Consider the following 56071-nt stretch of genomic DNA (forward strand, 5'->3'; position numbering starts at 1 on the left):
ACGGCACAGCGGTGCTCAACGCCGGCGACGACCGGGTGATGGGTATGGCGCGCCGGACCCGAGCGCAGGTCACGACCTTCGGCACCGACGGGGTGGCCGAGGTGCGGGTCGAAGAGCTGAGCCTCGACCGGCTGGGCCGTCCCTCCTTCACCCTCGCCACGCCGCGGGGATCGGTGCCTGTGACGCTCCAGCTCGTGGGGGCCCACCAGGCGCTCAACGCGGCCGCCGCGTGCGCAGCGGCGCTGGCGGTCGGGCTGACTCCGGAGCAGGTGGCCGAGGCGCTCGCCGCCATCACGACCCTCTCGCAGTGGCGCATGGAGCTGCACGAGCTGCCGAGCGGCGTCATCGTGCTCAACGACGCCTACAACGCCAACCCCGACTCGATGCGCGCCGGCCTCGATGCGCTCGTCACGCTCGGGGCCGACGGCGCGGTGCAGCGCACGGTGGCCGTGCTCGGCGAGATGCGCGAGCTGGGGCCGACGGGGGAGGCGGAGCACCGCGAGGTCGGTCGGTACGCCCTCGCTCGCGGGGTCGACGTGGTGCTCGCGGTCGGCGAGGCGGCGCGAGGCATCGCGGACGGCGCCGAGGACGCCGCGGTCGTCGTCCACGACAACGACGAGGCCACGGCATGGCTGGCCGAGCACGTGCAGGCGGGCGACGCCGTGCTGTTCAAGGCATCGAACGGCACGCGGCTCTACGAGGTGGCATCCACCATTCGATAGTCCTGCTTGCGTAGGCTCAGCCCTCGTGACGGACTCGCCTGCACGCAAGACCCGCGTGGCCCTCATCTTCGGCGGTCGCTCGGGGGAGCACTCCATCTCCGCGGCCACCGCGGCCGGCGTCATGAAGGCGATCGACCGCGAAGCCTACGACGTGCTGCCCATCGGCATCAGCCGCGAGGGCGAGTGGGTGCTGGCCTCCGGCGACGGCTCCCAGTGGCAGCTCGGTGGCGCCAGCCTCCCCGAGATCACGACCGAGTCCGGCACCGCCATCGAGAGCCTCGCCGAGGCGGGCCCGGTCGACGTCGTGTTCCCGCTGCTGCACGGCCCGTACGGCGAGGACGGCACCATCCAGGGCCTGCTCGAACTCGCTGGCGTGCCCTATGTCGGGGCCGGCGTGCTCGCCTCGGCCGTCGGCATGGACAAGCAGTACATGAAGCTCGTCTTCGCGGGCCACGGCCTGCCCGTGGCGCCGTATGTCGTCGTCAAGCCGCGCGAGTGGGAGCAGCGGCCCTCGCGGGTCATCGACCGGGTCCAGGCCGAGCTGGTGTTCCCGGTGTTCGTGAAGCCAGCCCGCGCCGGTTCGTCGTTGGGTGTGACCCGTGTCGACGACCTCACCGGCCTCGCCGACGCCATCGAGGAGGCGCGCTACCACGATCCGAAGGTGCTCGTGGAGCAGGGCGTCGATGGCCGCGAGATCGAGTGCGCGGTGCTGGGTGGCCGCGGTGGCGCGGCGCCGCGGGCGTCGGTGCCGGGCGAGATCGTCGTCGACCACGACGCCGACGTCTTCTACGACTTCGACGCCAAGTACGCCGCCAGCTCCACCGCCCGCACCGAGGCCCCCGCCGACCTGCCCGACGACGTCGCCGAGCGCGTGCGTGAGCTGGCCGTTGAGGCGTTCGAGGCGATCGGTGCCGAGGGGCTCTCGCGGGTCGACGTGTTCGTCACCTCGGCCGGCGACGTGATCCTCAACGAGATCAACACGATGCCCGGCTTCACCCCCATATCGATGTACTCGAAGATGTGGGAGGCCACCGGCGTCCCCTACACCGAGCTGGTCTCCGAGCTGATCGAGCTGGCGCGGGAGCGCCCCACCGGCCTGCGCTGACCCGTGGGCGCTGATCGTGCGGCGCGGGACAACCCCGCGATCCGTGTGGTTGCCGCGCCATCGGCTACGACCCCACGACCGTCGAGGTCGTCGTGAAGGTCACCCCCGCGCGACTCCCAGGCGTGAGCGACGTGGCTGATTGAAAACTCGTGACGGGTCAGCTGAAAACTCGTGACGGGTCAGCTGAAAACTCGTGACGGGTCAGCGCGAGGCGAGGACGTGGTGCACGAGATCGAGGGTGACCTGGCCCAGGGAGGATCCGCCGAGGCTGCACGCATAGGGCATGACGGAGGTCTCGGTGGCACCGGGGGTGATGGCGGTCTCGAGCACGACGAAGTCGCCGTCCGCATCGACCATGAGGTCGCAGCGGGAGAGATGGCGCAGGCCGAGCACCCGGTGGGCCTCGCATGCGGCCTCTTGGATGCGCTGCACCTGGTCGTCGGGCAGATCGAGGGGGCGTAGTCCGACGTACTCGGCGGTGTAGCGGGCGGAGAAGTCGAACTCGTGGCCCCTCTCGTACTCGATGGCCACAGGAGTCAGGGCACGCAGTCCGTGGGCGTCCTCGACGCAGACCACGCTGACGTCGACGCCGTGGTGGAAGCGTTCGATCAGTGCGTCGTCGCCGTAGGCGTAGGCGGTGACCAGCGAGGACGGCAGGGCGCCCAGACCGTCGACGCCGGTGACGCCCAGCGCGCTGCCGCACCGGGTCGGCTTCACCACGACCCGCTCACCGAGACGGTGCATGACGTGCTCCATGAGCGCCGCGGCGCCGATGTCGCGGAACGTCTGGGCCGAGAGGCCGACGCTCTGGGGCACGGGCAGGCCGGCCCGGTGCAGCAGCTCGCGGGCGGTGCCCTTGTCCCAGGCGACCCGGCAGGCGTTGCTCGACGAGCCCACGTACGGCATGCCGATGAGCTCGAGCAGGGTCTGGATCTCGCCGTCCTCGCCGAACTGGCCGTGCAGGGCGGGCACCGCGACGGCGACCTCGTCGGCGTCGAGCCGGTCGAGCAGGTTGCGGTCGAAGTCGTAGGCCTCGGCCTCGACGCCGAGGCTGCGCAGCTCGTGCACGAGGTTGCGGCCGCTGGCCAGCGACACGTCGCGCTCGTGGCTGAGCCCGCCGGCGACGACGGCGACCGGACCGGGCAGCTCCGTGGGGGAGGTCATGGCGAAAGGCTCCCACACGGCCTGCCGGCCCGGGCTCAGTGGCAGGGCTGCACCTCGCGCAGGTAGGTGGGCACCTGCTCGGAGAGTTCGGTGAGGGCGGCCAGCGACACGTCGCCGCGGTCCTGGGCCGGGACGACGAGCGAGACGCGGGGTCGGAACCCCGCGGTGGTCGCGACCGCGGCCACGTCGGGGTCGTCGAGTTGACCGGGCGGCACGTACCAGCCCACCTTGTTCACCTGTTGACACGACGAGTAGCGGTCGAAGCCCTCGGGCTCGCCCACGCCGCAGACCAGCGTGAGCGACGGGTCGTCGCCCCACGTCAAGGTGTCGGCGGTGTCGGAGGCCGAAGGAGCCAGCCCGGCGAGGTCGCGCTCGCCCACGGCGCGCAGCAGTGCGGCGCAGGCGTCGCGCTGGCTGGCTCCGAGGGTGACCCGGGCCGGCAGCGCGCCGGTGACGCCGGTGACGCCGTCGCCGGCCGAGCAGGCCATCGCTCCCACGGCCACCAACGCCACGGCACCGGCCCACCGTGCGCGCACCATCGAGAGGTGGTTCAGATGTGGACGACGGGGCAGGTCAGCGTGCGGGTGATGCCGTCGAGGTTCTGCACCTTCGTGACGACCATCGTGCCGAGCTCGTCGACGTTGCGGGCCTCGGCGCGCACGATCACGTCGTAGGGGCCGGTGACGTCCTCGGCGAGGGTCACGCCCTTGATCTGGGCGATCGCGGAGGCCACTTCGGCGGCCTTCCCGACGTCGGTCTGGATCAGGATGTAGGCCTGCACGACCATCGTGCTCTCCCTCTCGCTCGAGTGTGCGTCTGCGTTGACGCACGGTGCAACCTACCCCGCCCGAGTGGGGCGCGTCGCCTCGGGCCGAGGGTGCGGCCGGTGTTCGCCGGTCTGGTGAGATGGCCCCATGGCCTTCCCGTCCGACGCCACGCTCGCCGACGTGGGCGAGTTCGCCCTGATCGACGCCCTGGCCGCGCACTTCCCGACCGCCGAGCACGTGCTGGTCGGCCCTGGGGACGACGCGGCCCTCCTGCGCATCCGCACCGGGCACGTCGTGGTGTCCACCGACCTCATGGTCGAGGGCCGGCACTTTCGTCGCGAGTGGGTCTCGGGTGAGGACGTCGGTCACCGGGCCGCGGCGCAGAACCTCTCCGACATCAATGCCATGGGCGGTCGGGCCCACTCGCTCACCGTCGGGCTGGCCGCCCCCGCCGACCTGCCGGCGTCCTGGGCGCTCGGACTGGCCGCGGGTATCGCCGAGGAGTGCGCGACGGTCGGCGCCACGGTGGTGGGCGGAGACCTCACCCGCGCCGACCAGGTCGTGGTGTCGGTGACGGTGCTCGGCTCGTGCACGGTGGCGCCGGTGCTGCGCTCGGGGGCGAGTCCGGGCGACGTGCTGGCGTTGGCCGGTCGCCAGGGCTGGGCGGCGGGTGGTCTGGCCGTGCTCGGCCGGGGTTTCCGGTCCCCGCGCGCCCTGGTGGAGGCCTACCGGCGCCCCGCTCCGCCGTACGACGCAGGCCCGCTGGCGGCGCAGGCCGGTGCCACGGCCATGATCGACGTCTCCGACGGCCTGCTGGCCGAGGTGGGGCACCTGGCCCGCGGTTCCGGCGTCACGATCGACGTCGGCACCGATGCGCTCGACGTGCCCGAGCCACTGCACGCCGTGGCGGCCGCGACGGGAGCCGACCCGGTCTCGTTCGTGCTCACGGGGGGAGACGACCACGCTCTGCTCGCGACCTTCGCGGCCGACGCCGAGCTCCCCGAGGGGTTCCGAGTGATCGGCAGGGTCGGCGAGGTGGCCGCCGACGATCCCGACCCCGTGCTGGTGACCGTCGACGGGGCGCCCTACGAGGGCGCTCCGGGCTGGACCCACTTCTGAGTCGACGCGCCGAGGCGCGTTCGAACGTCCGACGGCCGCCACCCGCTGTGGGTGACGGCCGTCGGGATGCTCAGCGCGGCGGGGTCAGCGGCTGACCTTGCCCGCCTTGATGCAGCTGGTGCACACGTTCATGCGCTTGGGGGTGCCGTTGACGACGGCACGCACGCGCTGGATGTTGGGGTCGAAGCGGCGCTTCGTGATCTTGCGCGACCACGGCCGGTTGTGGCCGAAGGCCGGCTTCTTGGCGCAGATGTCGCAGACGGCAGCCACCGGAACTCCTGGAGGATCGAGGTTTTTCAACAAGTCGTGCTCGCCGAGTGCGAGCGGGCCCGTGAGGACCGCGCGGGTCCGGGCAACCGCATCAGAGTATCCGAGAACGTCCGACGCGCCGAATCAGCGTCGGTGACGGGCTTCGGCGTGCGCTGTCGGCGCCCGCCACTAGGCTTCCACTCCGTGGAGCCAGGATCCGGCCGGCCCCGAGCCAGCGTCAGCCTCGCGGCCGTGCTGCGCTTCACCGACGTGGCGGTCGACGCCCTGGCCCGGGCGCGCGCCGAGGTCGACGGGCTCAACGTCTACCCGGTGCCCGACGGCGACACCGGCACGAACATGTACCTCACCCTCGTGGCCGCGCGCGACGCGCTGGGGGCGGCGATCGACGAGGCCGGTGGGGTCGAGGTGTGCGAGGTGGGTCCGGCGTTGTCCGCGCTGGGCCGTGGGGGGCTGCTCGGTGCCCGCGGCAACAGCGGGGTGATCCTCAGCGAGATGCTGCGCGCCGTGGCGCGACGCCTGGGCAGGGCCACGCCAGGGGAGCGCTCGGCCCTGGTCATGGCCGAGGCGCTCGAGCGCTGTTCGGAGGCCGCTTACGCCGCGGTGGGGGAGCCCGTCGAGGGCACCATGCTCACCGTGGCGAGGGCGGCGGCCGATGCGGCTCACGAGTGCGTCGACGCCGACTCCGCGCGCACCCGTGACGTGCTGGCGGCGGCGGCCGAGGCAGCCCGCGCTGCGCTCGCACGCACGCCCGACCAGTTGGCGGTGCTCGGCGAGGCCGGCGTCGTCGACGCCGGCGGCCGCGGCTTGACCGTCATCCTCGACGCGGCGGAGGCCGCGGTCACCGGCCGGGTTCCGCCCACGGTGCCCTCGCGGGTGGGCAGACGAACGCCGCCAGCGTCGGCGCCAGGAGCCTCGGGTACGCCGGCGGTCGGCCGTGCGGGGCATCGGCTCAGTGCCGAGGGTCCGTCCTATGAGGTGATGTACCTGCTCGAGGGCACCGACGAGGCCGTCGCCGACCTGCGCCCCCGGCTGGCCGCTCTGGGTGACAGCCTCGTGGTCGTGGGCGAGGAGCCGCTGTTCAACGTGCATGTGCACGTCGACGACGTCGGCGCCGCCATCGAGGCCGGCATCGAGGCCGGGAGGCCGCACCGCATCGCGGTCACCCACTTCGCCGACCAGGTCGCAGACCAGGCCGACCAGGCCGACCAGGCGGCCGAGCGGGCCGCCCAGGACTCGCAGCCCGCCACGCGGGCGGGGCGGTGCGTGGTCGTCGTCTCGGCCGGGCCCGGCCTCGCCGCGCTGTTCGGCGAGGCGGGGGCGACGGTCGTCGAAAGCGGCCCCGGCCTGCGAGCCTCGACCGGGGAGGTGCTCGCCGCCATCACCGCCTGCGGCGCGCGGGAGGTCGTGGTGCTGCCCAACGACGCCGACTCGGTCCGGGTGGCGCAGGCGGCGGCGTCCTCGGCGAGCGCCGACCACGGCATCCGGGTCGAGGTCATCCCGACCCAGGCGCAGGTGCAGGGCCTCGCGGCGCTGGCCGTGCACGACCCCGCGCGGCCGTTCGAGGCCGATGTCCGCGAGATGACCGCGACGGCCCGGCACGCCCGCCACGGTGCGGTCACCGTGGCGGCGCGCACCGCCATGACCATGGCCGGCCCGTGCACCGAGGGCGACGCTCTCGGCGTCGTGGCGGGCGACTTCGCAGTCGTCGGCGACGACCTCGGCGACGTGGCCGTCGACGTCTTGCAACGCCTCATCGCAGGCGGTGGAGAGCTGGTCACGGTGGTGTCCGGGGCCGACGACGCCGACGGCGCGCTCGCGGCCCGGCTGGTGGCGTGGGCGGGGGAGCACCACCCGTTCGTCGACGTCGTCACCTACGACGGCGGCCAGCAGCGCTACCCGCTGTTGCTGGGGGTGGAGTGATGATCGACCTCGGCTCCCCGATCCAGGCGGTGCTCGGCGACGCCGGCCGCGCCGGCAAGCGCATGGTCGAGGGGCTCGACCTGCACACCGTCGGAGACCTGCTCGCGCACCTGCCGCGCAAGTACGTGCGCATCGGCGAGCTGACCGAGGTCGACTCGCTCGAGGAAGGACAGATGCTCACCGTCGTCGGTGAGATCGCCGCCTCGCGACGCGCCGAGTACCAGGATCGCCGCACCGGCCGCATGGCCTACCGGGTCGAGACGGTGCTGCGCACCGACGGCGCCGACCTGCGCATGACCTTCTTCGCCCAGCGCGCCCACGTCGCCGACTACCACCTGCGCCGGCTCAAGGTCGGGCGGCGCGGGGTGTTCTCGGGCAGCGTCGGTCGCTTCCGCGGCGAGTGGCAGCTCACCAACCCGCAGATGACCCTCCAGGGCACCCCGGGTGAGGACGCCGCCCAGCTCGCGCTCGACTCGCTCGGCGAGCTCTATCCCATCTACCCGCTCACCAAGGGCGTCGAGTCGTGGGACGTGCAGCGGGCGGTGGCCTTCGCCCTCAGCGTGGTCGACGAGTTCCCCGACGCATTGCCGCCCTCCCTGCGGGAGGCGGAGGGGCTGGTCGACCGGCACACCGCCGTCACCTGGGCGCACACCCCTGACGACTTCGGCCAGGTCGAGCGGGCCCAGCGCCGGTTCCGGTTCGAGGAGGCCCTGGTCACCCAGCTCGTGCTGGCGCGGCGACGCCGCTTCGTGCAGACCATCGGCACCGCGGCGCGCGAGGGCGGCGGGGGACTGCTCGAGGCCTTCGACGCGCAAGTGCCCTTCGAGCTGACCGAGGGGCAGGTGGCCGTCGGAGCCGAGATCGAGGCCGACCTGGCGCGCCCGCACCCGATGAACAGGCTGCTCCAAGGCGAGGTCGGCTCCGGCAAGACGTTGGTGGCCCTGCGCGCGATGATGCGGGTCGTCGACTCCGGTGGTCAGGCGGCCCTGCTGGCGCCGACCGAGGTGCTGGCCCAGCAGCACCACCGCTCGATCACGGCGTTGATGGGCGACCTCGCCGCGGGCGGGCTGCTCGGCGGCGCCGACGACGCCACGGCCGTCGAACTGCTCACCGGGTCGATGACGAAGACCCAACGCACCGGTCCGCTCTCACGGCTCGCCTCGGGCGAGGCCGGCATCGTCATCGGCACCCATGCGCTGCTCGAGGGCGTCGTGCAGTTCGCCGATCTCGGCCTCGTCGTCGTCGACGAGCAGCACCGCTTCGGCGTCGAGCAGCGCGCCGCCCTCACCGACAAGGCGGGCAGTCCGCCCCATGTGCTCGTCATGACCGCGACGCCCATCCCGCGCACGGTCGCCATGACCGTCTTCGGCGACCTCGAGGTCTCGACGCTGCGTGAGCTGCCCGCGGGCCGGGCGCCCATCCAGACGACGGTCGTGCCGCTCGCCGAGGCGCCGCAGTGGATCGATCGTGCGTGGGCCCGGGTGCGCGAGGAGGTCGAGCAGGGCCGCCAGGCCTACGTGGTGTGCCCGCGCATCTCGCCCGACGACGCCGACCGTTCCGATGACGGCATGCCCCCCGACCCGTTCCTGCCGGAGACGACCGAGGAGCCGCCCGCCCACCCCATGGCGGCCGTCGAGGAGGTGCTGACCGAGCTCTCCGGGGGCCCGCTCGCCGGGCTGCGGCTCGCGGCGATGCACGGCCGGCTGACCCCCGAGGTCAAGGACTCCACCATGCGCGCCTTCGCCGCCGGCGAGATCGACGTGCTGGTCTCCACCACGGTCATCGAGGTCGGCGTCGACGTCGGCAACGCCACCACCATGGTGCTGCTCGACGCCGACCGGTTCGGCATGTCGCAGCTGCACCAACTGAGGGGCCGGGTAGGGCGCGGCGGCCACCCTGGGCTGTGCCTGCTGGTCACCCACGCCTCCCCGAGCAGTGAGGCCCGGCAACGTCTCGAGGCCGTCGCGGCCCATCCCGACGGCTTCGAGCTGAGCCGGGTCGACCTCGAGCTGCGCCGCGAGGGCGATGTGCTCGGCGCCTCCCAGTCCGGTGGCTTCTCCAGCCTCCACAGCCTGCGGGTGCTGCGCGACGAGCAGACGATCGTGGCCGCGCGGGCCACGGCCGAACGGCTGCTCGACGCCGATCCCGACCTCGCCGAGGCGCCCCGCCTGGCTGCCGCCGTCCACGACCTCGAGCACTCGGTGGAGGCCCAGTTCGCCTCCCGCTCCTAGGATGGGCGGCCATGACCCGGATCATCGGGGGCACGGCGGGTGGACGACGCCTGGCCACGCCCAAGGGCGACGCCACGCGGCCCACCAGCGACCGGGTGCGGGAGGCGCTGTTCAGCGCGGTCGAGGCGTGGTGCGGATCGTGGGCGGGGCTGCGGATCCTCGACCTGTACGCCGGCAGCGGCGCGCTCGGTCTCGAGGCGGCGAGCCGCGGAGCGGCAGCCGTGCTGTTGGTCGAGAAGGACAAGCGCACCGCCGAGCTGATCCGTCGCAACGCGCGCGATCTCGCGCTGCCGGCGCGGGTCGAGGTGCGGTCCTCGACGGTGCGTGCGGCGCTGGCCGCGCCACCCGACCAGCCCTACGACCTGGTGCTCGCCGATCCGCCGTACCCACTGGCCTCCGGTGCCGTCGACACCGACCTGGCGACGCTGGTCGACCAGGGCTGGCTCACCGACGACGCCCTCGTGGTGGTCGAGCGCAGTTCCCGCACCGCCGCGCCGACGTGGCCCGCGGGGTTCGGTGACGCTCGGCGTCGCCAGTACGGTGAGACGACGCTGTGGTCAGCCCTCTGGGCTGCGCCCGAGAACGCACCACCTGAGAATGCCGAGGAGTAGTCACGTGACACGCGCGGTGTGTCCCGGAACGTTCGACCCGGTGCACGAGGGTCATCTCGACGTCGTCCGCCGGGCTGCCGCCCTCTTCGACGAAGTCGTCGTGGGCGTCGGGGTGAACCAGTCCAAGCAACGCCTCTTCGGTGACGACGAACGGCTGGCGATGATCCGGGAGGCCACCGCCGACCTCGGCAACGTGAGCGTCGCGGGTTTCTCAGGACTCCTCACCGACTTCTGTGCCGAGCAGCGGGCCCAGGCGATCGTCAAGGGACTGCGGGCCGGTGGTGACTTCGAGTACGAGATGCAGATGGCCCAGATGAACGCCTCCCAGACCGGGGTCGAGACGGTGTTCGTGCCGACCAGCCCCCAATGGTCGTTCCTCTCCTCCAGCCTGATCAAGGAGGTCGCGAGACTCGGCGGCGACGTGACCGGCTTCCTGACTCCCGCCGTCCACCAGCGGCTGGCGGCGCGTCTCGCGGAGGCGGAACGGCCGTGACGACCAGCGCCCTTCATCTCACGATTGGCCGCGCCCACCGGTGGCGGCTACGATTCCCAACTGATTCATCGTGACCGGACCCGGAAGTGATCTCCTGACCAGCCTGGACCCGAGAGCGCCGCTCGTGCTCGACACCCGCGAGCTCGGTCGCCGCCCGGGGTCCCAGCGTGAGGTGTCGCTGACGGTGCCGGCGCCGAAGGATCTGGGCATCGACGTCCTCGGTGTCGCCGAAGGATCGCCGGTCGAGCTCGACTTGCGACTCGAGGCGGTCATGGAGGGGGTTCTGGTCACGGGGACGGTCTCGGCCGACCTCGACGGCGAGTGCGCACGGTGCCTGGAGCCGCTCCACGAGCAGATCGTGGGCGACATCCAGGAGCTGTACGTCTACGACGAACACCAGACACCCCACGACGAGGACGACGAGGTCAGCAGGCTGGAGGGCGATCTGATCGACCTCGAGCCCCAGCTGAGGGATGCGGTGGTGCTCGAGCTGCCGTTCCAGCCCATGTGCCGACCGGACTGCCCCGGCCTGTGCCCCGAATGCGGGGCGCGCCTGGCCGAGGATCCCGACCACGCACACGACGAGCCGATCGACCCCCGGTGGGCCGGGCTCGCCGACTTGAACGAGCAGCTGGGCCAGGAGTTGGACCAGCACCCCGAGCACAAGCACGATTGACCCACGGGTCGGATGAGATCCGGCCCCACCCCAGAGGAGAGAACAGTGGCTGTCCCGAAGCGGAAGATGTCGCGCAGCAACACCCGGCACCGCCGCTCGGCCTGGAAGGCCAGCGCCCCGACCCTGGTGACCTGCGCCAACCCCGCCTGCGGTGCCAAGCACCTCCCGCACCGTGCGTGCGGCGAGTGCGGCCAGTACGGCGCGCGCAGCGACCGTCGCCAGGTGCTCTGAGCAGGCTCCCGCCCTGAGCGACTACGCCGCCCTGCGCGCCGCGCTCGGGAATCCCGATCTGGATCCCGAGCTGCTCGATCGCGCGCTCACCCACCGCTCGTTCGCCTACGAGCACGGCGGCATCCCGACCAACGAGCGCCTGGAGTTCCTGGGCGACTCGGTGCTCGGCGTCGTCGTGACCGAGGCGCTCTACCGTGCCCACCCGGACCTCTCCGAGGGTCGTCTGGCCAAGTTGCGCGCGGCGGTGGTCAACGCCCGCGCCCTGGCGCGGGTGGCCCGCCAGATCGGGCTGGGTGAGCACATCAAGCTCGGCCGCGGCGAGGAGACCACCGGCGGTCGGCAGAAGGCCTCGATCCTCTCCGACACCGTTGAGGCCGTGATCGGCGCGGTGCACCTCTCCGGCGGCGGTTTCGTGACCTCGGCCGAGGTCGTGCACCGGCTCTTCGACGACCTGCTCACCGAGGCCTCCGCCCTCGGAGCGGGCCTGGACTGGAAGACCTCGCTCCAAGAGCTCTCCGCCGAGCAGGGCCTCGGCGTGCCCGACTACGTGATCGAGGACAGCGGCCCGGACCACCAGAAGACCTTCATGGCCAAGGTGCGCGTCGCCGACAAGCTCTACGGCAACGGAACCGGCCGGTCGAAGAAGGAGGCCGAGCAGGCCGCCGCCCAGACGGCCTACCGCGAGATCGCCGAGAGTCTCGGTCTCTCGCCCACGGGCGTGCCGGCCACGCCGGCCGTCGCGCCCGCCGACGCGAAGGCCTGAGCCCTGCCGGAGCTGCCGGAGGTCGAGACGGTCCGCGTCGGCCTCGAACGCCACGTGACCGGCGCGATCGTGCGCTCCGTCGAGGTGCTCCACCCGCGGCCCGTGCGCCGCGACCCACGCGGTCCCGACGGCTTTGCGGCGGCCCTGATCGGTCGCACGCTGCTCGCGGCCCGTCGTCGCGGCAAGTACCTCTGGGTGCCGCTGGACGACGGCAACGCGCTGCTCGCCCACCTCGGCATGAGCGGCCAGATGCTCGTGCAGCCTCCCGCCGCCGCCCCTGAGCGGCACCTGCGGGTCCGGCTTCGCCTCGACGGCGCCGCCGAGGGACGCAACCTGCACTTCGTCGACCAGCGGATGTTCGGCGGCCTGCTGGTCTCCGAGGGCGGGGCCGAGCTGCCGCCCGAGATCGCCCACATCGCCCGGGATCCGCTCGACCCGCAGTTCGACGACGACGCGTTCGTGGCTGCCGTCCGGCGTCGGGTCTCGGGCATCAAACGGCAGTTGCTGAACCAGAACCTCGTCTCCGGTGTCGGCAACATCTACGCCGACGAGGCGCTGTGGCGGGCCGGTCTGCACGGCGAGCGACCGGGGAAGCGACTGAACCGAGCCCAGGTCGTCGAGTTGCTGACCCACGTGCGTGCCGTGATGACCGACGCCCTGGCCCAGGGCGGTACCTCGTTCGACGCGCTGTACGTCAACGTCAACGGCGAGTCCGGGTACTTCGACCGGTCGCTGTCGGCGTACGGCCGCGAGGGCGAACCGTGCCCGCGGTGCGCCAGCCCGATCCGCCGCGTTGCGTTCATGAACCGCTCGTCGTACTTCTGCCCCTCCTGCCAGCCGGTGCCTCGCAGCAGGCGCTCCGCGGCACGATCCGCGGCGGCACGCCCGCCAGATTGACCCGCGGCGCCTGCGGTGGGACTCTGGATGACGGCCCCCTTCGTGGGCCCACCGCGCGCCAGTCCTCCACCGCGGCAGTACGCACTCCTTCGAGAGGTTCTTCATGGCCAAGGCACTCATCGGCTACATGCACAGCGACGTGCGTGACCCCCGGCTCGCCCAGGAGAACGCGCGCCTGCGCGCCCGCGTCGGTGAGCTGGAGGCCCTGGTGCGCTCGCTGTCCGCCGAGAACGACCATCTTGTCTCCGAGCGCGCCGCTGCACTGCTCGGCGCCCAGATGGAGCAGGAGATGCAGCCGGCCTGAGCCGAGCTGCCCGCGTTGGTCAGCGCACGCGGCGGGCGCGCATGTGCGCCCGGTCGCCGCTGGGCTCGCGCCACCGCACGACCAGCTTCTTCGCGCGGCGCCGCACCTTCACCCGTACGTCGCTCACACAGACGCTGTGCTCGGTCGTGATGAGCTCGTCGAAGCGGAATCGCTTGCCGGCGTGGCCCACGAACTTCCACCGACCACGGCAGTAGCCGGGATAGCGGATCCGCGCGTGCGGGTTGCCGTGGCTGTTGCGGGTGATCCGTACCCGCGCCCGGTAGCCGGCCGGGGCGCCCTCGTCGCCGTACACGCGACCCCGCCACGTCCCGAGGATGCGGGCGGTCTCGCCGCCCTTCGGCTCCGTGGCGACCGCCCGGGAGGGCCCGGTCGGCCCGCTCGGTGCCGAGAGGGTGACGAGCAACGTCGCCACCAAGAGCAGCGCGAGCAGGAGCGGTCGAGAGGCTGGAGCAGTCATCACCGAGAGCCGGACGTCGGGAACGGGGAGTGCCCACCGTAGGACGACGAGGCCGGGGTGTGAGGCGATTTCCGTGACCTCTCGCCTGACCTCTCGCCTGACCTCTCGCGTGACCTCGCAGCGGGATGCCCGTTGGTAGACACATGCGACCCCTCGCCCGGCCTGCCGTCCGTCTGGCTCTCGCCACCCTCGCCACCCTCGGCCTGAGCGCCGCCGTCGTGGCGCCCGCCTCGGCCCACGACACCGACCGGGAGCGGATCGCACGTCTTGCCGCGATCGACCCCGTCACCGACACCCTCGTCACCGGTGGCGCGATCTCGCACCTCTCCACCAACCCGACCCAGGCGGGCATCTCGGGGTGCTTCCTGCAGACCGCTGCGCTGTTCGTGAGCAGCGGCATCGACTCGCTGCGCGTCTGGGACGTCTCCGACCCGGCGCGACCACAGCTGACCGGCGTTCTGCCGCAGGCACTGTTCGAGAACGAGGCGATGAACTGCGGTGAGCGTCGCACCCAGCAGGGCGTACGGCGGTTCGCGCTCGTCGGTGTCGACCTCGTGCAGGCCTCACCCGGCGACATCTCGCACGTGAACGTCGGAGGCGGTGAGCTGGTCATCGTCGAGGTGACCGACCCGAGCGCGCCCAAGATCGTGGGCCGGGCCGAGGGAACGACCAGCACTCACACGGTGGCCTGCGTCGACGGCACGAACTGCCGCTACGCCTACTCCGCAGGCGGGCGCGACTCGTTCTCGGTCTTCGACCTGCGCGACCTCGACCACCCGGTCGAAGTCGACTCCGACCCGGGCACGCCCGGCGTGCAGCCCTACGCCAGCCCCACCGGCGGCCACAAGTGGAACGTCGACGCCGCCGGCGTCGCGACGCACACCGGATGGAACGGCGCCTCCATGTGGGACACCAGCCGTCCACGGCATCCGAAGCTGCTGGCCACCACCGGCCGTGCCGGCAAGGGGCTCGACCCGAAGCACGAGGGCTGGAACGACTTCATCCTGCACAACTCCTTCCGCCCGAACGCGCGCACGTTCAAGGCCAACGCGAAGCCCCGGTTGAGCAACGGCAACATCCTGCTCGTCACCGAGGAGGACTACGAGCAGACCGACTGCGCGCGGGCCGGCTCGTTCCAGACCTGGTGGGTCAAGAACCTCACGGGCCGCCGGGGCTCGATCAAGCCGCTCGACAAGGTCGAGCTCGCCGATCTGGGCAACTACCCGCTGCCCCAGGGCGCCTTCTGCTCCTCGCACTGGTTCGACTACCACCAAAGCGGCCTCGTGGCAGCCGGCTTCTACGGCGGTGGCACGCAGATCCTCGACGTGCGTCATCCGCGCAACATCCGGCCCTACGCGCACGCGCTGTGGGGTGCCTCCGAGGTGTGGGACGCCATGTGGGTGCCGAAGTACCGGGCCGACGGCACCATGACGCGCAGCAAGACCAACGTCGTGTTGAGCATCGACCTCGTGCGCGGCCTCGACGTCTACGCCGTCGACGTGCCCGGCGACGATCGCGGCGCCGTCCCGCCCGCCTCGCCGGAGCAGGCCGGCACCCTCGAGGGCAGCGCCCTGCCGCTCGGACTCGTGGCCCTGGCTGCCCTCGCCGGGCTCGCGCTGCGCCGTCGCCGGGTCGCCTGAGGCTCGAAAACGGGAGGCGGCCCGCACGCGGAGCCTCTAACGTGTCGACCTCGTGAGTGGGGTGCGGGTCGTCGAACTGCTGGCCCCGGCCCGCCTGGGCACCTCGTTTCGGTGGCTGCTCGCCTCGAGCTGGACGACGAACCTCGGCGACGGCCTGGCGCTGGCGGCCGGCCCGTTGCTGGTCGCCTCCCAGACCCGCGAGCCGTTCCTGGTCGCGCTCGCGGCCCTGCTCCAGTGGCTCGCTCCGCTGCTGTTCGCGTTGGTCTCGGGCGTGGTGACCGACCGTGTCGACCGTCGGCGTCTGGTGTGTGTCGTCGACCTCGTGCGAGCGAGCGTGCTCGGTGTGCTGACGCTGAGCGTGGTGACCGGCGTGGTGTCGATCGCGGTCGTGCTGGTGGCGCTGTTCTGCCTGGCCACGGCCGAGACCTTCGCCGACAACGCCTCGGCCACGCTGCTGCCGATGCTGGTGCACCGCGACGACCTGGCGGTGGGCAACGCGCGCCTCCAGAGCGGGCTGATCACCTTCAACCAGTTGGCCGGACCCTCGCTCGGCGCGGTGTTCTTCGCGGCGGGTGCGGCGTGGCCGTTCGCGCTCCAGACCCTGCTCGTGCTGGCGGGGGCGCTGCTCGTGCTCAAGGTGGCGGTGCCGACCGGCGAGGAGCCCGACGAGCCCGCCACCGATCTCGCCTCGGTGCGTCACGACCTGACCGAGGGCCTGGTGTGGGTCTGGCGGCACGACGCGGTGCGCACCCTGGTGCTGACGATCCTCATCTTCAACGTCACGTTCGGCGCCGCCTGGTCGGTGCTGGTGCTGTGGGCGCAGCAGCGGCTCGGCCTCGGCGAGGCCGGCTACGGCCTGCTGGCCACACTCGGTGCGGTCGGCGGGCTCGTCGGCACCGGCTGCTACGGCTGGATCACCCGGCACGTGAGCCTGGGCGACCTCATGCGCATCGGTCTGGTCGTCGAGACGCTCACCCATCTCGTGCTGGCGCTCACCACCCACGTCGCGGTCGCGTTGGTCGTGTTCTTCTTCTTCGGCATGCACGCCTTCATCTGGGGCACCACCTCGATCACCGTGCGTCAGCGGGCGGTGCCCGGCCGTCTCCAGGGGCGGGTGGGCGCCGTCAACCTGCTGGGCATCTACGGCGGGCTGGTGCTGGGAGCGGGTGTGGGCGGCGCGCTCGCGCAGCGCTTCGGCGTCACCGCGCCGTTCTGGTTCGCCTTCGTCGGGTCCGCCGCCTTCTGCGTGCTCATCTGGCGCTCGCTGTCGCACATCGCCCACGCCGACGCAGAGCCCGACCGCCACACCCACACGCAGCCGGGAGGGCCGGACGCGCCGCTCGACGGCGACGAGGCGCCTGCGCAGTAGGGTGAGGCACCGCCCGCTCGCTCACCTCGGAAAGGTTCCTCTTGTACCTCAAGAGCCTGACCCTCAAGGGGTTCAAGTCCTTCGCGTCGAGCACCACGATGCAGCTCGAGCCGGGCATCACCTGCATCGTCGGGCCGAACGGCTCGGGCAAGTCCAACGTCGTCGACGCGCTGGCCTGGGTGATGGGCGAAGCGAGCGCCAAGAGCCTGCGCGGCGGCAAGATGGACGACGTCATCTTCGCGGGCACGAGCGGTCGTCCGCCGCTGGGGCGGGCCGAGGTCGTGCTCACCATCGACAACTCCGACGGCGCCCTGCCGATCGAGTACGCCGAGGTCACGATCAGCCGCACGATGTTCCGCTCGGGCGGCTCGGAGTACGCGATCAACGGCACCGGCTGCCGGTTGCTCGACGTCCAGGAGCTGCTCAGCGACTCCGGCATCGGCCGCGAGATGCACGTGATCGTCGGGCAGGGTCAGCTCGACACGATTCTGCACGCGACGCCGGAGGACCGGCGCGGCTTCATCGAGGAGGCCGCCGGGGTGCTCAAGCACCGCAAGCGCAAGGAGAAGGCGCTCCGCAAGCTCGACGCCTGCGAGGGCAACCTCAACCGGCTCGGTGACCTGCTCGGCGAGATCCGCCGCCAGCTCAAGCCGCTGGGTCGCCAGGCCGAGGTGGCGCGCCGCGCCGCGACCGTGCAGGCCGACGTGCGCGACGCCCGCGCCCGGCTGCTGGCCGACGACCTCGCCACCGCACGCGTCGCGCTGGAGCAGGAGATGGCCGACGAGTCCGCCCTGGTCGCCCGCCGCACCGAGGTCGAGACCGCCATCGCCGAGGCGCGTCGGGTCGAGGCCGCGCTCGAGGCCGCCCTGCGCGAGGATCTGCCCGCGCTGGCTGCCGCCCAGGACACCTGGTATGCCCTCTCCGGGCTTCGCGAGCGCTACCGGGGTACCGCCTCGCTGGCCTCCGAGCGGGTCCGCAACGCGGCCGGCTCCCAGATCGACACGCCCAGCGGACGCGACCCCGAGGAGCTCGAGGCCGAGGCCGGCCGCGTGGCCGAGCAGGAGGCCGCGATCACCGCTGAGGTCGCCGAGCGCCGGACCGCTCTCGAGACGGCCGTGGCCGCTCGCCGCGGGGCCGAGGAGGCCGCGGCCCAGGAGGAGAAGCGCATCAGCGGCCTCCAGCGCGCCGCCGCCGACCGGCGTGAGGGCCTGGCCCGGCTGCACGGGCAGGTCAACGCGCTGAAGTCCCGTGCCGCCGGAGCCGACGAGGAGGTCGCGCGCCTCACCGCGGCGCGCGAGGAGGCGACCACTCGTGCCGAGCGGGCCCAGCGGGCCTTCGCCGAGCTCGAGCGCCGGGTCGCCGGCCTCGACGAGGGCGAGGAGGGGCTCGACGCCGAGCACGAGGAGGCCGTGGCCGCGCTCGACGACGTCGAGGAGCGGCTGGCCGCCGTGCGCGAGACGGCCCAGCAGGCCGACCGTGACCGCGCCTCCCTCTCCGCGCGCAAGGACGCCCTCGAGCTCGGACTCAACCGCAAGGACGGCGCGGGGGCACTCCTCGGCGCCGACGATGTGCCGGGCCTCCGCGGCTCGGTCGCCGCGCTCCTCACCGTGCAGAACGGGTGCGAGGCCGCGATCGCGGCGGCGCTCGGCCCCGCCGCCGATGCGGTCGCCGTCGACGATCCCGCGAGCGCGCTGGCCGCCGTCGGCCACCTCAAGGGGCACGACCTCGGCCGTGCGGGGCTGCTGCTCGCCGGTGCTCCGGACGACGACGCGTCGCCGTGGCCGGTGCTGCCCGCCGGCGTCCGGTACGCCGTCGACGTGGTCGAGGCCCCCTCGCAGCTGCGAGCCGCGGTGCGGCGACTGCTACGGCGCGTGGCCGTCGTCGACGACCTGGCCGCGGCGCGCGAACTGGTGTCGGGAGACGCCACGCTGAGCGCCGTCACGCGCGAGGGCGACATGGTCTCCGCGCATCTGGTGACCGGCGGTTCCAGCAGCCAACCCAGCCTGCTCGAGATCCAGGCGGCGGTGGAGGAGGCCGGCCAGGCGCTGGCCGAGGCGATCGCGACGGGGGAGCGCAGCGGGTTCGAGATCTCGCGGCTCGAGGCCGAGAGGCACGAGGCGCACAAGCGCGTCGACGTCGCCCTCGCCCAGCTGCACGAGTCCGACGCCACGCTGGCCGCCATCGCCGAGGAGCTCGGTCAGCACGGCTCGCAAGCACGGGCCGCCCGCGGCGAGGCCGAGCGGCTCGCCCAGGCGATCGAGCAGGCCGAGCAGGCTCGCGAGCAGGCCGTCGCCGGGCTCGCCGACCTCGAGAGCCGGCTGGCGAGCGCCGAGGAGGCACCCGACGAGGAGCCCGACACCTCTGCACGCGAGCAGCTCGCCGAGGCCGCCCGCGAGGCCCGCCAGGGCGAGATGGACTCACGCCTCTCGCTGCGAACGTCCGAGGAGCGTGCGCGGGCGCTCAACGGTCGCGCCGACGGCCTGCGCCGAGCGGCCAGCCACGAGCGTGAAGCCCGGGCCAAGGCCGCCGAGCGGCACGCCCGGCTCCAGCGTGAGGCCGCGGCCGCCGAGGCGGTCGGCACCGCCGTCGCCTGGGTGCTGCGACGGCTCGAGCACTCGGTGCAGGACGCCGCCGACGCCCGCGCCGCCGTCGAGCACGCCCGCTCCGGGCGCGAGGAGGAGCTGCGCGCGGTGCGCGCGAAGCTGCGCGGACTCGCCCAGGAGCAGGAGGAGCTCGTCTCGAGCGTGCACCGCGACGAGATGGCGCGTGCCCAGCAACGGATGCGCATCGAGCAGCTGGAGGAGCGTGCCCTAGAAGAGCTCGGCCTGGACCCCGAGGCGCTGGTCGCCGAGTACGGCCCCGACCAACCGGTGCCGGTCGAGGTCGACCCCGAATCGCCCGGCGAGCCGCGTGCCGAGGGCCAGGAGGGCCAGGAGGCCGACGGCGAGGTGTCGTCGCCGGCCACCAAGCCGTTCGACCGCCAGGAGCAGACCAAGCGTCTGCGCGCGGCCGAGCGCGCGCTGGCGATGCTCGGCAAGGTCAACCCGCTGGCGCTCGAGGAGTTCTCGGCGATGGAGGAGCGGCACCAGTTCCTCACCGAGCAGCTCGAGGATCTGAAGAAGACTCGCAAGGATCTGCTCGACATCGTCGCCAGCGTCGACGAGCGGGTCGAGCAGGTCTTCCGCGAGGCCTACGCCGATGTCGAGACCGCCTTCGACGCCACCTTCGCGCGGTTGTTCCCCGGCGGTGAGGGCCGGCTGGTGCTCACCGACCCGGGCAACCTGCTCACCACCGGTGTCGAGGTCGAGGCGCGGCCGCCGGGCAAGAAGGTCAAGCGGCTCTCCCTGCTCTCGGGTGGTGAGCGGTCGCTGGTGGCCGTCGCGTTCCTCGTCGCGCTCTTCAAGGCGCGGCCCTCGCCGTTCTACATCCTCGACGAGGTCGAGGCTGCTCTCGACGACACCAACCTCGGCCGGTTGCTGGAGATCTACGAGGAGCTGCGCGAGAACTCCCAGCTGCTCGTCATCACCCATCAGAAGCGGACGATGGAGGTGGGCGACGCGCTGTACGGCGTCACGATGCGAGGCGACGGCGTCTCGGCCGTCATCAGCCAGCGGCTGCGCGACGCGGAGTCGGCCTGATGCCCGCATCACGTCCGCCCCGGGCGGCGTACCCGCACTGGGAGCAGCTGACCACCCGCTGGGCCGACATCGACGTCTACGGGCACATGAACAACGCCCGCTACTTCGAGCTCATCGACACGGTCGTCAACAACCACCTGGTGCGCGGCACCGGCACCGACATCCGGCGCCTCGACGCCATCGGTGTCGTGGCGGAGGTGTCGTGCCGCTACTTCGCCGAGATCACCTACCCCGAACCGATCGACCTCGGGGTGGTCGTCGAGCGGCTCGGCACCTCCTCGATCCTCTACCGGGTCGGCCTCTTCCAGGGGGAGGCCGAGGGCGCCGGCGCCACCGCCTGCGCCGAGGGGCGGTTCGTGCACGTGTACGTCGACAACACCGACCCCGCTCGCCCGGTGGTGCCGGTGCCCGACGTGATCCGCGCCGCAGTCGCACCGTTGCTGCGCGCCCCCGACGCCACCTGAGCCACCCATGTGTCACGGTAGGCCCCGGCTCGACCGGCGCAGCCCAGGTCGGGTCGAGCCGACGCACCCACGAGAGGACCACCAGTGCCCAGCATCTTGATCGCGATGGTCGTCATCCTCGCCCTCGCGGGCCTGGTCATCTACTACGTCGCCTACCCGCACCGCGACGAGGAGTCCGGCCTCGGCGAGACCCTGCGCGACATGGGCGACCGACTCCCGATCCTCGAGGAGGATCCGGGCGACACCCCCGGCCGACACGCCCCCGGCACCGACTGACCCGCTGACCCGTCGCCAGTTTTCAGGTGACCCGTCGCTAGTTTTCAGGTGACCTGCCACGAGTTTTCAGGTGACCTGCCATGAGTTTTCTGCTGACCCGTCAGTGACACGTCGCCTGGGTCCGAGTGATTGGATGACGGCATGTCCGTGATGCTCCTGGTGATCCTGCTCGTCGCGGTCGTGGCCCTGGCCGCGATCGGCCTCGTCGTAGGCCTGGTGGCCGGCGGCAGGCGCTCGTCCACGACGGTGGAGAAGCCGGCGCCGGCGCCGGACCTGGCCGCCCCGCCCACCCCGGCTGGCGACACGCTCGCCCCCGATGCGCCGGTCGAGCCGCAGATCCCGAGCGAGCCCGCGGCTCCCACGTTGGAGAAGCCCGAGAGCACCGCCTCGCGTCTGGTGCGGCTGCGTCAGCGGCTCGCCGGCTCCCAGGGCGCGCTGGGTCGCGGTCTGCTCGCCCTGCTCTCGCGCGACCGGCTCGACGAGGACACCTGGGAGTCGATCGAGGACACCCTGCTCACCGCCGACGTGGGTGTCGCACCCACCCAGCAGCTCGTCGAGAACCTGCGCACCCGGCTTCGGGTCGAGGGCGGCCAGGTCGACGACGTCCGCGCGGTCGTACGCGAGGAGCTGCTGGCGCTGGTGAACCCCGACCTCGACCGGCGCCTGCAGATCAGTGGTGAGGACGGCGCACCCGGCGTCGTCCTCGTGGTCGGCGTGAACGGTGCCGGCAAGACGACCACCGTGGGCAAGATCGCCCGGATCCTCGTCGCCGAGAACCGCTCGGTCGTGCTGGGGGCTGCCGACACCTTCCGCGCCGCGGCTGCCGAGCAGCTCGCCACGTGGGGCGGCCGCGTCGGCGTCGACGTGGTGCGGGGCGACGAGGGGGCCGACCCCGCCAGTGTGGCCTTCCGCGCCGTCGAGGCCGGCGCCCGCTCGGGCGTCGACACGGTGATCGTCGACACCGCCGGCCGGCTCCAGAACAAGCAGGGACTGATGGACGAGCTCGGCAAGGTCAAGCGCGTCATCGAGAAGCAGGCGCCGGTCACGGAGGTGCTGTTGGTGCTCGACGCCACCACCGGGCAGAACGGCATGACCCAGGCCCGCGTGTTCGGCGAGGCCGTCGACGTGTCCGGCATCGTGCTCACCAAGCTCGACGGGTCGGCCAAGGGCGGCATCGTCGTCCAGGTGCAGCGCGAACTCGGCGTCCCGGTGAAGCTCGTCGGACTCGGTGAGGGCGCCGACGACCTGGCGCCCTTCGACGCCGGCGCCTTCGTCGACGCTCTTCTCGGCTGACATCGGCCCTCGGGCCGGCGCGGGTACCCCTGCGGGCACCCGCGCAAACGGCATCCTGGCGCTGTTCATCTGTTCGTAACACCGAGCCCGGACTCGTTTCATGGGTGAAACACAACCCTCGCGGTGCTGAAACCTCTGCTCGGGAAGGTCGTGCCCGATCGGGGCGGACGGGCCGTCGACAGTGCTGTCGCACCTGAGCCTGCTCGCATCCCAGTGAACGAGACCTGGAGGTTCTGTGGACGGCTATTACGCCTGGATGCTGGTGGCCACGCTGCTGGTGTTGATGATGACGGTGCCCGCGCTGGCGCTGTTCTACGGCGGCATGACCCGCTCGAAGTCCGTGCTCAACATGATGATGATGTCGTTCATCTCGATGGGCGTCGTCGGCATCTTGTGGATCCTCGTCGGCTGGTCGATGGAGTTCGGCACCGATGGTGTGGTCTTCGGCAATCCCTTCGAGCTGTTCGCGCTCAAGGACGTCGCCACCAGCGACTACATCTACGTGATGTTCCAGCTGACCTTCGCGGCGATCACCGCTGCGCTGATCAGCGGCGCGATCGCCGACCGGGTGAAGTTCTCCTCCTGGATCGTGTTCTTGCCGTTCTGGTCGATCCTGGTCTACTTCCCGATGTCGCACATGGTCTTCGGCTGCACCGGCAGCACCCTGATCTGCGACAAGATCGGCGCCCAGGACTACGCGGGCGGTACCGCGGTGCACATCAACGCCGGTATCGCCGGCCTCGTGCTCGCCCTGGTGATCGGCAAGCGCATCGGCTTCGGCAAGGAGCCCATGCGGCCGCACAACCTGACCCTCACCATGATCGGCGCGGGCCTGCTGTGGGTCGGCTGGTACGGCTTCAACGTGGGCTCGATCGTCTTCGCCACGTCCTTCGACGACTCCGACCCCACCTCGAAGGACTCCATCGCCTTCCTCACGCAGTTCTACTCCGAGACCGGTCGCACCTTCGCCAACACCACCATGGCGACCATGGCCGCCATGCTGGCCTGGCTGCTCATCGAGCGCCTGCTGCACGGCAAGGCCACCTCGCTGGGCGCTGCCTCCGGCATCGTGGCGGGTCTGGTCGCCATCACCCCGGCGGCCGGCGCGGTCTCGGTGTGGGGCGCCGTCGCCCTGGGCGCCATCGCCGGCGCGATCTGCGCCTGGGCCGTGGGTCTGAAGTTCAAGTTCGGCTACGACGACTCCCTCGACGTCGTCGGCGTCCACCTGGTCGGTGGCATCGTCGGCACCCTGCTCATCGGCTTCTTCTCCACCGCCGACGGTGCGGGTGGCATCGACGGCCTCCTCTATGGTGGCGGCTTCGGTTCCCTGGTCGACCAGTTCCTGGGTGTTCTCGTCGCGATCGCCTACTCGGGCATCATCACCCTCGTGCTCGCCCTGGCGATCAAGTACACGATCGGCTGGCGGGTCACCGAGGAGGCCGAGGTCGAGGGCATCGACTTCGACCAGCACGGCGAGACCGCCTACGACCTGCACACGAGCCTCTCGGGTGCCCCCAAGACCACCGCCCTCAGCTAAGGAGAGTCACACATGAAGCTCGTGACCGCGGTCATCAAGCCGCACAAGTGGGAAGACGTCCGGGAGGCGCTGGAGACCTTCGGCGTGACCGGCATGACCGTCTCGGAGGTCTCCGGTTACGGTCGGCAGAAGGGCCACACCGAGGTGTACCGGGGCGCGGAGTACGACATCGCGCTCGTCCCCAAGATCCGCATCGAGATCGTCGTCGACGACGACGACGCGGACGACGTGGTCGGCATCATCGTGAAGACGGCCCAGACCGGTCGGATCGGTGACGGCAAGGTGTGGCTGAGCCCCGTCGAGAGCGTCGTGCGCGTACGCACCGGCGACCGCGACGCGGCGGCCCTCTGACCCCGGCACCCCTGCTCGAACGGCGGGTGGCCCGTCCTCCTCGGAGGGCGGGCCACCCGCACATTTCGTCACAGTCGGTGAGACAACGGCGGGGGAGGGGGCGCGCGCGCCGCGCCGTCCGGCATGATGCAGGTAGCGGAACCGAAGCAGAAGAGGTGGCGTCGTGAAGCTCGTGACCGCGGTCATCAAGCCGCACAAGTGGGAAGACGTCCGGACCGCGCTCGAGACCATCGGCGTGACCGGCATGACCGTCTCGGAGGTCTCCGGCTACGGCCGGCAGAAGGGCCACACCGAGGTCTACCGGGGCGCGGAGTACGACATCGCGCTGGTTCCGAAACTCCAGATCGAGGTCGTCGTCGGCGACGACGACGCCCAGACGGTCGTCGACACGCTGGTCACCAGCGCCGCCTCCGGTCGCATCGGCGACGGCAAGGTCTGGGTGACGCCGGTCGAGTCCGTCGTCCGGGTTCGCACCGGCGACCGCGACGAGGCGGCCCTCTGAGCCTGCTGGGCGCCGGCCCGGTCACGGCACCGGGCACACGACACAACACGGGAAGCACGAGGTAGACGACGGCGTGAGCGCTGAAGAGCGAGCCCAGCGCGCCGTCGACGCCGACCGGTTGTGCGCCGACGCCTACGAGGCGGCGGGCGGAAGCGATGCCGGGCTCGCCCTGATCGCCGTCGGCGGCTACGGGCGCGCCGAGTTGGCGCCACACTCCGACCTCGACGTCGTGCTCGTGAGCGACCCCGCCCACCCCGAGATCGACCCGGGGCCGGTCGCCCAGCAGGTCTGGTACCCGCTGTGGGACTCCGGCACCACCATCGACCACTCGGTGCGCCGACTGCCCGACATGATCGACGCCGCCGACGCCGACCTCAAGGTCGCGCTCGGCCTGCTCGACATCCGACACCTGGCCGGTGATCCGAACCTCACCCTGCGACTGCGCAGCGAGGTCCTGGCGCACTGGCGCCGCCGGGCCCGCGAGCGCCTGCCCGAGCTGCACGAGATGGTGCGCGCCCGGCACGAGCTGATGGGCGAGCTGGCGCACCGCTCCGTGCCCGACCTCAAGGAGTCCGAGGGCGGGCTGCGCGACGCCACGGTGCTGAATGCCTTGGCGGCGACCTGGCTGGTCGACGTCCCGCACGCCGACCTCGAGCTGAGCCGGATGGCGCTGCTCGACGTCCGCGACCTGGTGCAGGCGGCGGCTGGTCGCTCCAGTGACCGGATCAACCCCGAGATGTGGAGCGACATCGCGCACGGTCTCGGCCTGCCCGACGCCCGCAGCGCCCAGGTGCACGTGCGCACGCTCGGTCGCCGCGTCACCCACCTCTCGCGTCTCTCCTGGCGGCGGGTGCACGACTTCTTGAAGCGTCCGCAGAGCGGCCAGGCGCGGCGTCCGCAGCTGACCCCCGTGACCAAGGGCGTCGCGCTCAGCCGCGGCGAGATCGTGCTGGACCGCAGCGCCCGACCCGCCGAGGATCCACTGCTGCTGCTCCGTGCCGCCGCGGCGGCGTCCGAGCAGGACGTCGTGCTGGCGCCGCCGACCGCGGCCCGGTTGGCGGCCGAGGTGCCGCCGATGCCGGAGCCCTGGCCCGCCGAGGCGCGGGAGTCCTTGGTGCGGATGCTCTCAGGGCGTGGCCTGCTCTCGGTGTGGGAGACCCTGGAGGAGACCGAGGCACTCGCCCGGCTGCTGCCCGAGTGGGACCGCATCCGCCTGCTCCCGCACGCCTCGGCGATCCACCGCTTCACGGTCGACCGGCACGTGGTCGAGACGTGCAGCGAGGCTGCCGGTCTGATCCGCAAGGTCAAGCGCGCCGACGTGCTGCTGGTCGCGGCCCTGTTGCACGACATCGGCAAGGGTGGGCTCACCGAGCACTCGGTCGCCGGAGAGCCGATCGCCCATGCGATCGCGACCCGCATGGGTTTCGCGCCGGACGCCGTCGAGCTGATCGCGCGACTGGTGCGCTGGCACCTGCTGCTCTCGGAGACCGCCACCACCCGTGACCCCGGCGACCCCGCCACGATCGATTACGTCGCCCGGCGAGTGGGCTCGACCGAGGCGCTCTCATTGCTGCTGGCGCTCACCGAGGCGGACGCCAAGGCCGCTTCGCCGCAGGCCTGGTCGACCTGGCGTGCCGGCCTGGTGCGCGACCTCTCCCAGCGAGTGCGCGCCGCGTTGGAGAACGACGGCCCGGTCTCGGCCGACCCGCTGTTCGACGACGTCGCCATCCCCGACTCCGTACGCGACGGCCGCGTCGCCTTCGTCGAGGAGCAGGTCGACTCCGGCACGCGACTGACCCTCATCGCCCCCGACCGCGTCGGACTCCTGGCCGATTTCGCGGGCATGTTCGCGCTGCGCCGGATCCCGGTGCGCGCCGCGCGTGCCTGGGCCCAGGACCACATCGGCGTGTCGGTGTGGGAGCTCGCCGACGAGCTGAACCTGCCGGCGCTGAAGGACAAGTACGACGCCATCGTCGAGGGCCGGGTCGACCCCGCGGCGAAGCTGCGTCCCTCAGGCCCCGACGAGCTGGCCCCCACCGTCGAGGTCCGCCCCGACGCCTCGGCGCTCTCGACCGTGCTCGAGGTGCGCGCGGCTGACCGGCCCGGCGTCGTCTACCTCGTGTGCGCAGCCCTGGCCGAGCTCGACATCGCGGTGCGCAGCGCGCACGTCGACACCCTCGGTCCGCAGGCCGTCGACGTGTTCTACCTCCAGGAGGCCTACGCCGGCGCGCTCTCGGAGACGCGGGCCGCCGACGCCGCGCACGCCGTCCGCGACGCCCTGACCGGGGAGCGGGCCGCCACCGGTCGCTGACGCTTCATCTAGGCTGGACGACGCACCAGCACCGTCTCGACCGCCAGCACCACGCGAAGGGCCCCCGTGTTCGCCACTTTGTCCGACCGCCTCGCCGACACGTTCAAGAACCTGCGCGGCAAGGGCCGCCTCTCCGAGGCCGACATCGACGCCACCGCGCGCGAGATCCGCATCGCGCTGCTCGAGGCCGACGTCGCCCTGCCGGTGGTCAAGGAGTTCGTGGCCGCGGTCAAGGAGCGAGCCCGCGGCGAAGAGGTCAGCGGAGCGCTCAACCCGGCCCAGCAGGTCGTCAAGATCGTCAACGACGAGCTGGTCACCATCCTCGGTGGGGAGACCCGGCGGCTGCGCTATGCCAAGACCGGCCCCACCGTCATCATGCTCGCCGGCCTCCAGGGAGCCGGCAAGACCACGCTGGCCGCCAAGCTCGCGCTGTGGCTCAAGGAGCAGGGCAAGAGCCCGCTGCTCGTCGCCTGCGATCTCCAGCGCCCCAACGCCGTCAACCAGCTCCAGGTCAACGGCGAACGCGTCGGCGTCCCGGTCTTCGCCCCCGAGCCCGGGAACGCCGGTGGGATCGAGCACGGCGGCGACCCCGTGCAGGTGGCCCGCGCCTCGGTCGAGGAGGCCAAGCGCACCCTGCACGACGTCGTCATCGTCGACACCGCGGGCCGCCTCGGCGTCGACGCCGAGCTGATGCAGCAAGCCTCCGACATCCGCGACGCCGTGCAGCCCGACGAGGTGCTGTTCGTCGTCGACGCGATGATCGGGCAGGACGCCGTCAGCACCGCCCAGGCGTTCCTCGACGGCGTCGGCTACGACGGCGTCGTGCTCACCAAGCTCGACGGCGACGCCCGCGGCGGTGCCGCGCTCTCGATCGCCTCGATCACGGGCAAGCCGGTCATGTTCGCCTCCAACGGCGAGAAGATGGGCGACTTCGACCTCTTCCATCCCGACCGGATGGCCTCGCGCATCCTCGACATGGGCGACATGCTGACCCTGATCGAGCAGGCCGAGAAGACCTTCGACGCCGAGCAGGCGCTCAAGGCCGCCGAGAAGCTGTCGGGCAAGGGTGGCGAGTTCACCCTCGACGACTTCCTCGAGCAGATGCAGCAGGTGCGCAAGCTCGGCTCGATGTCGAAGATCATGGGGATGCTCCCCGGCATGGGGCAGTTCCGCGACCAGCTCGAGAACTTCGACGACCGCGAGATCGATCGGATCCAGGCGATCATCTACTCGATGACGCCTGCCGAGCGCAACGACCCCAAGATGATCGACGGCTCCCGCCGTCAGCGCATCGCCCGCGGGTGCGGCCGCACCGTCTCCGACGTCAAGGATCTCGTCGAGCGCTTCTTCGAGGCCCGCAAGATGATGACCCAGCTCGCGCGAGGCGGCGGGATGCCTGGGATGCCGGGCATGCCGGGCATGCCGGGTCTCGGCGGCCCCGGTGGCAAGAAGAAGGGCAAGCAGCCCAAGAAGGGCAAGGGCGGACGCCGCGTCTCCGGCAACCCCGCCAAGGCCGGCCAGAAGGCACCGGCTGCCGGCCAGAAGTCCAATCCTTTCGGCGGCGACGTCGACTACGAGAAGGCGGCCGAGGAACTCCAGCTGCCGAAGGACTTCTCGAAGTTCCTCAAGTGAGCCCGGGGGGCTCCGCCCCCCGTGTGCCCCCCGTCGGCTTCGCCGACCCGGGCCTTCGGCCGGAACTGCTGGGAGCTCGCTTGGCTCGCGGGTGCTCGAGCCGCTGACGCGGCCCTGCCCGCTCGCCGTCGGCGGACCGTCGGTCGCTGTGATCCGGGGTGGGTGTGCGTGGTGGTGGGTCGGTCGCTTCGCTGAGTGCGCGCCGGGCCTGGGTTTGGCAGGATGAGGGCTGTGACGGAGCTGGACGCCGACGTGCTGGTGCGTCGCTACCTGGAGTGTCTCGGGGTGGAGCCGGGGGAGCCCGACCTCGAGCTGCTGGTGCGACTGCACCGGGCGCACGCGCAGCGGTTCAGCCACGACACGATCTGGATGTCGCGGGGGAGGCAGTCGCCCTTCGAGGAGTTGGCGATGGTCGACCATCTGCTCGACGGCGAGGGTGGCGCGTGCGTGCACCTGAACTGCTCCTTCGCCTGGTTGCTCGAGCAGCTCGGGTTCGACGTGGTGCGGCACAGTGCCCGCACCCAGACTCTCTTCGACGCCGAGCCCCTCGACGGTTTCGGGGGGCACGTGGCGCTCACCGTCACCCTCGACGGACGTCGTTGGCTGGCCGACATCGGCATGGGCCACGGCCTGCTCGAGCCGGTGCCGCTCGAGCCCGGCGAGCACGTGCAAGAAGGTGGCTTCCGGTACTGCGTGGAGCAGGTCGACGGCACCTCGCCCGGGCGCTGGCGCTTCGTGCACGACCCGCGACTGCGCACGATCCAGGTCGTCGAGTTCGCCGACGAGCCGGCGGAGCGCGCGGATGTCGAGCGCCTCTACGAGCTCACGTCCTACCACCCGGACTCGCCGTTCGTGCGCAACCTGACCGTCGGTCGTCGGCTCGCCGACGGCGTGCTCATGTTGAACCACGACACCTTGGTGCGCCGCGACAGCGACGGGCGCACCGTCACCCGACTGACCTCGGGGGATGAGTGGGAGCAGGTGCTGCGTGACGACTTCCTGCTCGCCCTGCCCGAGCTCACCGAGGACGAGCGCGACCGGCTCTGGACCCGCATGAGCCACGCATGACCCGCCCGTCGCCGTTCGCCGTCGACGAGGCGGCGGTACCCGCTCTCCTCCGGCGGGTACTCGACGTCATCGCCGACGACGTCGTGCCGCTCACCCGGGCCGGCGTCTCGCGCGGCAACAAGCTGTTCGGGGCAGCCATCCTGCGTCGCGACGACCTCGGGCTGGTGGTGGCGGAGACCAACAACGAGGTCGAGAACCCGCTGTGGCACGGCGAGATCCACGCCATCAAGAGGTTCCACGAGCTACCTGCATCGGCGCGCCCGCCGGCGTCCGACTGCGTTTTCGTCGCCACCCACGAGCCGTGCTCGCTGTGCCTCTCGGGCATCGCCTGGGCCGGGTTCGACAACGTCGGCTACCTCTTCAGCCATCAGGACTCCGCCGACGCCTTCGCGATCCCGTACGACATCGCGATCCTGCGCTCGGTCTACGCGGTGCCCGACCCCGACCGCGATGCGCCGGCCCCCGGACGCGACCTCTACAACCGCGTCAACGACTACTTCACCAGCACCGACCTCGCCCGCCTCGTGGCGTCCTCGGGCGACCCAGCCCTCGGCTCCCGGGTCGCCGCGCTGCGGGTCGTCTACGGCGAACTCTCCGCCGCCTACCAGGCCGGCAAGGGCGACGCCGGCATCCCCCACGCATGAGACCCGGGGGATCGGTGCTCGTCGTCGACGCCGCGAACGTCGTCGGAGCGCGCCCCGACGGCTGGTGGAAGGACCGCGCCGGCGCCACGCGCCGTCTGCACGAGCGACTGCTGGTGGCCGACGTGCCGGGCGACGAGATCGTGCTGGTGCTCGAAGGGGCGGCCAAGGGCGGCGTGCCTGCCGGGCGCGACGCGCACGTGCGCGTCGTCCACGCTCCGAAGGACGGCGACGCCAGCATCGTCGAGCACGCGCGCCGTGCGGTCGAGCGCGGCGCCCGCGTCACGGTGGTGACGGCCGACCGCGCGCTGTCGGCGAACCTGGCCGGAGTCGGCGCCACCACCGTGGGCCCCACCTGGCTGCTGGCCCTGCTCGACTGAGCCGCTGGGCTACGGTCGGGCCATGACGGCGTCGAAGTTCACCGGCCCGGTGCTGCCGGGCGAGGAGTCCCGAGACCTCTACGTGGTCGACGGCCACGTCACCTACGAGCCCCAGCCCGGGGCGGAGACGGAGGCGAGCGGCTGGATCGTGCCGGGACTCGTCGACGCCCACAACCACCTGGGGCTCGAGGACGGCGGCGCGATCGGCGACGACCAGACGCTGGCGCAGGCCGTGGCCGACCGCGACTCCGGTGCCCTGGTGCTGCGCGACTGCGGCAGCCCGGCCGACACCCGGTGGGTGCAGCAGCGCGACGACCTGCCGCGGCTCGTCCGGGCCGGCCGCCACATCGCCCGCACCAAGCGCTACATCCGCAACTACGCCCACGAGGTCGAGCCCGACGACCTGCCGGCCTACGCCGCGCAGGAGGCCCGCAACGGCGACGGCTGGATCAAGCTCGTAGGTGACTGGATCTCCCGCGAGGCCGGCGACCTCGCCCCGTCGTTCCCGCTCGAGGCCTTCCGCGCCGCGATCGAGGCGGCCCACGCCGAAGGGGCCAAGGTCACTGCGCACTGCTTCGGCCGGGAGGTGCTCCAGGGCCTGTTGGACTCCGGCATCGACTGCATCGAGCACGGCACCGGCCTCTCGGTCGACCAGGTCGAGCAGATGGCCGCGACCGGCATCGCGCTGGTGCCCACCGTGCAGCAGACCGACAAGTTCCCCGAGTTCGCCGAGCAGGGCCGCGAGAAGTTCCCCACCTACGCCGCGACCATGGAGGAGCTGCACGCCCAGCGTCGCGAGACGCTGATGAGCGCACACGAGGCCGGTGTCGCGATGTACGTCGGCACCGACGGTGGCGGCACCGGGCGACACGGGTTCCTCTGGCAAGAGGCGAGGGCCATGCACGAGATGGGGCTGCCGGCGATCGACGTGCTGGCTGCGGCCTCGTGGGCGGGGCGCACGTGGCTCGGCTTCGACAACCTCGACGAGGGCAGCCCGGCCGACCTCGTGGTCTACCCGCGCGACCCGCGAGCCGACCTCAGCGTGCTGGCCGAGCCCGCGTGCGTCGTCCTGCGGGGCCGGGTGCAGCGCCGCTGAGACCGGCGCGCCAGAGTCAGGCCTTGGGGCGCTTCGGGCGGCTCAGCGTGAGGATGAGCGTCACCAGCAGCACGATGAATCCAGCGCCGCCCAGCACGAGGCCGCCGAGGATTCCGGCGATGATGCCGCCGGCGAACGCCGAGCCGTCGACGGCCGGGCCGATCTCGACCTCGCCCGTGCCGGACTGGCTGGAGCAGGTCACCGTGAGCTCGGTGCTGGGCGGGTCGAAGCGCAGGTAGGCCTGCTGCTCACCGCTGCCCTTGTCGCGCGTGTACGTGGCGGTCGGGCGGCTGAGGTCGACGGCGTTGCCATCGGCGTCCTCGACCTTGCAGGTGCCGGAGTCGTCGGGCGAGGCCCAGACGTAACGCTCACCCGTGTCTTCGAGGGTGATCTGGTGGGGCGAGCCGTCGAGGGGCACCGAGGCGTCGGTGGCGAACGCGGACTTGACCGAGAACACGATGCCGACGGCGAATACCACGATCCCCAGCACGAGCAGGACGCCGCCGACGGCCCACCAGAGGCCTCGGGGCCGGTACTTCTGCGGGCCCGACGGCGGCGCTTGGAGCGGCACACCGCCTCCGGCCGTGCCGGTGGGGTAGGAGGCGCCGTAGGGATGTGGGGAGTCGGGCGTCGGGCTCGGGGGAGTCTGGCTCATGGGGCCACGGTCCCCAGTTTCGTCTCGTTTCATGCGCGTGGCAGGATGACCCGCTGAGTCCTGCGCGACGGAACCCTCTCATCCGCGCGTGCAGTGCCCATCGAGGAGCCTCGGTCGGTGTTCCCCACCTGGTCCGGCGCGCCTCACCACACACGACATCTCAAGGAGACACCACAACCGTGGCCGTCAAGATCCGTTTGAAGCGCCTGGGCAAGATCCGGGTGCCGCAGTACCGCATCGTCGTCGTCGACTCGCGCAAGAAGCGCGACGGTCGCGTCATCGAGGAGATCGGCAAGTACCACCCCAAGGAGGATCCGTCGTACATCGACGTCGTCTCCGAGCGGGCGCAGTACTGGCTCGGTGTGGGCGCCCAGCCCAGCGACGCCGTCGCCGCCATCCTCAAGGTCACCGGCGACTGGCAGAAGTTCAAGGGCGAGCCGGGCGCCGAGGGCACCCAGAAGTTCGCGGCCGCGAAGGCCGACAAGCTCGAGCTCTTCAACGCCGCGCTGAAGGAGGCCGAGGGCGACTCCGGAGCCTCCGCCACCACGTCGAAGTCCGCCAAGAAGGCTGAGCCGAAGGCCGACGACAAGCCCGAGGACAAGCCCGCCGAGCAGACCCCAGCCGAGGCTGCCGACGAGAAGGCGTCCGACGAGAAGGCGGAGGCCTGACCGTCGTGCTGGCCGAGGCGCTGGAGCACCTGGTGCGTGGCATCGTCGACAATCCCGACGAGGTCACCGTGCGCGACAAGCAGTTGCGGCGCGGGTCGATCCTCGAGGTGCGCGTGCACCCCGACGACCTGGGCAAGGTCATCGGCCGCGGCGGCCGCACCGCCTCGGCGTTCCGCACGGTCGTCGGCGCCCTGTCGGGCGACAGCAGCACCCGCGTCGACTTCGTCGACGTCGATCGCCGCTGATCCTCGGCCGGGCCCTCGGGCCCGGCCTGGGACGGCGTTTCTGCCACTGGGACGGTGATATTCCACCGTCCCAGTGGCGGTTTCACCGGACGTCCGGTGAAACCGCCACCCCTCATCCCCCACCCCCCACCCCTCACCCCTCACCCCGACCTCGCAGGAGCACGCGTGGAGACCATCGAGCTGGTGGTGGGCCGCGTGGGCAAGCCGCACGGCATCCGCGGCGAGGTCACCGTCGATGTGCGCACCGACGAACCCGAGCTGCGCTTCGCCGACGGAGCACGACTCCGGGCGCAGTCGCCGCGCGGCTCCACCTTCGGACACCCCGCCCTCACGGTGACCCGCACCCGTTGGCATCAGGGCGTGCTGCTCGCGACCTTCGCCGAGCTGGCCGACCGGACGGCGGCCGAGACGGCGCGTGGCGTCGTCCTGCATGCCTCGCGGCCGGCCGACGAGACGCCGGAGGACCCCGAGGAGTTCTACGACCACCAGCTCGTCGGCCTCGCGGTGCACGACCTCGACGGCCGCCGGCTCGGTGAGGTCTGCGCCCTGGTGCACGGCGGTGCCCAGGATCTGCTCACGGTGCGCACACCCGAGGGCCGCGACGCGCTGGTGCCGTTCGTCAAGGCTCTGGTGCCCGAGGTCGACCTCGAGTCCGGCCGAGTCGTCGTGGCCGACCGCCCCGGGCTGGTCACCCCCCTGCCCGACGAGAGCTGAGTCGACGGTGCGCCTGGACTACCTCTCGATCTTCCCCGACTACCTCGCGCCCCTCGGTCTGAGCCTGCCCGGCAAGGCCGCGGCCAGGGGACTCATCGACGTGCGCGTGCACGACCTGCGCGACTGGGCGCACGACAAGCACCGCACCGTCGACGACACGCCGTACGGCGGCGGAGCCGGCATGGTGATGAAGCCGGAGGTCTTCGGTGAGGCGCTCGACGACCTGAGGATCGACGGCGCGACCGTGGTCGTGCCGACGCCGGCCGGTCGACCGTTCTCGCAGCCGCTGGCCCGTGAGCTGGCCACCCGGGAGCGGTTGGTGTTCCTCTGCGGACGCTACGAGGGCATCGACCAGCGAGTGCTCGACCACGTCGCCACGCGCGCCGAACTGGTCGAGGTGTCGCTGGGCGACTACGTGCTCAACGGGGGAGAGGTGGCCGCCCTGGCCATCACCGAGGCCGTGGTGCGGCTGCTCCCCGGCTTCATGAGCAACGCCGACTCGCTGGTCACGGAGTCGCACGAGGCGGGCCTGCTGGAGAGCCCGGTCTACACCAAGCCGGCGAGCTGGCGCGGCCACGACGTGCCGCCGGTGCTGCTCAGCGGCGACCACGCGCGCATCGAGGCGTGGCGCCACAGCGAGGCCGAGCGGCGCACCACGCAGCGGCGTCCCGACCTGCTGGCCCCGGTCACCCTCGACGTACCGGGAGAAGCGGGCGGTGCGGACGACACCGCCAGGCTGCGACTCGCGGTGCCCGGCGACGCCCCCGAGCTGCTGACGCTCCAGTTGGCCTGCTGGGTCACCGAGGCGCTGGTCAACGACGACCTCGGCATCCCGGCGCTGCACGAGGGACTCGACGACGTCCGTCGCGATCTCGACCTCTGGCGGGTCTGGGTGCTCCGCACGGCACAGGACCGTCTGGTCGCGTCGGTGCGTGCGCGCCTCGGCGACGACGGTTCCACCTGGGAGATCGGCCGGCTCATGGTCTCTCCCGACCTACGTGGCAGCGGGCTGGGGCGTGGCCTGCTCGCCCATGCCGAGCGGTCCGCGCCGCTCGGGGCGCGGACCTTCCTTCTCTTCACCGGCAAGCACAGCACCGCCAACCTGCGCCGCTACAAGCGCGCCGGCTACTCGGTGCGCGAAGTGCTCGACGGCCCCTCCGGGCCCGTGGTGCTCACCAAGCGACGCCGGGACTGACCCGCCAGTCCGCGTCGGCGCCACGCGATTACCGGCCCTACCAGCCCCTGTGGCAGACTTCGATGCTGGCCCGAGTCGGCCGAAGGACAGCTCCGAGGAACGCACGGAGGGTCCGCGTGGGCACCTGCCGCAGGGGGAGCACCGCGCCGCCGGCCACCGACGACGCCGGGCCCGCTCGACCATCATCCGACACTCCGCGGCTGACCTGTGGCACTCGCGAGGAGCAACCATGAGCAACGTGATCGCCGACCTCGGCGCCGAGATCAAGCGCACCGACCTGCCCGACTTCCGTGCCGGCGACACCGTCAAGGTGCACGTCAAGGTGATCGAGGGCACCCGTTCGCGGGTCCAGGTCTTCCAGGGTGTCGTGATCCGCGTGCACGGCTCCGGCGTGGGCCGCACCTTCACCGTGCGCAAGGTCTCGTTCGGTGTCGGCGTCGAGCGCACCTTCCCGCTGCACTCCCCGATCTTCGAGAAGATCGAGGTCGAGACCCGCGGCGACGTGCGACGCGCGAAGCTGTACTACCTGCGCAACCTGCGCGGCAAGGCCGCCAAGATCAAGGAGCGCCGGGAGGCCTGAGGCCCGCAGGCAGAACCGGAGCCGGGCCGTTGTCCACCTCCGCATCCGGCCCGGTCGCCGGCGCGCCGGCCACCCCTCCCTACACTCAGCGCGTGACCAGCGAGCAGTCCGACGAGCCCACGGGGCAGGAGTCCTCGACGCCGGCCGCCCGGGCGAGATCCCGTCGCCGGCTTCCCCCTGGTGCCGAGGTCGGGATCGTGCTGGTCGCAGCGGTGCTGCTCGCCGTCGTGGTCAAGGTCTTCTTCGTCCAGGCCTTCTACATCCCGTCGATCTCGATGGCCCCGGGTCTGCGCGACGACGACAAGATCGTCGTCGAGAAGTGGTCCTACTGGAGCGGTGAGCCGCAGCGCGGTGACGTCGTGGTGTTCTCCGACCCGGGCGGCTGGCTGAACCCGGGCGAGGTCGAGGATCCCTCCAACATCCTCACCGAGACCATGGCCAAGATCGGGCTCTACCCGAGCGGTGGTCATCTGGTGAAGCGGGTCATCGGCGTGCCCGGCGACGTCATCAAGTGCTGCGACGACCAGGGTCGGCTGATCATCAACGGCGTCGCCGTCGACGAGTCCGACTACGTGTTCGACGACAAGCGCGTGCACGGCTGCCGCGGCCCGATGACCGGCAACTGCGCGTGGAAGGCGGGGCCGGTGCCGCAGGGCACCGTGTTCGTCATGGGCGACAACCGCGGCAAGTCGGCCGACTCCACGGTGCACCTCTGCCTCGAGGACGAGACCGACTGCGTTGCCGGCCACGAGTTCGTCCCCGACAGCGACATCGTCGGCAAGGTCTGGCGGATCCTGCTCCCCTTCGACCGTGCCGGCTCGGTGAGCTCGGACTCCGAGGTGTTCGCCCAGGTTCCCGACCGCTCCGACGACGCGCCCAAGGCTCCCTGAGCCACCCGGCGTCCGACGTCTCCGCGGTGTCCTCCGTCGTGCCGTCGACGGGGTCCACGGCCCTCGACGTGCCCGTTCTCGATCGCGGGGTCGCGGTGCGCCGGGACTCCGGGCCCTACGGCTTCGAGCGCGCCCTGCGCCGCCGCGGGATGGCCACCGTCGCCGGCGTCGACGAGGCCGGTCGCGGTGCCTGCGCCGGTCCGCTGGTGGCCGGGGCGTGCATCCTGCCCGAGGGGCGCACGGGCCAGGTTCCGGGTCTCGCCGACTCGAAGCTGCTCACGGCGCGGGCCCGAGAACGGTGCTACGACCAGATCCTCCGGCGCGCGCTGTCGTGGTCGGTGGTCGTGGTCTCCCACACCGAGTGCGACCGTCTCGGCATGCACGTCGCGAACGTCGAGGCCCTGCGCCGTGCTGTCGCCCTGCTCGACGTCCGCCCCGCCTACGTGCTCAGCGACGGGTTCCCCGTCGACGGCCTGGGTGTCCCGACCCTCGCGGTGTGGAAGGGCGACCGGGTGGCGGCCTGCGTGTCGGCGGCGTCCGTGCTCGCGAAGGTGACGCGAGACCGGATCATGGACGACCTGCACGAGCACTGGCCGGCCTACGGGTTCGACGTACACAAGGGCTACGTCACCGACCTGCACGCGGCCGCGCTGACCGAGCACGGCCCCTCGCCGGTGCACCGGATGCGGTTCGTCAACGTCCGACGGGCCGCCGGCCTCGAAGACGAGCCGGGGCCGGTTCGTTAGAGTCGCCGTCGTGAGCGCGGAGGACCTCGAGAAGTACGAGACCGAGATGGAGCTGACGCTCTACCGCGAGTACCGCGACGTCGTCAGCATCTTCAAGTACGTCGTCGAGACCGATCGCCGCTTCTACCTCTGCAACCAGGTCGACGTGAAGGCCCGCACCGAGGCCGGTGAGGTGTTCTTCGAGGTCTCGATGAGCGACGCCTGGGTCTGGGACATGTACCGGCCGGCGCGGTTCGCCAAGAACGTCAAGGTGCTCACGTTCAAGGACGTCAACGTCGAGGAACTCCAGGCGAGCGACTTCGACCCGCCCAAGAGCTGAGATCCCTCTCGGGCTACTGCCGGCGACTGCGGGCGACGCGGCGCGGCACCAACGGCTCGGCAACCGGTCTGGACGTCCGATCGGATGTTTGGTCCCGATGCATAGTCCAGATGGGCTATTCGGTCCTCGAACGACCCGATCGGGCCGCGGAGCGACCTACTGTCAGCGTCGGGACCAAGGTCCCGCGGCAGTGATGGCGCCGTGGGCGAACTCATCGGAGGCTGGGAGGGACAGCGCATGTCCGCATTCCGTGGGCGGCGTGACCAACAGGGAGCCGCCGCCGTGGAGTTCGCCCTCGTCGCCCCCCTCTTGCTGACCCTGGTCTTCGGCATCATCGCGTTCGGCTTCATGCTCAGCTTCCGGCAGGGGCTCAGTCAGGCCGCCGCGGAGGCCGCCCGGGCCGCCGCGGTCGCCCCCGCCTCCGCCGACCGGGTGGCGATCGCCCAGGACACCGTCGAGGAGGTGCTCGGATCGGCCTGCGGCAGCGCCTACCTGACCTGCGACATCGGCCCCGGCTCCTCCTGCACCAGCTGTTTCGAGGTGAGTCTGGACTACGCCTACGCAGCCGATCCGTCGAAACTCGAGTTCCCCGGCCTCAGCGTGATCATGCCCGACCACCTCACCTACACGGCCGTCTCCGAGGTCTCCCAGTGAGGTGGCGACGGCTGGACCGACGGTGCCGCCCACCGGGGGAGCGCGGTGCCGTCGCGGTGATGGTCGCGATCGTGTCCTCGCTGCTCATCCTGGTCGCCGCGTTCGCCGTCGATCTCGGCATGCAGCGTGTCGTGCGTAGCGACATGCAGGCCCTGGCCGACGTGGTGGCGCTCGACGCCGCGCGGCTGCTCGACGGCCGGACGGCCGGCGAGGTCATCGACGGCGATGCCGACCACGCCACCCTCGCCGGGGTCGTGGCGGCCAGCGCCGCCCGCAACTCGACCACCCTGGGGCGGGTCGACGGTGTGACCGGCACGCTCGTCTACCTCGACACCGGGGCGCACGGGGCCGCGATACCGCGTCGCGACGCGACCGGCGCCCTCGTCGCAGTACCTCGCGGTCAGATACCCGATGCGGTGCTCGTCTCCGCCTCGGGCACCGTCGACTTCGCCTTCGCCTCGGGCGACGGCTCGGCCACCCGCACCGCGCTCGCCGAGGCGGTCACCTCGGCCTGCTTCTCCGTGGGCTCCTATGCAGCCAGTGTCTCGCCTGCGAACGCCACGCTCTTCGGCAACCTGCTCCAGCCGCTGCTCGGCAACTCGGTCGTGACGGCGGTCGGATACCAGGGACTCGCGAGCGCCGACGTCAGCCTGCTCGACCTGCTCTCGGCCCCGTCACTGGGCCTGGGATCGGTCGACGACGTCCTCAGCGCCCCCCAGGTGAGTCTGGGCAACCTCTACCTCGCCGCGGCCTCCGCGCTCCAGAAGGACGGCGACACGGTCAGCGCCAACCTCCTCAACCAGGCCGCGGTGAGTGCGGTGGCGGCCGCCACGGTCGACCTCGGCGATCTACTGGGGCTCACGACGGCCAACGACGCCGTGCTCAGCACGCGCGTGAACGTCCTCGACCTGCTCGTCGGCTCGGCCTTCCTCGCCGACGGCGACCATCTCGTGGGCATTCCCAACCTCCAGGCGGGCCTGTCGTCGGTGGGCGTGACCAACACCGACTTGTCGATCATCGAGCGTCCGGCCGTGGCGTGCGCCGACGACGAGGCGCAGACGGCCCAGGTGAGGCTGTCATCGGACGCCAAGCTGAGTCTGTCGGTACCGATCGTGAAGACGGGCGTCATCGACCTCTCGCTCACCGGCGACGACGGCAAGCCGAACAACGAGGTGGCCATGCATCTCGCGGCGGAGCTCGGCGGCGCCCGCGCTCGACTCGACGACGTGGCCTGCGACCCCGACCGGTTCGATGCCACCGTCACCACGGACCTGACCAGCCTCGCGCTCACCGGCCGATTGCGCGTCAGCGGGAGCGTGAAGGTGGACCTGACGCTGGCCGGGGTGACGCTCACGGGTGTGAACGTGCCGGTGTCCTTCGCGGTCGATCTCTCCGCGCTCACCAGCAGCCCGGCCGGGGCGACGCACGCGGTGAGCTACGCCGTCCCGCCCCAGGTCTACGGAACGCCCATCAGCACGGGGAGCTCGCCGGCCCTGCCGTATCTCTCCTACGTACGCGACACGGCGTCGACGACCATCGGCCCGGTCACGGTCAAGATCCTCGGCATCAACACCGTCGTGCCGACGGACGTCCTCACCGCCGCGGTCAACCCCCTGCTCGCCAGCGCCCTGACTGCCATCTCGGGAGCCGTCAACCCGATCGTCAACCCGCTCGTCGAGAAGCTCAACTCGACCGTCGGTCAGCTGGCCGACGGGCTGGGCGTGACCATCGCCGGAGCCGACTTCCAGGGCCTCAGCGCCCCGCAGTGCAACGCGCCGCGGTTGCGCGGCTGAGCAGTCGACCGTCGGCGTAGCAGAACCGCTTCACTCCGGGCCGCCGCGGCCGAAGTGGAAGGGGACGGTCGCAACGGGGTTGCCGTCGGTGCAGTCTTCACCTCAGGGGTCACACGATGGTCTTCTCGCGTCGCGAACGCGGAGCCGCAGCGGTCGAGTTCGCGCTCGTCGCGCCGCTGCTGGTGGTGCTCGTCTGGGGCATCATCAGCTACGGCTACATGCTCAGCTTCCGCCAGGCGCTGAGCCAGGGTGCGGCTGAGGGCGCGCGGTCCGCAGCAGTGCAGGCCACGGCCTACGACGCCAGCCAGCAGACCGCCCGCACGACCGCTGCCAAGGACAGCCTCGACGAGGCGATGGCCAGCTACGGGGTCTCGTGCAGTGGTGGTGCGACCTGCGCCGTGGCCTATGTGCCCTGCGGCTCGAACACCTGCGTGAGCGTCACGGTGACCTATCCCTACGGGGCGCACCCCCTCATCCCGAGCATCCCGATGGTTCCGCTGCCCGCCAGCCTCGCCTACACGGCCACGGTGCGGGTCAGTTGAGCGTGCGCCGGCAGCGCGACGAGCAGGGGGCCGTCGCTGTCTTCCTCGCCGTCACCGTGACGCTCCTGCTGGTGATGGCCAGCTTCGCCGTCGACCTCGGCATGCAGCGAGTGGCGCGGCGCGACATGCAGGCACTGGCCGACTCGCTCGCCCTCTCGCTGGGTCGTGAGCTCGACGGCAAGACCCAGGCGGAGCTGGCCCCTCTCGTCGACCAGTCCGACGCGGGAAGCGAACTGTCGGGCCTGCTGCGTGAGAACGACGACAACCTCGGTGACGACCTCGCGGTGCAGGTCTCCTTCGGGTCGTGGAACGGCTCGGTCTTCGACGCCTCGATCGACCCGCCCACGGCCGTGCGGGTCACCGCCAGCTCCGACGTCGGCTTCGTCTTCAGCGGGGGCAGCGGAGCCGCCACCCGCACGGCCTACGCCGAGGCGTCCTCCACCGCCTGCTACGAGATGGGCTCGATCGTCGCCGCCGTCGAGAGCGGCAACAGCGCCCTGCTGGCGCCTCTGAACTCCCTGCTGGGGCTGAACCTCAGCCTGGCCGGGTATCGGGGACTGGCCGACGTCAAGCTCAGCGTCGCCGACCTCGTGCAGCAGATCCACGCCGGCGATCCGGCGCAGGCCCTATCGGAGCAGACGTCGGTGGGAGCGCTGCTGGAAGCGGCCGCGGCCGCGCTCTCCGTCGAGCAGCCCAGCGGCTATCAGGCCGCGGTCTCGACGCTCGGGGCCGCGGCGGCGGCGTCGTCGTCGCTGCCGGCCGTCTCGCTCGGCAGCATTCTCTCCATGTCCTCGACCGACCAGGCGGCGCTCGAGACCGATCTGTCGGTGCTGGACATGCTGGCCGGCTCGATCATGGTGGCCAACGGCCAGCACGCGCTGGCCATCCCTAACCTCCAGGCCGGCGTGCCTGGGGTGGGGGCGATCAAGAAGAGCACTCTGTCGGTCATCTCGGGTGCCCGCGTCGCGTGCGGCGAGCCGTTCTCCGCAGCCTCGCGGTCGACCTCGAGCCAGCTGACCGGCGCGCTGGAGCTGGAGTTCGCGAACCTGCCGACCATCAACCTCAACGCCGGCGGGCTCGTCAAGGGCACGCTGCAGACGGCCAAGGCCACCGGTGTCCTGGCCGTGGACCTCGGTGGCGCCGACGGAGTCGTGACCGAGCCGCCGCCCGTGCACTGCGGTGCCGCCACCGTGGCCGATCCCGACCGATTCGGGGTGGCCGTCTCGACCGATCTCATGAACTACAGCTTCGGTTCCGATGTCGAGGTCTCGGGCAAGGTCTCGGTCGGCTCCGGACCGCTCAAGGTCGCCGTCGACGTCACGATGACGGTGCATCTGCAGCTCAGCAGCTCCGGGTCGCCGTCGGTGCAGACCGCCGACCTGGGCATCCCGCCCAACGACGTGACGCCTTGGCAGGGTGGTTCGCCGGTGGTCCTCTCGCGAGTCATCGTGCCGACCATCACCTCCTCCTCGATGACCGTCGGCGGTCTCGGGCTCTCGGTGAGCCTGCCGCTCGGTATCGGTGCCGCCTCGGTCACCAGCGCGATCCAGACCGGCGTGATCGACAGCCTCGTGAGCGACAGCAAGGGATTCGGCCAGAAGACCCTGGTGCCGCTGGTCGACAACATCGACTCGATGTTGATCGGCCCGATCGTCGAGCTCCTGGGGCTCAGGCTGGCCGGTGCCGACGTGTATGCCGTGAACACAGTGTGCGGAGTGCCGGCCCTGCGCGGCTGAGCACCGGCCTCCCGCCCCACCAACCGCGCTGCGTGAGTGTTCACGCGGTTCCTCTCCACAGGCGGCCTCCGTGTCGGGGTTCTCCACAGCCCACGAGACGACGACGGCGGCACGCCCTCGCGTGGTCCAGCGTGGTGGCCAGGAGGTCACCCATGACACGGTCCACGACTCAGCAGACCCACCCACCGGCTCCGGCAGACCCGAACCACCGCACGGCCGTGCGGCCCACCGCACGGCAGGCGCTCGGCGCCTACGGCGAGCGCGTCGCCGCGGCTCACCTCGTCGAGCAGGGGCTCAGCGTCCTCGACCGCAACTGGCACGGCGAGGCAGGTGAGATCGACCTGGTGCTGCGCGATGGAGACGCTCTCGTCGTCTGCGAGGTCAAGACCCGCTCCGGCGAGGTCGGTGGAGAGCCCCACGAGGCGGTGACGCCGGTCAAGGTCGACCGGATGCGTGCCCTCGCGGAGGAGTGGCAGGTGGCCCGTGGCCTCCGGGCACCGGAGGTGCGGCTCGACCTCGTGGCGGTGTGGCAGAGCGGTCGGGGGGCCGCCCGGCTCGAGCACGTGCGGGGGCTGATCTGATGCCCGTCGCCACCGCCCACAGCGTCGCGCTCCGTGGCGCGGTCGGACACGTCGTCCCGATCCAGGCCGACGTCTCGCCCGGCCAGGTCGGCACCACCTGGACCGGCCGGGTCGACACGTCGGTCAACGAGGCCCAGCACCGGTGCCGGATGGCCATCATCAACTCCGGCCTCCCGTGGCCGGCCACCAAGCGCATCACGGTCCTCTTCGCACCCGCCGACCTGCGCAAACACGGCACCCACTACGACCTCGGCGCGGCGATCGCGATCGTCGCGGCCGCCGGCAGCCCTCTGCCCGAGAACCTCGCGGGGTGCCTGTTCATCGGCGAACTCGCGCTCGACGGCGCCCTGCGTCCGGTCGCGAGCGTGCTCCCGATGGTGCTCGCGGCCCGCGAACAGGGATTCCACACCGTGTTCGTGCCCGAACCGCAGGCAGCCGAGGCCGCCATGGTCCCGGGAGTCTCGGTGTTCGGCATGCGCTCGCTGGCCCAGGTGCACGCCGTGCTCGCCGGCGACGAGGTGCCCGACGCGGCGCCCGTGGCGGCCGCCGGCCCCAGCAGCCTGTTGTCGTGGCGCGGCTCGGCTCGCCACGAGGAGGTCGACCTCGGTGACCTGCTGGGCATGGCCGACGCCCGGTACGCCCTCGAGGTGGCCGCCGCGGGCGGGCACCACCTGCTGCTCGAGGGGCCGAAAGGCTCCGGAAAGACCTCACTGGCCGAGCGGGTGCCCACGATCCTGCCCGACCTCACCGCCGAGGAATCGCTCGAGCTCACCGCCATCCACTCGCTGGCCGGAGTGCTCGACGCCAGCCGGGGGCTCATCACGCGGCCGCCCTACTCGGCCCCGCACCACGACGCCAGCAAGGCCAGCATCGTGGGCGGGGGTAGCGGCCAGGTGCGCCCCGGCGAGCTGAGCCGCGCCCACGCCGGGGTGCTGTTCCTCGACGAGTTCCCCCTCTTCCGCCGCGATGTCATCGAAGCGCTGCGCGAGCCGCTGGAAAGCGGTGAGATCACGGTGTCGCGCACCGACGAGCAGGTGACGCTTCCAGCCCGCGGCATGGTGGTCCTCGCGGCCAATCCGTGCCCGTGCGGCGACTTCGTCGAGAACGCCCTGGCCAATCGATGCCGGTGCCGCGAGACGGTGCGGCGCGACTACCGCGCCCGGGTGACCGGCCCGGTGGCCGACCGTCTCGACATCACCCGCCACGTGGCCGCCCTCACCCCGCACGAGCGGCTCGACCGCTTCGCCGTCATCGAGACCTCGGCGGTCGTCCGCGCCCGGGTCGCTGCGGCCCGGGCGCGACAGGCGGCGCGTTACGAGACCCGCGCCTGGCGTCTGAACGCGCAGGTGCCCAGCGTGGCCCTGCGCGACGAGTGGCCCCTCTCCGAGCAGGGTCGCGACGTCGTCGAGGAGGCCGTCCGGCTGGGCCGCCTGACCAGCCGCGGCGCCGTCCGCGTGCACCGCCTGGCCTGGACGGTGCTCGACCTGCGCCGCCGTGACGATCCACCGGGCGAGGAACGGCCCGGTGCGCCGGAGGTGTCCGTGGCCCTGCGCCTGCGCTCGGGGGAGCCCCTGGAGGCGGCGACCGTCGCGGCGGTGGCCGGGTGAGCGCCCCGGCACCCGTCCCGGGGTGCGACGACGACCGCCTCGCGCGGGTGGCGCTCTCGTATCTGACCGAACCCGGCAACGTCCGGGTCAACGCCCTCGCGGCCGAGATCGGCTCCGTCACGCTGCTGGAGCACCTCGAGGAGAAGCTCGGCCCCGACTCGCTCGACACCCGCTCCCGGCAGGGGGCGCTGCGGCCCGAGCGGGCTCTCGCCGCGGCCGCGAAGCTGGGGCTGCGCTTCGTGGTGCCCGGCGACGACGAGTGGCCCCCTGCGCTCGACGACCTGGCCCGCGCCGACCACCTCCACGAGAGGGGCGGCGTGCCGCTCGGCCTCTGGGTGCGTGGCCCGGCCCGGCTCGACGACCTCTGCTCGGGCCCTTCCGTGTCCGTGGTGGGGTCACGATCGGCCACGACCTATGGCACCGACCAGGCCGCCGGGCTGGCCCACGGAGCGGCCGCCGCCGGCTGCGCCGTCGTGTCGGGTGCGGCGTTCGGCATCGACCAGGCCGCCCACCGAGGCGCCCTCTCGGCTCGTGGCCGTACCGTCGCGGTGCTCGCCTGCGGCGCCGATCGGGTCTATCCCCAGGCGCATGCCGATCTCATCGGGCATCTGGCCGCCGAGCACGCGGTCGTGAGCGAGAGCCCGCCAGGTTTCTCACCCACTCGCATCCGCTTCCTCAGCCGAAACCGCCTCATCGCCGGCCTCACACGGGGCACGGTCGTGGTCGAGGCGGCGTATCGCAGCGGCGCCCTCAACACCGCCAACTGGGCCGGCCGGCTCGGTCGCCCCCTCATGGCGGTCCCCGGGCCCGTCACCAGCTCGCTGTCGGCCGGCGCACACGAGCTCGTGCGCACGGGGCAGGCCGTGCTGGTCACCCGGCCCGAGCACGTGCTCGAGGTGATCGGCGCGGCCGGCGAGCACCTCGTCGAGGAGCCGCGCGACCCCGACCGGCCGCGCGACCTGCTGACGCCCCGGCAGCGGCAAGTGCTCGACGCCGTCCCGGTGGTCAGGGCGGCGGCGGCCGACTCCATCGCCCGCACGGCCGGCATCCGGATCACCGATGTCCGTGGGGCGCTCGACCGGCTCGAGACCGCCGGTCTGGTGGAGCGATGCGGCTCGGCGTGGCGACTCGCGGCGCGTTCGGCGCAGCAGGAGGTGCTGTCTTCGTAACATCGGCGAGGTGAGCACCCAACCCGGCGACACCGACGACGATCTGTTGCCGGAGTCGATGACTCGCGTGCTGGGCGCGTGGGAGCGACACCTGGCCGTCGAGCGCGACCTCTCTGCGCATACGGTGCGCGCCTACGTCGGCGATGTGGCCGGGCTGCTCGAGCACGCCAGGAGACTCGGTCTCGCCGGCGTCGAGGGGCTCGACCTGCGGGTGCTGCGCAGCTGGCTGGCCCGCCAGCAGTCCTCGGGTCGCAGTCGCACGACCCTGGCACGGCGGGCCACGGCGGTGCGCACCTTCACGGCCTGGCTGGCACGCAGCGGCCAGGTGCCGCTCGATGTCGGGTCGTCGCTGGCCAGCCCCCGCCCGCATCGGGTGCTGCCCGCAGTGCTGCGCCGCGACGAGGCCGAGGATCTGGTGCGCGCGGCGGCCGAGCGGGCCGACGACGGTAGCGCGGCGGGGCTGCGTGACGTGGCCGTGCTGGAACTGCTCTACGCGACCGGCATCCGGGTCGGGGAGCTGTGCGGTCTCGACGTCGATGACCTCGACGCCGAGAGACGCGTCGTCCGAGTCTTGGGCAAGGGGCGCAAGGAGCGCTCCGCACCGTACGGCGCTCCGGCAGCGGCTGCGCTGGATGCTTGGTTGGCCGGCGGGCGGCCCTCGCTGGTGACGGCGGAGTCCGGGCCTGCGCTCTTCCTGGGCGTCCGAGGAGGACGCGTCGACCAGCGGGCCGTGCGCTCGATGGTGCACCGCCGCATCGCCGACGTGCCCGGTGCGCCCGACATCGGTCCGCACGGGCTGCGCCACACCGCCGCGACCCACCTGCTCGAAGGGGGAGCCGACCTGCGCGCGGTTCAGGAGTTGCTCGGCCACGCGTCACTGGCCACCACGCAGCGCTACACGCACGTGAGCACCGACCGGCTGCGCCGCGCGTACCGGCAGGCCCATCCGCGGGCGTGAGCGCCGGCGTCCCTCGGCCGGTACTCGGCTCAGAGTCGGTTGAGCATCGGCTCAGGTCAGGCCCGCGACCCTCAGCAGCAGGGCGTAGCCGTTCTCGGCGGGGCGCCAGGATGCAGGGATCGGTGCGATCGGGCGACCCGAGGAGACCGGTAGGTCACGCCACAAGGGCAGCAGCCGGACCGGACCCGCGCCCACCAGTCGGAGCGGATCGAGATAGGTCTCGCCGTCGATCCAACCCCAGTGCAGGCAGGCGCGGGGGAGGCAGTGCGACGGTGCCGCCTCGAGGGTGCCCAGGCGAGCACCCGCCGTCACGACCTCGCCCACCGACACCGACGCCGCGACCGGCTCGTAGGTGGTGCGGGTGCCGTCGGCGTGCCCGACCACCACGACGCCGCGCCCGGCCAGCGCTCCCGCGAAACGCACCGTTCCGGGCAGCGCCGACAGCACGGGCTGCCCCGGCCGGCCGAGCAGGTCGACACCTCGGTGCCCGGCCCCGTAGGGCGAGTCCGGCGGGTCGAAGGTTCGCTCGACGACGGGGGTGGGGCGCAGCGGCCACCGCCCGACCGGGTCGGTGGCAGCCGCCGAGGACGACGGCGTGAGCAGAAGGAAGACGACGACGGCCAGACAGCGCAGGGCGAGGGTCATGGGCGCCAGCCTGGGCCAGGCGCAGCCGGTCGAGCCGACGGCCGATGCGCCCCTGTGGAGAAGCGGATACCGAAGACCACCTGTGGAGCGGCAGTGTCGACGTGCGCGGAGATTCGCCCGCCCCACGGCGAGGGCGTAGGATCGCCGAGGCAACCCGCGAGGGTTGACTTCGCACGTCCGCAGACCGCGACGCGCCGCTCTCCTGGGCGGGGCGACCACCCGTGGGCGACGACCTCGGAGTCCCGGAGCCGCCAGGCGCCGGGTGGGGCCGCGCGCAGACGTCAGGGCGAGCCGACGCCGTCGGTGAGCGACAACGAGAAAACACCTACCACCAGGCACCGGAGTCCCGGTGCGTCCTGGCCCGCGTGCGGGCTGACCAGAGAGTCGACAAGGGCGCACAGACGGCGGCGCGGGCCACACAGGAGAAGAACCATCATGGCAGTCGTGACCATGCGCCAGCTCCTCGAGAGCGGCGTCCACTTCGGACACCAGACCCGTCGCTGGAACCCGAAGATGAAGCGCTTCATCATGACCGAGCGCAACGGCATCTACATCATCGACCTGCAGCAGTCGCTGAGCTACATCGACCGCTCGTACGCGTTCATCAAGGAGACCGTCGCCAAGGGCGGCACCGTGATGTTCGTCGGCACCAAGAAGCAGGCCCAGGAGGCCATCTCCGAGCAGGCCACGCGCGTCGGCATGCCCTACGTCAACCAGCGTTGGCTGGGCGGCATGCTCACCAACTTCTCCACGGTGCACCAGCGGATCAACCGCCTCAAGGAGCTCGACGAGATCGACTTCGACGACGTGGCCGGCTCCGGCCGCACGAAGAAGGAGCTCCTCGGCATGAAGCGGGAGCGCGACAAACTCGACAAGACCCTCGGCGGCATCCGCGAGATGTCGAAGGTTCCCTCCGCGGTGTGGATCGTCGACACCAAGAAGGAGCACCTGGCGGTCGAGGAGGCCCGCAAGCTGCGGATCCCGATCATCGGCATCCTCGACACCAACTGCGACCCCGACGAGGTCGACTTCCCGATCCCGGGCAACGACGACGCCATCCGCGCCGTCACGCTGCTGACCCGCGTCATCGCCGACGCCGTCGCCGAGGGCCTCATCGCCCGCTCCGGTGGTAACGCCGAGGCCGGCAAGGGCACCGAGGAGCCGCTGGCCGAGTGGGAGCGCGAGCTGCTCACCGGTGAGGCCGAGCAGGCCGCCGAGACCGCCACCGCGGCCGACGGCGAGGCTGCCTCCGAGGCCACCGGCGCCGGCACCGAGGGCGCAGCTGCCACCGAGGTCGCCGAGGCCGCTGCCGAGGCCCCCGCGGAGGCGCCCGCCTCCGACGAGGCCAAGGCCTGAGCCCCCATCCACTCAACGACCCGAGGACGAGACACACAGCATGGCTAACTTCAGCGCGGCCGACGTCAAGAAGCTCCGTGAGCTGACCCAGGCCGGGATGATGGACTGCAAGAAGGCGCTCGACGAGAGCGACGGCGACTTCGACAAGGCCGTCGAGCTGCTCCGCGTCAAGGGCGCCGCCAAGGCCGCCAAGCGCGGCGCAGAGCGCGAGGCCTCCGCCGGCCTGGTTGCCACCTCCGGCGGCGCGCTGGTCGAGCTCAAGTGCGAGACCGACTTCGTCGCCAAGGGAGACGACTTCGTCGCCGTCGCCCAGAAGATCGCCGACGCCGCCAACGCGGCGAAGGCGGGCGACGTCGAGGCGCTCAAGGCGGTCGAGCTCGACGGCAAGACCGTGGGCGAGGTCGTCGAGAACCTCGCCATCACCATCGGCGAGAAGATCGAGCTCGGCCAGGTCGTCTTCTTCGAGGGCACCGTGGTCGCCTACATGCACAAGCGCGCGGCCGACCTGCCGCCCGCCGTCGGCGTGCTGGTGGCCTACGAGGGCGACGAGGAGGCGGCCCGCGGCGCCGCGATGCAGATCGCGGCCATGCGCCCGCAGTACCTCACCCGCGACGAGGTTCCGGCCGACGTCGTCGAGTCCGAGCGCAGCATCGCCGAGCAGAAGTCGCGCGAGGAGGGCAAGCCCGAGCAGGCGATCGCCAAGATCACCGAGGGCCGCCTGGGCGGCTTCTTCAAGGAGGTCGTGCTGCTCGAGCAGCCGTCGGTCACCGAGAACAAGAAGTCCGTCAAGCAGGTGCTCGACGCCGCCGGCACCACCGTGTCGCGCTTCGCGCGCTTCGAGGTCGGCGCCTGAGCGCAGCATCCACTGCCGACACCACAGCGGCGCCGGAACCCGTCGGGGTCCGGCGCCGCTGTCGTCGTCGAGGGTCGGTCCGCCTGGGTCTGTCGGCGTCGGTGGGCGGCGGTACCCTGCGGTGGGCGACCGACCGTCGTCTCAGACCACCCGTCGAGGAAGGATGCGAGTGACCCACTACCAGCGCGTGCTGCTCAAGCTCTCCGGTGAGGTGTTCGGTGGTGGCCAGGTCGGCGTCGACCCCGACGTCGTGCAGAAGATCGCGCGAGACGTCGCCGAGGTCGCACGCAGCGGGGTCCAGGTCGCCGTCGTCACCGGCGGGGGCAACTTCTTCCGCGGTGCCGAGCTCCAGCAGCGCGGCATGGATCGCGTGCGTGCCGACTACATGGGCATGCTCGGCATCGTCATGAACTGCCTCGCGCTCCAGGACTTCCTCGAGAAGATGGACGTCGAGACCCGCGTGCAGACCGCCATCACGATGGGGCAGGTGGCCGAGCCGTACATCCCGCGGCGCGCCATCCGGCACATGGAGAAGGGCCGCGTCGTCATCTTCGGTGCCGGCATGGGCATGCCCTTCTTCTCCACCGACACCGTCGCGGTGCAGCGGGCCCTGGAGAGCAAGTGCGAGGTCGTCCTGGTCGCCAAGAGCGGCGTCGACGGCGTCTACTCCGCTGACCCGAAGAAGGATCCGAGCGCCACCAAATACGACGACCTCACCTACGACGAGGCGATCGGCAAGGGGCTGGCGATCATGGACCAGACGGCCTTCACGCTGTGCAGCGAGAACCGGATGCCCATGATCGTGTTCGGGCTCGACACCGAGGGCAACGTGCTGCGCGCCGTCCAGGGTGAGAAGATCGGCACGCTCGTGCACCCCTGAACAGGATCCGACCCGCACCCGAGCCGCTAGCACCATCCACCGTCGAAGCCAGAAACCGAGGCACCAGGCAGATGATCAACGACATCCTGAACGAGGCCGACTCCAAGATGGACAAGTCGGTCGAGTCGACGCGCGAGGAGTTCGCGGCGATCCGGGCCGGGCGGGCGCATCCCAGCATGTTCAACAAGATCCTGGTCGACTACTACGGCTCGCCCACGCCGCTCCAGCAGCTCGCGTCGTTCACCGCTCCCGAGGCCCGCATCATCTTGGTCTCGCCGTACGACCAGGGCGCGATGAAGAACATCGAGAAGGCCATCCGCGACTCCGACCTCGGCGTGAACCCCGCCGACGACGGCAAGGTCATCCGCTGCGTGTTCCCCGAGCTCACCGAGGAGCGACGCAAGGAGTACATCAAGGTCGCCAAGACCAAGGCCGAGGACGGCCGCGTCGCCGTCCGCAACCTGCGGCGCACCGCCAAGCAGGGCCTGGAGAAGCTCGACAAGGACGGCGAGGTCGGGCAGGACGACGTCGTGGGCGCCGAGAAGCGTCTCGACTCGATCACCAAGAAGCACACCGACGCGATCGACGAGATGCTCAAGAACAAGGAGGCCGAGCTGCTCGAGGTCTGACCCCAGGCCCCCCAGCTCGCTCATGACCGCCCCCACCCCCACCGGGCAGCCCGCGTCCGACCCGACCCCTCCTGCCAAGGACCACGGCCGCGCAGGGCGAGACCTCAAGGCGGCTTTCGCGTCTGCCTTCGTGCTCCTCGGCGCGATCGCTGCGTCCCTGCTGTTCTTCAAGGCCCTGTTCATGCTCATCGTGGCCGCCGCCGTGGTGGTGGCCGTGTGGGAGCTGGCCCAGGGCTTTGGCGCGAAGGGCATCGATCTGCCCGAGGAGCCGCTGATGCTCGGCGGCGTGGTGATGGTCGTGGTGGCCTTCACCTTCGGCACCGACGCTCTCGTCACGGCCACCGCCGTCACAGGTCTGGTCACCATGCTGTGGCTCCTGCGTCGCGGCATCGACGGCTACGTCGCCAACGCCAGCGCGGCGCTGTTCACCCTCGTCTACGTGCCCTTCCTCGGCTCGTTCGTGGCGCTGATGCTGCGCGAGGGCGGCCGCTCCGGCGGGGGCCTCGACGACGACGGTGTGCGCGGCATCGTCGTGTTCATCCTCGTCACCATCGCCTCCGACATCGGCGGCTACACCGCCGGTGTGCTGTTCGGGCGGCACCCGATGGCCCCGGTGATCTCGCCGAAGAAGTCGTGGGAGGGTTTTGCCGGCTCGGCCGTCTTCACCGTGGCGGCGGGTGTCGCGCTGGTGGTGCTGCTGCTCGACGGACGCTGGTGGGTCGGCGTCGCGCTCGGGCTCATCGCCGTGGTGATGGCGACGCTGGGCGACCTGTGCGAGTCGGTCATGAAGCGCGACCTGGGCATCAAGGACATGAGCCAGGTGATCCCCGGTCACGGCGGCCTCATGGACCGCCTGGACTCCCTGCTCGCCACCATCGCCCCCATCTGGCTCCTGCTGCACCACCTGGTCTTCCACACCGCGGGTCGCTGACCACCGGCTCCGGCGCTCTCCGCGCGCCGTGGGCCCCCGCGCGGCGCCAGGTGCGAGACTCGGCGCCATGGACGAGACCGAGCGGCACGACGTCGGGCCGGCGATCGACGCCGAGGGTCCGTCGTCCGACGACCCGGCACGGCCGACCGCCGGACCGGACGCCGAGACCGACGCCGAGACCGACGCCGAGACCGACCCCGAGACCGACCCCGAGACCGCACCGACGCGATGGTGGCGTCGCGACCACCCGGTCTTCACGCGTCTCGCCGGCTTCTTCGCGGGACTCGTCTACGTGCTCGTGGTGCCCTCGGCCTACGCGGCCGTCCTGGTCGCGATCTTCGGCGTGGGGGGCGTCGGCGAGGACGGCGCCTCGCCCTCGACCGATCGAGCCAGTGAGCTGTTCCCGTTCGTGCTCGTCGCCCTCGCGCTGCCGATCGCGCTGCTCGTGCCGCAACGCACCCGCACGTTCGGCACGTACATGTGCCTCGGCGTGGTCTCGACCGCCGTCGTCGTGCTGGGTGTCGCGGCCCTCGTGATCTGGATCCTGCTCGCCATCGGCTGACGGTGGTTCGTCGCCTCGTGCCGGCCGGTGCGAGGATGGAGCGATGTCCGAGCACGAGCCGATCAAGACCCTCCCTTTGGTGATGGAGGAACCGCGCGGACGCCGCAAGCCGCCGCGCCATCTGGCCGACCTCACGCTCGCCGAGCGCACCGAGCTGCTGGTCGAACACGGCTTGCCTGGGTTCCGCGCCAAGCAGCTCTCGAACCACTACTTCTCCCGGCTCGTCGACGACCCCGAGCAGATGACCGACCTCCCGGCCGGGCAGCGCGCCGAGCTCGTCGAGGCGCTGCTGCCCTCGCTCATGACACCGCTGAAGGTCAGCGAGGCCGACCGCGGCACCACGGTCAAGACGCTGTGGCGGCTCTTCGACGGTGCGCTGGTGGAGTCGGTGCTGATGCGCTACCCCGACCGCGCCACGATGTGCGTCTCGAGCCAGGCCGGCTGCGGCATGGCCTGCCCGTTCTGCGCCACCGGCGCCGGTGGTCTCCAGCGCAACATGAGCACCGCCGAGATCGTCGAGCAGGTGCTCGTGGGAGCCCGTTCGCTCACCCGCGGCGAGGTGCCCGGCGGGCCCACCCGCGTCTCGAACGTGGTGTTCATGGGCATGGGTGAGCCCCTCGCCAACTACAAGGCGCTGATGGGTGCCGTGCGTCGTCTGACGGCGCCGGCTCCGGAGGGTCTCGGCATGTCCGCCCGCGGAGTCACCGTCTCCACCGTCGGGCTGGTGCCGCGTATGAGGCAGCTGGCCGACGAGGGCATTCCCGTGACCCTGGCCCTGAGCCTGCACGCACCCGACGACGAGCTGCGCAACGACCTCGTGCCGATCAACACGCGGTTCAGCGTCGCCGAGACGGTGGAGGCGGCGTTCGCCTACGCCGAGGCGACCAAGCGCCGGGTGTCGATCGAGTACGCCATGATGCGCGGCATCAACGACCAGGCCTGGCGTGCCGACCTGCTCGCCGACGTGCTGTACGCCGTCGGTGCCGACTGGGGCTGGGTGCACGTGAACCTCATCCCGCTCAACGAGATCCCCGGTTCGCGCTTCACCCGCTCCCACGACGCCGACATGGACGAGTTCGTGCGCCGGCTCGAGGCCCGCGGCATCCCCACCACCATCCGCGACACCCGCGGTTCCGAGATCGATGCCGCCTGCGGCCAGCTCGCGGCCACCGAGTAGTCGCTGACCCGTCACGAGTTTTCACGTGACCTGCCTCTAGTTTTGACGGTTGTCAAAACTAGAGGCAGGTCAGTTGAAAACTGGTGGCAGGTCAGCGCATCCGATGGGCGACCTCGGCATCGCGTGAGCGCCCGGTGGTGAGCAGCCCCTCGACGACGCCGGCGCGGTCGGCGTCCGACCTGTTCTGGCTGAGCTTCGCCTTGCCGGTGAACGACGCGACCACCATCTCGATGCCGACGATGGCCCGGAGTTGCTGGGCTATGAACTCGGCCGGGGCATCGGAGACGGCCCAGGGTTCGTCGCGCTCCGACTCGTTGAGGTCAGTGAGGTCAGCGACCTGCTCGCCGAGCCAGCCGGCGTCCTGGTGCACCGTGATGCGGCCGCGCAGTTGGACAGCCGAGTAGTTCCAGGTCGGCACGACCCGTCCGTGCTCCCGCTTGGAGGCGTAGAAGCTGGGGGAGAGGTACGCCTCAGCACCCGTGACGACCAGCAGCGCGGGGGAGTCGTCGGCGATCGTGCGCCAGTGCGGATTGGCGATCGCCATGTGCAGGCGAACCCTGTCGCCCTCCCAGAGAAGCGGCAGACGCGTGGCCGTCGGGAACCCGTCGGTGCCGACGGTGATGAGCTCCCCGGCACCGACCTCCGCGACCAGGGCGCGCGCGTCGTCGGGCGGGATCTCGTTGGGTCGGGGCACGTACACGTGCCTAGGGTGCCAGGCATGCCGAGGATCCCTGCCGAGCGCGTGGCCTCCGCGAGCGCCGCCTGGAACTGGTACCCCGACGACGCTCGCGTCGTCCGCACCGACGACTACCTGCTGGTGCGCTTCCCCGACTGGTTCTTTACGCCGTTGGAGATTCTCTCGTTCACCCCCGCCATGTCGGGTCGGACGACGCACGAGGCGTTCGCCGAGGCCCTCGAGCGTGCCGCGGGGCTGGACGCCGAGGCGCTGCACGTGTGGGTGAAGCTCGATGCGCCGAAGGATCTCGCGCCGCTCCTGGTCGAGCGCGGCGCCGAGGTCACCGAGACGCTCGACGTGTTCGCCATGGCGCCGTCCGAGGTGATCGAGACCTCGGTGGTACCCGGCGTCAGCGTCGAACCCGTGGCCGACGAGGCGGGCGTGCTGGAGTTCGAGCGCATCGGCGCGACGGTCTTCGGCGGCGACGTGCCGCCGTCCGAAGAGCTGGGCCGGATCCTGACGGAGGTGCGTGCCGAGCAGGAGGTCGGCGCCGGCCGCTGGCTCGCGCGCGTCGACGGCCGAGCCGTTGGGGTGGGCGGTGCCAGTGTGGCCGAGGGCGTGACCAGGCTCTGGGGCGGCGCCGTGCTCGAGGAGGCCCGAGGTCGCGGCGTCTACCGGGCGGTGCTCGCCGAGCGCCTGCGCGTGGCGGCTGCCCACGGCTGCGACCTGGCGCTGGTCAAGGGGCGCGTCGAGACCTCCGGCCCGATCCTGCGGCGATCCGGATTCGAGGTCTTCGGTCGGGAGGTGCAGTACCGGCTTCCGCTGTGACACGCGTGCGAGAAAACTCGTGGCAGGTCACCTGAAAGTTCGTGGCAGGTCACCTGGAAGTTGGCGACGGGTCACGTGGAAGATCGCGACGGGTCACCTGAAGATTCGCGGCAGGTCACCTGGGTGTCCGGGTTCGGTCGCTCGGGGACAGCAGGGTGTGGAACATGAGGTCAGAGTCCAAGATCGTGCCCATGCCGCGTCCGGAGACCAGTGAGGCCCTGCGGGTGCTGGTGGTCTCGGAGTCGTTCCTGCCCCAGGTCAACGGGGTCACCAACTCGGTACGCCGGGTGCTGGAGCACCTCGCGGCACGGGGCCACGTGGCCGAGCTGGTCGCTCCGACGGGACCGGCGACGTACGCGGGCTTCCCGGTCAGTCTGGCGCGCGGCGCGAGTCTCCCCTTCTATCGCGACTTCCGCATCGGACTGGAGACCCGGCGCCGGCTGCGCCAGGTGATGCTGCGTTTCCGGCCGGACGTCGTGCACGTGGCCTCGCCGGCCACGCTCGGCCACCAGGCGGTGCTCACCGCCGCCGAG

The 56071-nt window shown here is 71.6% G+C and carries 60 protein-coding genes (2 of these 60 cut by a window edge); 52 read left to right on the top strand and 8 right to left on the bottom strand.

The window, feature by feature from the left end; translation table 11 throughout:
• A protein-coding gene (locus tag ISG29_RS01870; RefSeq protein WP_194501649.1) for a UDP-N-acetylmuramoyl-tripeptide--D-alanyl-D-alanine ligase crosses the window boundary here: on the top strand, positions 1 to 722 show its 3' portion. 655 nt of this gene lie to the left of the window's left edge; only the last 722 of its 1377 coding nucleotides appear in the window; the start codon falls outside the window, past its left edge; its stop codon occupies positions 720 to 722.
• A gap of 25 nt (positions 723 to 747) precedes the next feature.
• Positions 748 to 1827, top strand: a complete 1080-nt coding sequence (locus ISG29_RS01875; protein ID WP_194501650.1) for a D-alanine--D-alanine ligase family protein — start codon at positions 748 to 750, stop codon at positions 1825 to 1827.
• A gap of 201 nt (positions 1828 to 2028) precedes the next feature.
• On the opposite strand, the gene ISG29_RS01880 is transcribed toward ISG29_RS01875, so the two are convergent.
• From ISG29_RS01880 to ISG29_RS01890, 3 genes are read right to left on the bottom strand one after another with little or no spacing between them, the layout of a single operon-like run.
• A complete protein-coding gene (locus ISG29_RS01880; RefSeq protein ID WP_194501651.1) occupies positions 2029 to 2991 on the bottom strand; it encodes a D-alanine--D-alanine ligase family protein in 963 nt (320 codons plus the stop codon).
• A 35-nt stretch (positions 2992 to 3026) separates the two neighbouring features.
• Entirely contained in the window at positions 3027 to 3530 is a 504-nt protein-coding gene (locus tag ISG29_RS01885; RefSeq protein WP_194501652.1) for a DUF3515 family protein, read from the bottom strand.
• Between the two features lie 11 nt (positions 3531 to 3541).
• Positions 3542 to 3778, bottom strand: a complete 237-nt coding sequence (locus ISG29_RS01890) for an Lrp/AsnC family transcriptional regulator (protein ID WP_194501653.1) — start codon at positions 3776 to 3778, stop codon at positions 3542 to 3544.
• Between the two features lie 127 nt (positions 3779 to 3905).
• On the opposite strand from ISG29_RS01890, the gene ISG29_RS01895 reads away from it, so the two are divergent.
• Positions 3906 to 4877 carry a thiamine-phosphate kinase gene (locus ISG29_RS01895; protein ID WP_194501654.1) on the top strand — a complete coding sequence of 324 codons (972 nt, stop codon included), beginning with the start codon at positions 3906 to 3908 and terminating at the stop codon, positions 4875 to 4877.
• Between the two features lie 84 nt (positions 4878 to 4961).
• Here ISG29_RS01895 and rpmB read toward each other — a convergent pair whose 3' ends face one another.
• Positions 4962 to 5147 (bottom strand): 50S ribosomal protein L28, encoded by a 186-nt coding sequence (rpmB, locus tag ISG29_RS01900; RefSeq protein ID WP_194501655.1) that lies wholly within the window; start codon positions 5145 to 5147, stop codon positions 4962 to 4964.
• 183 nt (positions 5148 to 5330) lie between these two features.
• Between rpmB and ISG29_RS01905 the strand changes: the two genes are divergently transcribed.
• The 9 genes from ISG29_RS01905 (at position 5331) to ISG29_RS01945 (ending at position 13273) form a co-directional block, all read left to right on the top strand.
• Positions 5331 to 7067 (top strand): DAK2 domain-containing protein, encoded by a 1737-nt coding sequence (locus ISG29_RS01905; protein WP_194501656.1) that lies wholly within the window; start codon positions 5331 to 5333, stop codon positions 7065 to 7067.
• A complete protein-coding gene (locus tag ISG29_RS01910; protein ID WP_194501657.1) occupies positions 7067 to 9298 on the top strand; it encodes an ATP-dependent DNA helicase RecG in 2232 nt (743 codons plus the stop codon). Before ISG29_RS01905 ends, ISG29_RS01910 begins: the two co-directional genes overlap by 1 nt.
• 11 nt (positions 9299 to 9309) lie before the next feature.
• Complete coding sequence (gene rsmD / locus ISG29_RS01915; protein ID WP_194501658.1) at positions 9310 to 9909, top strand: 16S rRNA (guanine(966)-N(2))-methyltransferase RsmD; 600 nt, start codon at positions 9310 to 9312, stop codon at positions 9907 to 9909.
• A 4-nt stretch (positions 9910 to 9913) separates the two neighbouring features.
• Complete coding sequence (gene coaD, locus ISG29_RS01920) at positions 9914 to 10402, top strand: pantetheine-phosphate adenylyltransferase (RefSeq protein WP_194501659.1); 489 nt, start codon at positions 9914 to 9916, stop codon at positions 10400 to 10402.
• A 70-nt stretch (positions 10403 to 10472) separates the two neighbouring features.
• Complete coding sequence (locus ISG29_RS01925) at positions 10473 to 11078, top strand: YceD family protein (protein WP_328827578.1); 606 nt, start codon at positions 10473 to 10475, stop codon at positions 11076 to 11078.
• A 45-nt stretch (positions 11079 to 11123) separates the two neighbouring features.
• Complete coding sequence (rpmF, locus tag ISG29_RS01930; RefSeq protein ID WP_194501660.1) at positions 11124 to 11309, top strand: 50S ribosomal protein L32; 186 nt, start codon at positions 11124 to 11126, stop codon at positions 11307 to 11309.
• Entirely contained in the window at positions 11251 to 12072 is an 822-nt protein-coding gene (gene rnc / locus ISG29_RS01935) for a ribonuclease III (protein ID WP_456237953.1), read from the top strand. Before rpmF ends, rnc begins: the two co-directional genes overlap by 59 nt.
• A gap of 3 nt (positions 12073 to 12075) precedes the next feature.
• Positions 12076 to 12969 carry a bifunctional DNA-formamidopyrimidine glycosylase/DNA-(apurinic or apyrimidinic site) lyase gene (mutM, locus tag ISG29_RS01940; RefSeq protein WP_194502224.1) on the top strand — a complete coding sequence of 298 codons (894 nt, stop codon included), beginning with the start codon at positions 12076 to 12078 and terminating at the stop codon, positions 12967 to 12969.
• A 103-nt stretch (positions 12970 to 13072) separates the two neighbouring features.
• On the top strand, positions 13073 to 13273 hold the full coding sequence (locus ISG29_RS01945) for a hypothetical protein (protein WP_194501661.1): 201 nt from the start codon (positions 13073 to 13075) through the stop codon (positions 13271 to 13273).
• Positions 13274 to 13292: 19 nt separating this feature from the next.
• Here ISG29_RS01945 and ISG29_RS01950 read toward each other — a convergent pair whose 3' ends face one another.
• Positions 13293 to 13751, bottom strand: a complete 459-nt coding sequence (locus tag ISG29_RS01950; RefSeq protein ID WP_194501662.1) for a hypothetical protein — start codon at positions 13749 to 13751, stop codon at positions 13293 to 13295.
• A 143-nt stretch (positions 13752 to 13894) separates the two neighbouring features.
• Between ISG29_RS01950 and ISG29_RS01955 the strand changes: the two genes are divergently transcribed.
• The 15 genes from ISG29_RS01955 to ISG29_RS02025 all read left to right on the top strand — a co-directional run bounded on the left by ISG29_RS01955 (position 13895) and on the right by ISG29_RS02025 (position 31949).
• Positions 13895 to 15391 (top strand): LVIVD repeat-containing protein, encoded by a 1497-nt coding sequence (locus ISG29_RS01955; RefSeq protein WP_194501663.1) that lies wholly within the window; start codon positions 13895 to 13897, stop codon positions 15389 to 15391.
• A gap of 52 nt (positions 15392 to 15443) precedes the next feature.
• Positions 15444 to 16760, top strand: a complete 1317-nt coding sequence (locus ISG29_RS01960; RefSeq protein ID WP_328827582.1) for an MFS transporter — start codon at positions 15444 to 15446, stop codon at positions 16758 to 16760.
• A gap of 41 nt (positions 16761 to 16801) precedes the next feature.
• Complete coding sequence (smc, locus tag ISG29_RS01965) at positions 16802 to 20398, top strand: chromosome segregation protein SMC (protein WP_194501664.1); 3597 nt, start codon at positions 16802 to 16804, stop codon at positions 20396 to 20398.
• Entirely contained in the window at positions 20398 to 20862 is a 465-nt protein-coding gene (locus tag ISG29_RS01970) for an acyl-CoA thioesterase (protein ID WP_194501665.1), read from the top strand. The genes smc and ISG29_RS01970 overlap by 1 nt, the downstream gene beginning before the upstream one ends.
• A gap of 84 nt (positions 20863 to 20946) precedes the next feature.
• Positions 20947 to 21138, top strand: coding sequence for a hypothetical protein (locus tag ISG29_RS01975; RefSeq protein WP_194501666.1), 192 nt, complete (start codon positions 20947 to 20949; stop codon positions 21136 to 21138).
• Between the two features lie 141 nt (positions 21139 to 21279).
• Positions 21280 to 22431, top strand: a complete 1152-nt coding sequence (gene ftsY, locus ISG29_RS01980; RefSeq protein ID WP_194501667.1) for a signal recognition particle-docking protein FtsY — start codon at positions 21280 to 21282, stop codon at positions 22429 to 22431.
• Between the two features lie 235 nt (positions 22432 to 22666).
• Positions 22667 to 23968: an ammonium transporter gene (locus tag ISG29_RS01985; protein ID WP_328827588.1), complete on the top strand. Its 1302-nt coding sequence runs from the start codon at positions 22667 to 22669 to the stop codon at positions 23966 to 23968.
• 12 nt (positions 23969 to 23980) lie between these two features.
• A complete protein-coding gene (locus tag ISG29_RS01990) occupies positions 23981 to 24319 on the top strand; it encodes a P-II family nitrogen regulator (protein ID WP_194501668.1) in 339 nt (112 codons plus the stop codon).
• A 163-nt stretch (positions 24320 to 24482) separates the two neighbouring features.
• Positions 24483 to 24821 (top strand): P-II family nitrogen regulator, encoded by a 339-nt coding sequence (locus ISG29_RS01995; protein ID WP_194501669.1) that lies wholly within the window; start codon positions 24483 to 24485, stop codon positions 24819 to 24821.
• A gap of 73 nt (positions 24822 to 24894) precedes the next feature.
• Positions 24895 to 27132 (top strand): [protein-PII] uridylyltransferase, encoded by a 2238-nt coding sequence (locus tag ISG29_RS02000; RefSeq protein WP_194501670.1) that lies wholly within the window; start codon positions 24895 to 24897, stop codon positions 27130 to 27132.
• Positions 27133 to 27198: 66 nt separating this feature from the next.
• A complete protein-coding gene (gene ffh, locus ISG29_RS02005) occupies positions 27199 to 28764 on the top strand; it encodes a signal recognition particle protein (RefSeq protein ID WP_194501671.1) in 1566 nt (521 codons plus the stop codon).
• Between the two features lie 231 nt (positions 28765 to 28995).
• Positions 28996 to 29832 (top strand): arylamine N-acetyltransferase family protein, encoded by an 837-nt coding sequence (locus ISG29_RS02010; RefSeq protein ID WP_194501672.1) that lies wholly within the window; start codon positions 28996 to 28998, stop codon positions 29830 to 29832.
• Positions 29829 to 30476: a nucleoside deaminase gene (locus ISG29_RS02015; RefSeq protein ID WP_194501673.1), complete on the top strand. Its 648-nt coding sequence runs from the start codon at positions 29829 to 29831 to the stop codon at positions 30474 to 30476. Before ISG29_RS02010 ends, ISG29_RS02015 begins: the two co-directional genes overlap by 4 nt.
• Positions 30473 to 30853: a hypothetical protein gene (locus tag ISG29_RS02020; RefSeq protein ID WP_194501674.1), complete on the top strand. Its 381-nt coding sequence runs from the start codon at positions 30473 to 30475 to the stop codon at positions 30851 to 30853. The genes ISG29_RS02015 and ISG29_RS02020 overlap by 4 nt, the downstream gene beginning before the upstream one ends.
• Positions 30854 to 30875: 22 nt before the next feature.
• Positions 30876 to 31949, top strand: coding sequence for an amidohydrolase family protein (locus ISG29_RS02025; protein WP_194501675.1), 1074 nt, complete (start codon positions 30876 to 30878; stop codon positions 31947 to 31949).
• A 16-nt stretch (positions 31950 to 31965) separates the two neighbouring features.
• Here ISG29_RS02025 and ISG29_RS02030 read toward each other — a convergent pair whose 3' ends face one another.
• Positions 31966 to 32604, bottom strand: a complete 639-nt coding sequence (locus ISG29_RS02030; protein ID WP_194501676.1) for a hypothetical protein — start codon at positions 32602 to 32604, stop codon at positions 31966 to 31968.
• 179 nt (positions 32605 to 32783) lie between these two features.
• On the opposite strand from ISG29_RS02030, the gene rpsP reads away from it, so the two are divergent.
• From rpsP to ISG29_RS02110, 16 genes are all read left to right on the top strand, one after another.
• A complete protein-coding gene (gene rpsP / locus ISG29_RS02035) occupies positions 32784 to 33272 on the top strand; it encodes a 30S ribosomal protein S16 (RefSeq protein ID WP_194501677.1) in 489 nt (162 codons plus the stop codon).
• Between the two features lie 5 nt (positions 33273 to 33277).
• Positions 33278 to 33517, top strand: a complete 240-nt coding sequence (locus tag ISG29_RS02040) for an RNA-binding protein (protein ID WP_194501678.1) — start codon at positions 33278 to 33280, stop codon at positions 33515 to 33517.
• A 165-nt stretch (positions 33518 to 33682) separates the two neighbouring features.
• Complete coding sequence (gene rimM / locus ISG29_RS02045; RefSeq protein ID WP_328827596.1) at positions 33683 to 34231, top strand: ribosome maturation factor RimM; 549 nt, start codon at positions 33683 to 33685, stop codon at positions 34229 to 34231.
• A gap of 7 nt (positions 34232 to 34238) precedes the next feature.
• Positions 34239 to 35426, top strand: coding sequence for a tRNA (guanosine(37)-N1)-methyltransferase TrmD (trmD, locus tag ISG29_RS02050; RefSeq protein WP_194501679.1), 1188 nt, complete (start codon positions 34239 to 34241; stop codon positions 35424 to 35426).
• Positions 35427 to 35655: 229 nt separating this feature from the next.
• On the top strand, positions 35656 to 36006 hold the full coding sequence (rplS, locus tag ISG29_RS02055) for a 50S ribosomal protein L19 (RefSeq protein WP_194501680.1): 351 nt from the start codon (positions 35656 to 35658) through the stop codon (positions 36004 to 36006).
• Between the two features lie 92 nt (positions 36007 to 36098).
• Entirely contained in the window at positions 36099 to 36896 is a 798-nt protein-coding gene (lepB, locus tag ISG29_RS02060) for a signal peptidase I (protein WP_194501681.1), read from the top strand.
• A 68-nt stretch (positions 36897 to 36964) separates the two neighbouring features.
• The gene (locus ISG29_RS02065) at positions 36965 to 37642 is read left to right on the top strand and encodes a ribonuclease HII (protein WP_194501682.1); all 678 of its coding nucleotides are present in this window, start codon (positions 36965 to 36967) and stop codon (positions 37640 to 37642) included.
• A gap of 10 nt (positions 37643 to 37652) precedes the next feature.
• Positions 37653 to 37961: a DUF2469 domain-containing protein gene (locus ISG29_RS02070; RefSeq protein WP_194501683.1), complete on the top strand. Its 309-nt coding sequence runs from the start codon at positions 37653 to 37655 to the stop codon at positions 37959 to 37961.
• Positions 37962 to 38198: 237 nt separating this feature from the next.
• Positions 38199 to 38615 (top strand): TadE/TadG family type IV pilus assembly protein, encoded by a 417-nt coding sequence (locus ISG29_RS02075; RefSeq protein ID WP_194501684.1) that lies wholly within the window; start codon positions 38199 to 38201, stop codon positions 38613 to 38615.
• Positions 38616 to 38671: 56 nt separating this feature from the next.
• The gene (locus ISG29_RS02080; RefSeq protein WP_328828001.1) at positions 38672 to 40408 is read left to right on the top strand and encodes a hypothetical protein; all 1737 of its coding nucleotides are present in this window, start codon (positions 38672 to 38674) and stop codon (positions 40406 to 40408) included.
• A gap of 116 nt (positions 40409 to 40524) precedes the next feature.
• Complete coding sequence (locus ISG29_RS02085; RefSeq protein ID WP_194501686.1) at positions 40525 to 40950, top strand: TadE/TadG family type IV pilus assembly protein; 426 nt, start codon at positions 40525 to 40527, stop codon at positions 40948 to 40950.
• A gap of 2 nt (positions 40951 to 40952) precedes the next feature.
• On the top strand, positions 40953 to 42686 hold the full coding sequence (locus tag ISG29_RS02090; RefSeq protein WP_328828003.1) for a pilus assembly protein TadG-related protein: 1734 nt from the start codon (positions 40953 to 40955) through the stop codon (positions 42684 to 42686).
• Between the two features lie 152 nt (positions 42687 to 42838).
• Positions 42839 to 43267, top strand: a complete 429-nt coding sequence (locus ISG29_RS02095; RefSeq protein WP_194501688.1) for a YraN family protein — start codon at positions 42839 to 42841, stop codon at positions 43265 to 43267.
• Positions 43267 to 44874 carry a YifB family Mg chelatase-like AAA ATPase gene (locus ISG29_RS02100; RefSeq protein WP_194501689.1) on the top strand — a complete coding sequence of 536 codons (1608 nt, stop codon included), beginning with the start codon at positions 43267 to 43269 and terminating at the stop codon, positions 44872 to 44874. The genes ISG29_RS02095 and ISG29_RS02100 overlap by 1 nt, the downstream gene beginning before the upstream one ends.
• Positions 44871 to 46043 carry a DNA-processing protein DprA gene (dprA, locus tag ISG29_RS02105; protein WP_194501690.1) on the top strand — a complete coding sequence of 391 codons (1173 nt, stop codon included), beginning with the start codon at positions 44871 to 44873 and terminating at the stop codon, positions 46041 to 46043. The genes ISG29_RS02100 and dprA overlap by 4 nt, the downstream gene beginning before the upstream one ends.
• Positions 46044 to 46101: 58 nt before the next feature.
• Positions 46102 to 47001: a tyrosine recombinase XerC gene (locus ISG29_RS02110; RefSeq protein WP_194502228.1), complete on the top strand. Its 900-nt coding sequence runs from the start codon at positions 46102 to 46104 to the stop codon at positions 46999 to 47001.
• 51 nt (positions 47002 to 47052) lie between these two features.
• Here ISG29_RS02110 and ISG29_RS02115 read toward each other — a convergent pair whose 3' ends face one another.
• The gene (locus ISG29_RS02115) at positions 47053 to 47646 is read right to left on the bottom strand and encodes a murein hydrolase activator EnvC family protein (RefSeq protein ID WP_194501691.1); all 594 of its coding nucleotides are present in this window, start codon (positions 47644 to 47646) and stop codon (positions 47053 to 47055) included.
• A gap of 435 nt (positions 47647 to 48081) precedes the next feature.
• On the opposite strand from ISG29_RS02115, the gene rpsB reads away from it, so the two are divergent.
• The 7 genes from rpsB to rlmN all read left to right on the top strand — a co-directional run bounded on the left by rpsB (position 48082) and on the right by rlmN (position 54034).
• A complete protein-coding gene (gene rpsB / locus ISG29_RS02120; protein WP_194501692.1) occupies positions 48082 to 49002 on the top strand; it encodes a 30S ribosomal protein S2 in 921 nt (306 codons plus the stop codon).
• 40 nt (positions 49003 to 49042) lie between these two features.
• Positions 49043 to 49855 carry a translation elongation factor Ts gene (tsf, locus tag ISG29_RS02125; RefSeq protein WP_194501693.1) on the top strand — a complete coding sequence of 271 codons (813 nt, stop codon included), beginning with the start codon at positions 49043 to 49045 and terminating at the stop codon, positions 49853 to 49855.
• A 169-nt stretch (positions 49856 to 50024) separates the two neighbouring features.
• The gene (gene pyrH / locus ISG29_RS02130) at positions 50025 to 50735 is read left to right on the top strand and encodes a UMP kinase (protein WP_328827605.1); all 711 of its coding nucleotides are present in this window, start codon (positions 50025 to 50027) and stop codon (positions 50733 to 50735) included.
• A 74-nt stretch (positions 50736 to 50809) separates the two neighbouring features.
• Complete coding sequence (gene frr / locus ISG29_RS02135; protein ID WP_456237954.1) at positions 50810 to 51364, top strand: ribosome recycling factor; 555 nt, start codon at positions 50810 to 50812, stop codon at positions 51362 to 51364.
• Between the two features lie 22 nt (positions 51365 to 51386).
• Positions 51387 to 52295 (top strand): phosphatidate cytidylyltransferase, encoded by a 909-nt coding sequence (locus tag ISG29_RS02140; protein ID WP_194501696.1) that lies wholly within the window; start codon positions 51387 to 51389, stop codon positions 52293 to 52295.
• A gap of 67 nt (positions 52296 to 52362) precedes the next feature.
• A complete protein-coding gene (locus ISG29_RS02145) occupies positions 52363 to 52857 on the top strand; it encodes a hypothetical protein (protein WP_194501697.1) in 495 nt (164 codons plus the stop codon).
• A 43-nt stretch (positions 52858 to 52900) separates the two neighbouring features.
• Entirely contained in the window at positions 52901 to 54034 is a 1134-nt protein-coding gene (rlmN, locus tag ISG29_RS02150) for a 23S rRNA (adenine(2503)-C(2))-methyltransferase RlmN (RefSeq protein ID WP_194501698.1), read from the top strand.
• Between the two features lie 91 nt (positions 54035 to 54125).
• Here rlmN and ISG29_RS20630 read toward each other — a convergent pair whose 3' ends face one another.
• The gene (locus tag ISG29_RS20630) at positions 54126 to 54728 is read right to left on the bottom strand and encodes an FMN-binding negative transcriptional regulator (protein ID WP_328827609.1); all 603 of its coding nucleotides are present in this window, start codon (positions 54726 to 54728) and stop codon (positions 54126 to 54128) included.
• Between the two features lie 24 nt (positions 54729 to 54752).
• Between ISG29_RS20630 and ISG29_RS20635 the strand changes: the two genes are divergently transcribed.
• Together ISG29_RS20635 and ISG29_RS02165 are read left to right on the top strand one after the other, a co-directional pair.
• Positions 54753 to 55538: a GNAT family N-acetyltransferase gene (locus tag ISG29_RS20635; RefSeq protein WP_194501700.1), complete on the top strand. Its 786-nt coding sequence runs from the start codon at positions 54753 to 54755 to the stop codon at positions 55536 to 55538.
• A 164-nt stretch (positions 55539 to 55702) separates the two neighbouring features.
• Positions 55703 to 56071, top strand: partial view of a glycosyltransferase family 4 protein gene (locus ISG29_RS02165; RefSeq protein ID WP_235958414.1) — the 5' portion only. It continues 807 nt past the right edge of the window; the window shows 369 of its 1176 coding nt (coding positions 1-369); the start codon lies at positions 55703 to 55705; the stop codon falls past the right edge of the window.

Origin of the sequence: Nocardioides acrostichi, from assembly GCF_015319165.1 — a bacterium.
In the GTDB taxonomy this organism is placed as follows: domain Bacteria; phylum Actinomycetota; class Actinomycetes; order Propionibacteriales; family Nocardioidaceae; genus Nocardioides; species Nocardioides acrostichi.

Excerpts from the sequence above, each read along its gene's own strand:
- ISG29_RS02115 (WP_194501691.1), bottom strand. The coding sequence starts at position 47,646 with ATGACCCTCGCCCTGCGCTGTCTGGCCGTCGTCGTCTTCCTTCTGCTC.
- ISG29_RS02140 (WP_194501696.1), top strand. The coding sequence starts at position 51,387 with ATGACCGCCCCCACCCCCACCGGGCAGCCCGCGTCCGACCCGACCCCT.
- ISG29_RS01910 (WP_194501657.1), top strand. The coding sequence starts at position 7,067 with ATGATCGACCTCGGCTCCCCGATCCAGGCGGTGCTCGGCGACGCCGGC.
- ISG29_RS01970 (WP_194501665.1), top strand. The coding sequence starts at position 20,398 with ATGCCCGCATCACGTCCGCCCCGGGCGGCGTACCCGCACTGGGAGCAG.
- ISG29_RS02020 (WP_194501674.1), top strand. The coding sequence starts at position 30,473 with ATGAGACCCGGGGGATCGGTGCTCGTCGTCGACGCCGCGAACGTCGTC.
- rsmD (WP_194501658.1), top strand. The coding sequence starts at position 9,310 with ATGACCCGGATCATCGGGGGCACGGCGGGTGGACGACGCCTGGCCACG.
- ISG29_RS02110 (WP_194502228.1), top strand. The coding sequence starts at position 46,102 with ATGACTCGCGTGCTGGGCGCGTGGGAGCGACACCTGGCCGTCGAGCGC.
- ISG29_RS01890 (WP_194501653.1), bottom strand. The coding sequence starts at position 3,778 with ATGGTCGTGCAGGCCTACATCCTGATCCAGACCGACGTCGGGAAGGCC.
- ISG29_RS01955 (WP_194501663.1), top strand. The coding sequence starts at position 13,895 with ATGCGACCCCTCGCCCGGCCTGCCGTCCGTCTGGCTCTCGCCACCCTC.
- ISG29_RS01880 (WP_194501651.1), bottom strand. The coding sequence starts at position 2,991 with ATGACCTCCCCCACGGAGCTGCCCGGTCCGGTCGCCGTCGTCGCCGGC.
- ISG29_RS02015 (WP_194501673.1), top strand. The coding sequence starts at position 29,829 with ATGACCCGCCCGTCGCCGTTCGCCGTCGACGAGGCGGCGGTACCCGCT.
- ISG29_RS02100 (WP_194501689.1), top strand. The coding sequence starts at position 43,267 with ATGCCCGTCGCCACCGCCCACAGCGTCGCGCTCCGTGGCGCGGTCGGA.
- ISG29_RS02095 (WP_194501688.1), top strand. The coding sequence starts at position 42,839 with ATGACACGGTCCACGACTCAGCAGACCCACCCACCGGCTCCGGCAGAC.
- rplS (WP_194501680.1), top strand. The coding sequence starts at position 35,656 with ATGAGCAACGTGATCGCCGACCTCGGCGCCGAGATCAAGCGCACCGAC.
- ISG29_RS01990 (WP_194501668.1), top strand. The coding sequence starts at position 23,981 with ATGAAGCTCGTGACCGCGGTCATCAAGCCGCACAAGTGGGAAGACGTC.
- ISG29_RS02145 (WP_194501697.1), top strand. The coding sequence starts at position 52,363 with ATGGACGAGACCGAGCGGCACGACGTCGGGCCGGCGATCGACGCCGAG.
- ISG29_RS02085 (WP_194501686.1), top strand. The coding sequence starts at position 40,525 with ATGGTCTTCTCGCGTCGCGAACGCGGAGCCGCAGCGGTCGAGTTCGCG.
- ISG29_RS02025 (WP_194501675.1), top strand. The coding sequence starts at position 30,876 with ATGACGGCGTCGAAGTTCACCGGCCCGGTGCTGCCGGGCGAGGAGTCC.
- ISG29_RS01885 (WP_194501652.1), bottom strand. The coding sequence starts at position 3,530 with ATGGTGCGCGCACGGTGGGCCGGTGCCGTGGCGTTGGTGGCCGTGGGA.
- ISG29_RS02075 (WP_194501684.1), top strand. The coding sequence starts at position 38,199 with ATGTCCGCATTCCGTGGGCGGCGTGACCAACAGGGAGCCGCCGCCGTG.
- rlmN (WP_194501698.1), top strand. The coding sequence starts at position 52,901 with ATGTCCGAGCACGAGCCGATCAAGACCCTCCCTTTGGTGATGGAGGAA.
- ISG29_RS20635 (WP_194501700.1), top strand. The coding sequence starts at position 54,753 with ATGCCGAGGATCCCTGCCGAGCGCGTGGCCTCCGCGAGCGCCGCCTGG.
- rpsB (WP_194501692.1), top strand. The coding sequence starts at position 48,082 with ATGGCAGTCGTGACCATGCGCCAGCTCCTCGAGAGCGGCGTCCACTTC.
- ISG29_RS01895 (WP_194501654.1), top strand. The coding sequence starts at position 3,906 with ATGGCCTTCCCGTCCGACGCCACGCTCGCCGACGTGGGCGAGTTCGCC.
- ISG29_RS01950 (WP_194501662.1), bottom strand. The coding sequence starts at position 13,751 with ATGACTGCTCCAGCCTCTCGACCGCTCCTGCTCGCGCTGCTCTTGGTG.
- tsf (WP_194501693.1), top strand. The coding sequence starts at position 49,043 with ATGGCTAACTTCAGCGCGGCCGACGTCAAGAAGCTCCGTGAGCTGACC.
- ftsY (WP_194501667.1), top strand. The coding sequence starts at position 21,280 with ATGTCCGTGATGCTCCTGGTGATCCTGCTCGTCGCGGTCGTGGCCCTG.
- ISG29_RS02030 (WP_194501676.1), bottom strand. The coding sequence starts at position 32,604 with ATGAGCCAGACTCCCCCGAGCCCGACGCCCGACTCCCCACATCCCTAC.
- ISG29_RS01945 (WP_194501661.1), top strand. The coding sequence starts at position 13,073 with ATGGCCAAGGCACTCATCGGCTACATGCACAGCGACGTGCGTGACCCC.